This is a genomic window from Mesorhizobium sp. M0478 (assembly GCF_040321305.1).
Lineage (GTDB): Bacteria > Pseudomonadota > Alphaproteobacteria > Rhizobiales > Rhizobiaceae > Mesorhizobium.
In genome coordinates this window covers 111826-167949 of the sequence record NZ_JAMYRH010000002.1, presented here as the reverse complement: position 1 = coordinate 167949, position 56124 = coordinate 111826, and the positions used below count along the sequence as shown (strand labels likewise).

The 56124-nt window shown below is 63.4% G+C and carries 55 protein-coding genes (2 of these 55 cut by a window edge); 28 read left to right on the top strand and 27 right to left on the bottom strand.

What is annotated here, in order from left to right; all coding sequences use genetic code 11:
• The 12 genes from NKI64_RS05200 to NKI64_RS05145 form a co-directional block, all read left to right on the top strand.
• Positions 1–820, top strand: the 3' portion of a protein-coding gene (locus NKI64_RS05200) for an acyl CoA:acetate/3-ketoacid CoA transferase (protein ID WP_023710931.1). The gene continues 782 nt to the left of window position 1, outside the view; 820 of the gene's 1602 nt are visible here — the last part of the coding sequence; its start codon lies off the left edge, out of view; the stop codon is at positions 818–820.
• Positions 813–1589 (top strand): enoyl-CoA hydratase/isomerase family protein, encoded by a 777-nt coding sequence (locus tag NKI64_RS05195; protein WP_352666839.1) that lies wholly within the window; start codon positions 813–815, stop codon positions 1587–1589. The genes NKI64_RS05200 and NKI64_RS05195 overlap by 8 nt, the downstream gene beginning before the upstream one ends.
• A gap of 10 nt (positions 1590–1599) precedes the next feature.
• Complete coding sequence (locus tag NKI64_RS05190; RefSeq protein ID WP_352667387.1) at positions 1600–3111, top strand: aldehyde dehydrogenase family protein; 1512 nt, start codon at positions 1600–1602, stop codon at positions 3109–3111.
• A 58-nt stretch (positions 3112–3169) separates the two neighbouring features.
• A complete protein-coding gene (locus NKI64_RS05185; RefSeq protein WP_032888198.1) occupies positions 3170–4423 on the top strand; it encodes an ABC transporter substrate-binding protein in 1254 nt (417 codons plus the stop codon).
• Between the two features lie 90 nt (positions 4424–4513).
• On the top strand, positions 4514–5464 hold the full coding sequence (locus tag NKI64_RS05180; RefSeq protein WP_352666835.1) for a carbohydrate ABC transporter permease: 951 nt from the start codon (positions 4514–4516) through the stop codon (positions 5462–5464).
• Entirely contained in the window at positions 5461–6420 is a 960-nt protein-coding gene (locus NKI64_RS05175) for a carbohydrate ABC transporter permease (RefSeq protein ID WP_023671181.1), read from the top strand. Before NKI64_RS05180 ends, NKI64_RS05175 begins: the two co-directional genes overlap by 4 nt.
• 20 nt (positions 6421–6440) lie before the next feature.
• Positions 6441–7556: an ABC transporter ATP-binding protein gene (locus NKI64_RS05170; protein WP_023671180.1), complete on the top strand. Its 1116-nt coding sequence runs from the start codon at positions 6441–6443 to the stop codon at positions 7554–7556.
• Between the two features lie 5 nt (positions 7557–7561).
• Positions 7562–9064 carry a GMC oxidoreductase gene (locus tag NKI64_RS05165; RefSeq protein WP_352666832.1) on the top strand — a complete coding sequence of 501 codons (1503 nt, stop codon included), beginning with the start codon at positions 7562–7564 and terminating at the stop codon, positions 9062–9064.
• A complete protein-coding gene (locus NKI64_RS05160) occupies positions 9061–9822 on the top strand; it encodes a 3-ketoacyl-ACP reductase (RefSeq protein ID WP_023671178.1) in 762 nt (253 codons plus the stop codon). Before NKI64_RS05165 ends, NKI64_RS05160 begins: the two co-directional genes overlap by 4 nt.
• Positions 9823–9834: 12 nt before the next feature.
• Entirely contained in the window at positions 9835–11463 is a 1629-nt protein-coding gene (locus NKI64_RS05155; protein WP_023671177.1) for a GMC family oxidoreductase, read from the top strand.
• A gap of 20 nt (positions 11464–11483) precedes the next feature.
• Positions 11484–11801 carry a Dabb family protein gene (locus tag NKI64_RS05150; RefSeq protein WP_023683219.1) on the top strand — a complete coding sequence of 106 codons (318 nt, stop codon included), beginning with the start codon at positions 11484–11486 and terminating at the stop codon, positions 11799–11801.
• Positions 11802–11890: 89 nt separating this feature from the next.
• Positions 11891–13108: an MFS transporter gene (locus NKI64_RS05145; protein WP_352666829.1), complete on the top strand. Its 1218-nt coding sequence runs from the start codon at positions 11891–11893 to the stop codon at positions 13106–13108.
• A gap of 12 nt (positions 13109–13120) precedes the next feature.
• On the opposite strand, the gene NKI64_RS05140 is transcribed toward NKI64_RS05145, so the two are convergent.
• From NKI64_RS05140 to NKI64_RS05070, 15 genes are all read right to left on the bottom strand, one after another.
• Positions 13121–13966 (bottom strand): EamA family transporter, encoded by an 846-nt coding sequence (locus NKI64_RS05140; protein ID WP_023683217.1) that lies wholly within the window; start codon positions 13964–13966, stop codon positions 13121–13123.
• 7 nt (positions 13967–13973) lie between these two features.
• On the bottom strand, positions 13974–14882 hold the full coding sequence (locus NKI64_RS05135; protein WP_352666826.1) for an endonuclease/exonuclease/phosphatase family protein: 909 nt from the start codon (positions 14880–14882) through the stop codon (positions 13974–13976).
• A gap of 88 nt (positions 14883–14970) precedes the next feature.
• Positions 14971–16524, bottom strand: coding sequence for a cation:proton antiporter (locus NKI64_RS05130; RefSeq protein WP_352594564.1), 1554 nt, complete (start codon positions 16522–16524; stop codon positions 14971–14973).
• A gap of 149 nt (positions 16525–16673) precedes the next feature.
• Positions 16674–17738, bottom strand: coding sequence for an ABC transporter ATP-binding protein (locus NKI64_RS05125; protein WP_023725205.1), 1065 nt, complete (start codon positions 17736–17738; stop codon positions 16674–16676).
• A 30-nt stretch (positions 17739–17768) separates the two neighbouring features.
• Positions 17769–18560, bottom strand: a complete 792-nt coding sequence (locus NKI64_RS05120) for an ABC transporter permease (protein WP_023671171.1) — start codon at positions 18558–18560, stop codon at positions 17769–17771.
• Positions 18557–19471, bottom strand: coding sequence for an ABC transporter permease (locus NKI64_RS05115; RefSeq protein WP_023671170.1), 915 nt, complete (start codon positions 19469–19471; stop codon positions 18557–18559). Before NKI64_RS05115 ends, NKI64_RS05120 begins: the two co-directional genes overlap by 4 nt.
• Positions 19472–19534: 63 nt before the next feature.
• Complete coding sequence (locus NKI64_RS05110; protein WP_023671169.1) at positions 19535–20641, bottom strand: ABC transporter substrate-binding protein; 1107 nt, start codon at positions 20639–20641, stop codon at positions 19535–19537.
• A gap of 241 nt (positions 20642–20882) precedes the next feature.
• Complete coding sequence (locus NKI64_RS05105) at positions 20883–22055, bottom strand: iron-containing alcohol dehydrogenase (protein ID WP_352666822.1); 1173 nt, start codon at positions 22053–22055, stop codon at positions 20883–20885.
• 18 nt (positions 22056–22073) lie between these two features.
• The gene (locus NKI64_RS05100) at positions 22074–23459 is read right to left on the bottom strand and encodes an aldehyde dehydrogenase family protein (protein WP_023756310.1); all 1386 of its coding nucleotides are present in this window, start codon (positions 23457–23459) and stop codon (positions 22074–22076) included.
• Positions 23460–23472: 13 nt separating this feature from the next.
• Positions 23473–23892, bottom strand: a complete 420-nt coding sequence (locus NKI64_RS05095) for a type II toxin-antitoxin system VapC family toxin (RefSeq protein ID WP_027049802.1) — start codon at positions 23890–23892, stop codon at positions 23473–23475.
• Positions 23889–24344 carry a DUF7662 domain-containing protein gene (locus tag NKI64_RS05090; RefSeq protein WP_023671165.1) on the bottom strand — a complete coding sequence of 152 codons (456 nt, stop codon included), beginning with the start codon at positions 24342–24344 and terminating at the stop codon, positions 23889–23891. Before NKI64_RS05090 ends, NKI64_RS05095 begins: the two co-directional genes overlap by 4 nt.
• Positions 24345–24434: 90 nt before the next feature.
• Positions 24435–25805, bottom strand: a complete 1371-nt coding sequence (locus tag NKI64_RS05085; protein ID WP_352666819.1) for a glutamine synthetase family protein — start codon at positions 25803–25805, stop codon at positions 24435–24437.
• 80 nt (positions 25806–25885) lie between these two features.
• Positions 25886–27442: an amino acid permease gene (locus NKI64_RS05080; RefSeq protein WP_023691841.1), complete on the bottom strand. Its 1557-nt coding sequence runs from the start codon at positions 27440–27442 to the stop codon at positions 25886–25888.
• Between the two features lie 78 nt (positions 27443–27520).
• Positions 27521–29065 (bottom strand): amino acid permease, encoded by a 1545-nt coding sequence (locus NKI64_RS05075; protein ID WP_023691842.1) that lies wholly within the window; start codon positions 29063–29065, stop codon positions 27521–27523.
• 17 nt (positions 29066–29082) lie between these two features.
• Positions 29083–29901 carry an N-formylglutamate amidohydrolase gene (locus tag NKI64_RS05070; protein ID WP_023701006.1) on the bottom strand — a complete coding sequence of 273 codons (819 nt, stop codon included), beginning with the start codon at positions 29899–29901 and terminating at the stop codon, positions 29083–29085.
• A gap of 147 nt (positions 29902–30048) precedes the next feature.
• On the opposite strand from NKI64_RS05070, the gene NKI64_RS05065 reads away from it, so the two are divergent.
• From NKI64_RS05065 to NKI64_RS05055, 3 genes are all read left to right on the top strand, one after another.
• Positions 30049–30876, top strand: coding sequence for a MurR/RpiR family transcriptional regulator (locus NKI64_RS05065; RefSeq protein ID WP_023686446.1), 828 nt, complete (start codon positions 30049–30051; stop codon positions 30874–30876).
• Positions 30877–31047: 171 nt separating this feature from the next.
• Complete coding sequence (locus NKI64_RS05060) at positions 31048–32211, top strand: efflux RND transporter periplasmic adaptor subunit (RefSeq protein WP_352666814.1); 1164 nt, start codon at positions 31048–31050, stop codon at positions 32209–32211.
• Positions 32208–35339, top strand: a complete 3132-nt coding sequence (locus NKI64_RS05055) for an efflux RND transporter permease subunit (protein ID WP_023671158.1) — start codon at positions 32208–32210, stop codon at positions 35337–35339. The genes NKI64_RS05060 and NKI64_RS05055 overlap by 4 nt, the downstream gene beginning before the upstream one ends.
• Positions 35340–35408: 69 nt before the next feature.
• On the opposite strand, the gene NKI64_RS05050 is transcribed toward NKI64_RS05055, so the two are convergent.
• From NKI64_RS05050 to NKI64_RS05035, 4 genes are read right to left on the bottom strand one after another with little or no spacing between them, the layout of a single operon-like run.
• Positions 35409–35906, bottom strand: coding sequence for a hypothetical protein (locus NKI64_RS05050; protein ID WP_352666810.1), 498 nt, complete (start codon positions 35904–35906; stop codon positions 35409–35411).
• A gap of 24 nt (positions 35907–35930) precedes the next feature.
• Complete coding sequence (locus NKI64_RS05045) at positions 35931–36968, bottom strand: zinc-binding dehydrogenase (RefSeq protein WP_352666807.1); 1038 nt, start codon at positions 36966–36968, stop codon at positions 35931–35933.
• 11 nt (positions 36969–36979) lie between these two features.
• Complete coding sequence (locus tag NKI64_RS05040) at positions 36980–37282, bottom strand: zinc-binding dehydrogenase (RefSeq protein ID WP_352667384.1); 303 nt, start codon at positions 37280–37282, stop codon at positions 36980–36982.
• Positions 37185–38423: an acyl-CoA dehydrogenase family protein gene (locus NKI64_RS05035; RefSeq protein ID WP_023686451.1), complete on the bottom strand. Its 1239-nt coding sequence runs from the start codon at positions 38421–38423 to the stop codon at positions 37185–37187. The genes NKI64_RS05040 and NKI64_RS05035 overlap by 98 nt, the downstream gene beginning before the upstream one ends.
• Before the next feature lie 126 nt (positions 38424–38549).
• On the opposite strand from NKI64_RS05035, the gene NKI64_RS05030 reads away from it, so the two are divergent.
• From NKI64_RS05030 to NKI64_RS05020, 3 genes are read left to right on the top strand one after another with little or no spacing between them, the layout of a single operon-like run.
• On the top strand, positions 38550–39365 hold the full coding sequence (locus NKI64_RS05030; RefSeq protein ID WP_023695624.1) for an SDR family oxidoreductase: 816 nt from the start codon (positions 38550–38552) through the stop codon (positions 39363–39365).
• Entirely contained in the window at positions 39362–39877 is a 516-nt protein-coding gene (locus tag NKI64_RS05025) for a MaoC family dehydratase (protein ID WP_280790513.1), read from the top strand. The genes NKI64_RS05030 and NKI64_RS05025 overlap by 4 nt, the downstream gene beginning before the upstream one ends.
• A complete protein-coding gene (locus tag NKI64_RS05020; protein WP_352666804.1) occupies positions 39874–40908 on the top strand; it encodes a phosphotransferase in 1035 nt (344 codons plus the stop codon). The genes NKI64_RS05025 and NKI64_RS05020 overlap by 4 nt, the downstream gene beginning before the upstream one ends.
• 240 nt (positions 40909–41148) lie before the next feature.
• On the opposite strand, the gene NKI64_RS05015 is transcribed toward NKI64_RS05020, so the two are convergent.
• Positions 41149–42105 (bottom strand): hypothetical protein, encoded by a 957-nt coding sequence (locus NKI64_RS05015; RefSeq protein ID WP_352666801.1) that lies wholly within the window; start codon positions 42103–42105, stop codon positions 41149–41151.
• Between NKI64_RS05015 and NKI64_RS05010 the strand changes: the two genes are divergently transcribed.
• Positions 42099–42743 (top strand): TetR/AcrR family transcriptional regulator, encoded by a 645-nt coding sequence (locus NKI64_RS05010; RefSeq protein ID WP_023671149.1) that lies wholly within the window; start codon positions 42099–42101, stop codon positions 42741–42743. The two genes, NKI64_RS05015 and NKI64_RS05010, sit on opposite strands and share 7 nt — an antisense overlap.
• Positions 42744–42929: 186 nt before the next feature.
• Positions 42930–43157 carry a hypothetical protein gene (locus NKI64_RS05005; RefSeq protein ID WP_023686456.1) on the top strand — a complete coding sequence of 76 codons (228 nt, stop codon included), beginning with the start codon at positions 42930–42932 and terminating at the stop codon, positions 43155–43157.
• 144 nt (positions 43158–43301) lie between these two features.
• Here the strand turns inward: NKI64_RS05005 and NKI64_RS05000 are convergent, their stop codons facing one another.
• From NKI64_RS05000 to NKI64_RS04975, 6 genes are read right to left on the bottom strand one after another with little or no spacing between them, the layout of a single operon-like run.
• Positions 43302–43529 (bottom strand): hypothetical protein, encoded by a 228-nt coding sequence (locus NKI64_RS05000; protein ID WP_023671147.1) that lies wholly within the window; start codon positions 43527–43529, stop codon positions 43302–43304.
• 52 nt (positions 43530–43581) lie between these two features.
• Positions 43582–44166, bottom strand: a complete 585-nt coding sequence (locus NKI64_RS04995; RefSeq protein ID WP_352666798.1) for a sarcosine oxidase subunit gamma — start codon at positions 44164–44166, stop codon at positions 43582–43584.
• Positions 44159–47152 carry a sarcosine oxidase subunit alpha gene (locus NKI64_RS04990; protein ID WP_352666795.1) on the bottom strand — a complete coding sequence of 998 codons (2994 nt, stop codon included), beginning with the start codon at positions 47150–47152 and terminating at the stop codon, positions 44159–44161. The genes NKI64_RS04995 and NKI64_RS04990 overlap by 8 nt, the downstream gene beginning before the upstream one ends.
• The gene (locus NKI64_RS04985; RefSeq protein ID WP_352666792.1) at positions 47149–47460 is read right to left on the bottom strand and encodes a sarcosine oxidase subunit delta; all 312 of its coding nucleotides are present in this window, start codon (positions 47458–47460) and stop codon (positions 47149–47151) included. Before NKI64_RS04985 ends, NKI64_RS04990 begins: the two co-directional genes overlap by 4 nt.
• Positions 47461–47472: 12 nt before the next feature.
• Positions 47473–47895, bottom strand: a complete 423-nt coding sequence (locus tag NKI64_RS04980; protein WP_023686459.1) for a hypothetical protein — start codon at positions 47893–47895, stop codon at positions 47473–47475.
• Positions 47895–49148 carry a sarcosine oxidase subunit beta gene (locus NKI64_RS04975; RefSeq protein ID WP_023686460.1) on the bottom strand — a complete coding sequence of 418 codons (1254 nt, stop codon included), beginning with the start codon at positions 49146–49148 and terminating at the stop codon, positions 47895–47897. Before NKI64_RS04975 ends, NKI64_RS04980 begins: the two co-directional genes overlap by 1 nt.
• A gap of 202 nt (positions 49149–49350) precedes the next feature.
• Between NKI64_RS04975 and NKI64_RS04970 the strand changes: the two genes are divergently transcribed.
• The 8 genes from NKI64_RS04970 to NKI64_RS04935 all read left to right on the top strand — a co-directional run bounded on the left by NKI64_RS04970 (position 49351) and on the right by NKI64_RS04935 (position 55546).
• Positions 49351–49719, top strand: coding sequence for a YrdB family protein (locus NKI64_RS04970; protein WP_023671141.1), 369 nt, complete (start codon positions 49351–49353; stop codon positions 49717–49719).
• Between the two features lie 133 nt (positions 49720–49852).
• The gene (locus NKI64_RS04965) at positions 49853–50611 is read left to right on the top strand and encodes an SDR family oxidoreductase (protein ID WP_352666788.1); all 759 of its coding nucleotides are present in this window, start codon (positions 49853–49855) and stop codon (positions 50609–50611) included.
• 105 nt (positions 50612–50716) lie between these two features.
• Positions 50717–51103, top strand: coding sequence for an SET domain-containing protein (locus NKI64_RS04960; protein ID WP_023671139.1), 387 nt, complete (start codon positions 50717–50719; stop codon positions 51101–51103).
• A 176-nt stretch (positions 51104–51279) separates the two neighbouring features.
• The gene (rpsU, locus tag NKI64_RS04955; RefSeq protein WP_023671138.1) at positions 51280–51558 is read left to right on the top strand and encodes a 30S ribosomal protein S21; all 279 of its coding nucleotides are present in this window, start codon (positions 51280–51282) and stop codon (positions 51556–51558) included.
• 203 nt (positions 51559–51761) lie between these two features.
• Positions 51762–52616: a tetratricopeptide repeat protein gene (locus tag NKI64_RS04950; protein WP_023714058.1), complete on the top strand. Its 855-nt coding sequence runs from the start codon at positions 51762–51764 to the stop codon at positions 52614–52616.
• 256 nt (positions 52617–52872) lie between these two features.
• Entirely contained in the window at positions 52873–53346 is a 474-nt protein-coding gene (locus NKI64_RS04945; RefSeq protein ID WP_023671136.1) for a DUF992 domain-containing protein, read from the top strand.
• 89 nt (positions 53347–53435) lie between these two features.
• The gene (locus NKI64_RS04940) at positions 53436–53915 is read left to right on the top strand and encodes a DUF992 domain-containing protein (protein WP_352666785.1); all 480 of its coding nucleotides are present in this window, start codon (positions 53436–53438) and stop codon (positions 53913–53915) included.
• A 194-nt stretch (positions 53916–54109) separates the two neighbouring features.
• Positions 54110–55546 (top strand): MFS transporter, encoded by a 1437-nt coding sequence (locus NKI64_RS04935; RefSeq protein WP_352666782.1) that lies wholly within the window; start codon positions 54110–54112, stop codon positions 55544–55546.
• A gap of 120 nt (positions 55547–55666) precedes the next feature.
• Here NKI64_RS04935 and coaBC read toward each other — a convergent pair whose 3' ends face one another.
• On the bottom strand, positions 55667–56124 hold the 3' end of the coding sequence (gene coaBC / locus NKI64_RS04930; protein WP_352666779.1) for a bifunctional phosphopantothenoylcysteine decarboxylase/phosphopantothenate--cysteine ligase CoaBC. 1009 nt of this gene lie beyond the right edge of the window; 458 of the gene's 1467 nt are visible here — the last part of the coding sequence; its start codon lies off the right edge, out of view; the stop codon is at positions 55667–55669.

Genomic DNA, 56124 nt, shown 5'->3' with positions numbered 1-56124 from the left:
GGCGATTTCGGGCGAGATCTTCCGGCCGTTGTCCAGCTTCCGCAACGCTGAGATGAACGTCCAGAAAGTAATCGCGCGCCGCGTCGCCATGGAATTGCGCGACGGCATGGCGGTCAACATTGGCTTCGGCATCTCGGCAAACGTGCCGCGTATCCTTCTCGAGGAAGGCCAGCACGGCAAGGTCACCTGGGTGATCGAGCAGGGCGCCGTCGGCGGCGTGCCGCTGCTCGACTTCAAGTTCGGCTGCGCTTCCAATGCCGAAGCGATCATGCCCTCGCCGCACCAGTTCATCTATTTCCAGGCCGGCGGCTTCGATGCCTCGCTGCTCTCCTTCTTGCAGATCGACCGCCATGGCTCCGTCAACGTGTCGAAACTCTCGGCCCGGCCACATGTCACCGCCGGGGCCGGCGGCTTTGTCGACATCACGGCACGGGCGAAAAAGATCGTCTTCTCCGGCTTCTTCAATGCCGGCGCAAAACTGTCGCTCGCCGATGGCGGCATCCGCATCGATGCAGAAGGCAAGGTCAAGAAGGTGGTCAACGAGGTCGAACACATCTCCTTCTCCGGCAAGCGCGCCGTCGCGCAAGGGCAGGACATCACCTACGTCACCGAGCGCTGCGTGATGAAGCTGACGCCGGACGGTCTGATGGTGACGGAACTGGCGCCCGGCATCGACCTCGAACGCGATGTGCTGGCGCAGTCAGAGATTCCGCTCGGCATCGCCAACGATCTCAAGTTCACGCCGGCGGCTCTCTATCAGGACCGGCCGATCGGCCTGTCGCTGAATGGTGGCGCTTCTCTCGGAGGCGCGCATGGCTGAGCGCCTCGTCACCTTCGAGCAGGACGGCGCCATCGGCATCGTCACGCTGCGCCGGCCGGAGAAGTTCAACGCGCTGGACATTCCGATGCTGCGCGCGCTCGAGACAGCGCTCGACGAAGCCGAAATGGCTGAAGGTGTGCGCGTCGTGCTGATCCGCGGCGAAGGCAAAGGCTTTTGCGCCGGCGGCGACGTCGAGGCCTGGGCACAAATGAGCGCTGCCGACTTTCAGGTGCAATGGGTGCGCTACGGCCACCGTGTCTTCGACCGACTGGCGCGGCTGCGGCAGCCGACCATCGCGGTGCTTTCCGGCCATGCGCTGGGTGGCGGGCTGGAGCTGGCGGTCGCCTGCGACTTCCGTGTCGCCGAAACGCAGGTGAAGCTCGGCTTCCCCGAGACATCGATCGGCGTCGTCCCCGGTTGGTCCGGCACGCAGCGCGCCGTGCGCCGCTTTGGGGCCCAGATCGTGCGCCGCATGGCACTCGGCGTCGAGCTCTTTGCCGCCTCCGACGCGCTTGCCCTCGGCGTCGTTGACCGCGTGGTCGAGACCGGCCAGGCGCTGGCAGAGGCCAGGACTTGGGCCGAAAAAATCGCCGGGCGCGGGCCGCTCGCAACCGAAGCCGCCAAGCTGATGATCGCAGTCGCCGAAGGCGAGGAAAGTGCGGCCGCCACCGAGGCGCTCGCCAGCGGCTTCGTTGCGCTGACCGGCGACCTCAAAGCCGGCGTGAGCGCCTTCAAGGCCAAGCAGAGGCCGGCCTTTTCCAGATCTTAGAGAAAGCATGATGAACGCACCGCTCAACATTTCCATGCCGGCCGAGGCGTCCAAGGCGCCGAAGGCTTACAAGCTCCTGATCGACGGCAAGCATGTCGATGCCCGTGACGGCCGCACGATTGCGCGCAACAGCCCCGGCCATGGCTTCACCGTTTCGCGCTATGCGCAGGCCGGCGAGGCCGAGGTGGAGGCGGCCATGCAGGCCGCGCACAAGGCATTCGAGACCGGCCCGTGGCCGCGCACGAAGGCGGCCGAGCGCGCAGCCATCCTGCTCAAGACGGCCGACCTGATCGAGGCCCAGCTCGAAGACATCGCCCGACTCGATGCGCTGGAATCCGGCAAGCCGATCGCCCAGGCGCGCGGCGAGATCGGCGGCGCCATCGACATCTGGCGCTATGCCGCCTCGCTCGCCCGCACGCTGCACGGCGAAAGCTACGCCAATCTCGGCGACGCCATGCTGGGCGTCGTCCTGCGCGAGCCGATCGGCGTCGTCTCGATCATCACCCCGTGGAATTTCCCGTTCCTGATCGTCAGCCAGAAATTGCCCTTCGCGCTCGCCGCCGGCTGCACCGCGGTGGTTAAGCCGAGCGAAATGACCTCGGCCTCGACCTTCGTGCTCGGCGACATCCTGATGCAGGCCGGCCTGCCCGCGGGCGTCGTCAACATCCTGGCCGGCCTCGGCGCCGATGTCGGGGGGCCGATGGTCAGCCATCCGCTGGTCGAGATGGTGTCGTTCACCGGCTCTACCCGCGTCGGCAAGATGACCATGGCTTCCGCCGCGCAGTCGCTGAAGAAAGTCTCGATGGAGCTCGGCGGCAAGAACGGCCAGATCGTCTTCCCCGATGCCGATCTCGAGGCCGCGGCCGATGCGGCTGTCTTCGGCGGCTTCTTCAACGCCGGCGAATGCTGCAACGCCGGCAGCCGGCTGATAGTGCATGAGGCGATCGCCGACGATTTTCTCGCAGCCGTAAAGGACCTCACCGCCAAGGTGATTGTCGGCGATCCGCTCGACGACCGCACCAAGGTCGGCGCGATGATTTCCTCCGACCATCTGGCAAAGGTAGCCGGCTATGTCGCGGCGGCTGCAGTCGATGGCAGCCAGATCTACAGTGGCGGCAAGCAGTTGGCCTCGAGCGCCGGCCAGTATCTCGACCCGACCATCATTCGCGACGTTACCGAGGACATGGCTATTGCGCGCGAAGAAGTGTTCGGCCCGGTGCTCTCAGTGCTGACTTTTGAATCGATTGAAAAGGCGTTGCACATCGCCAACAACACGCCTTATGGTCTGTCGGCAGGGGTGTGGAGCGCCAGCATCGACACGTGTATGTCGGTGGCGCGTGGTGTGCGTTCGGGGACGGTCTGGGTGAACACATTCATGGAAGGCTTTCCCGAGTTGCCATTCGGGGGCTACAAGCAGTCCGGCATCGGACGCGAACTCGGCAAACGCGCTGTCGAGGATTATACCGAGGAAAAGACAATCCAGTTTCATCGCGGCCAGCGCACCGGTTGGTGGGTCGGCTGAGTTTGGAAGAACCCGGTGGGCTTCCACCGGTCGTGTAATGCAACAAGGGAGGTAGAACATGTTGCGCAAAATGCTTATCGGAACGGCTCTGGCGACGGCCTTTGCTTTCTCGGCCCATGCCGAGGACGTCAAGGAAGTGCAGATGCTGCATTGGTGGACGTCGGGCGGCGAAGCGGCTGCTCTCAACGTCCTCAAGGGCGACCTTGCCAAGGAAGGCTATGCCTGGAAGGACGTGCCGGTGGCCGGTGGTGGCGGCGACGCCGCCATGACTGCGCTGAAGGCCATGGTCGCGGCCGGCAATTACCCGACCGCGTCGCAGATGCTCGGCTACACCGTGCTCGACTATGCGGCGGCCGGCGTCATGGGCGACCTGACCGAGACGGCGAAGAAGGAAGGCTGGGACAAGTCGGTTCCGGCAGCCCTGCAGAAGTTCTCCGTCTATGACGGCAAGTGGGTCGCTGCTCCAGTCAACGTCCACTCCGTCAACTGGCTGTGGATCAACAAGGCGGTGATGGACAAGATCGGCGGCACCGAGCCAAAGACCTTCGACGACTTCGTCGCCCTGCTCGACAAAGCCAAGGCGGCTGGCGTCATTCCGCTCGCCCTTGGCGGCCAGAACTGGCAGGAAGCCACCATGTTCGACTCGGTTGTGCTGTCGACCGGCGGACCTGAGTTCTACAAGAAGGCCTTCAACGACCTCGACGACGAGTCCCTCAAGTCGGACACGATGAAGAAGTCGTTCGACAACCTCGCCAAGCTCGTCACCTATGTCGACCCGAACTTCTCGGGCCGCGACTGGAACCTTGCCACCGCCATGGTCATCAAGGGCGATGCCCTGGTGCAGGTGATGGGTGACTGGGCCAAGGGCGAGTTCAACGCCGCCAAGAAAACGCCGGGCACCGACTTCCTGTGCTATCGCTTCCCGGGCACGGAAGGCTCGGTGGTCTACAACTCCGACATGTTCGGCATGTTCAACGTTCCGGACGACCGCAAGGCCGCCCAGGTCGCGTTGGCCACCGCCACCCTGTCGAAGAGCTTCCAGTCGGCCTTCAACGTCGTCAAGGGTTCGGTTCCCGCCCGTACCGACGTTCCGGACACCGACTTCGACGCGTGCGGCAAGAAGGGCATCGCCGACCTGAAGGCTGCCAACGAAGGCGGCACACTGTTCGGCTCGCTTGCCCAGGGCTATGGCGCGCCTCCGGCGGTCGCCAATGCCTACAAGGACGTCGTTTCGAAGTTCGTCCACGGTCAGATCAAGACCTCGGACGAAGCCGTGACCGAACTGGTCAAGGCAATCGACGACGCCAAGTAAGCGCTACGCACCAAAAATACCTTCCCCGCACCGGCGGGGAAGGTTCCGATCCGCGAACCTGGTTGGCCGCGCGTCGACGGGAGGAACTCCATGAGTACGGTTGCGACGACACAGATCAAGCTGACACCCGAGCGGTCTCGCCCCTCCGTGCGCGCGCGATTGCAGGACGCGCTGCCGAAGATCGTGCTGGCGCCGAGCTTCGCCATCACCATCGTCTTCGTCTATGGCTTTATCATGTGGACTGTCTATCTGTCCTTCACTAATTCCAAGACCTTCCCGTCCTATGTCATTACCGGACCACGCGCGTATCTACGGCTGTGGGGCTGGACGTTCGACTCCGACCCGCCATCGAGCTGGTACACGTCGATCGTCAATATGGGCATTTTTGGCTTTCTCTACATCGCCATCTGCCTGGCGCTCGGCCTGTTCCTGGCCATCCTGCTCGACCAGAAGATTCGCGGCGAAGGCGTGTTGCGGCCGATCTATCTCTACCCGATGGCGCTGTCCTTCATCGTCACCGGCGTCGCCTGGAAATGGTTCCTCGACCCCGGCCTCGGTCTTGAGCAGACCTTGCATCAGTGGGGCTGGACGAGCTTCCATTTCGACTGGATCAAGAACAAGGATTTCGTCATCTACACGGTGGTCATTGCCGGCGTCTGGCAGGCCTCCGGCTTCATCATGGCGATGTTCCTGGCCGGCCTGCGTGGCATTGACGGCGAGATCATGAAGGCGGCGCAGATCGACGGTGCCACCACCTTTCAGCTCTACCGCCGCATCGTCATTCCGCTGCTGCGGCCAATCTTCCTGTCGGCCTTCATCGTGCTCGCGCACCTTGCCATCAAGTCCTACGATCTCGTCGTGGCGCTGACCAGCGGCGGCCCCGGTGGCTCGGCCTGGCTGCCGTCCAACTTCATGTATGAGTACACCTTCAAGCGCAACGAAATGGCCGTCGGCTCGGCCAGTGCCGTGATCATGCTGATGACCATCGTCGCCATCATCGTGCCCTATCTCTATTCCGAACTGCGGGAGAAGCCGCGATGAGCGCTGTCGCCACCCCTGCCCGCCCCGCTGCTTCCCAAAAGGCCTCCGGCGGCATGAGCACCAAGACCCTCAACCGCATCGTCATTTACGGGCTTCTGGCGCTGTTTGCGCTGTTTTATCTGATGCCGCTGTTCGTCATGCTGGTGACCTCGTTCAAGACCATGGACGAGATCCAGAACGGCAACATGCTGGCGTTGCCCACGGCGCCGACCTTCGACCCGTGGCTGAAGGCCTGGGGCGAGACCTGCGTCGGCCTCACCTGCGCCGGCATCAAGGGCTATTTCTGGAACTCGATCAAGATGGTGGTTCCAGCCGTACTGATCTCGACCATGCTCGGCGCGCTCAACGGCTACGTCTTGACCAAATGGCGTTTTCGCGGCGCCACGCTGGTGTTCGGGCTGATGCTGTTTGCCTGCTTCATTCCGTTCCAGTCGGTGCTGCTGCCGATGGCGACCATTCTCGGCAGCTTGGGACGTTTCGGCGTGAAGCTGCAGAATGCGACGGGTACGAGTTTCGGTCTCGGCAATCCGACGGTCAACCTGGTCTTCGTCCATGTCGTCTACGGCATCGGCTTCACCACGCTGTTTTTCCGCAACTATTACGAGGCGTTCCCGAACGAACTGATCAAGGCGGCGCAGGTCGACGGCGCCTCCTTCTTCCAGATCTTCCGCCGCATCATGCTGCCGAACTCGATGCCGATCTTCGTCGTCACCGTCATCTACCAGTTCACCAACATCTGGAACGACTTCCTGTTCGCTTCGGCTTACGCCGGCACAGGCGACTCCATGCCGATGACGGTGGCGCTCAACAACGTCGTCAACACCTCGACCGGCGTCGTCGAATACAACGTCAACATGGCGGCCGCGATGATCGCGGCTCTGCCCACTCTGATCGTCTATGTCGTCGCCGGCCGCTATTTCGTGCGCGGGCTGATGGCTGGCGCGGTCAAGGGCTGATCAATTCGGAAGGAACGACCATGGCTTTTCTGGAAATTGATGGGCTGAAGAAGCGCTTCGGGAATGTCGAGATCCTGAAGGGCATCGATGTCGAGCTCGAAAAGGGCGGCTTCCTGGTGCTGGTCGGCCCGTCCGGCTGCGGCAAGTCCACCTTGCTCAACACGATTGCCGGCCTGGAGCAGATCACCGAGGGCGAAATCCGCGTCGACGGCCGCGCCATCAACGATCTGCACCCATCCAAGCGCGACATTGCCATGGTGTTCCAGAGCTATGCGCTCTATCCGAACATGACGGTGGCCGGAAACATCTCCTTCGGCATGGAGATGCGCGGCGTGCCGGCCGACGAACGCCAAAAGGCGATCGACAAGGTGGCCAAGGTCCTGCAGATCGGCCACCTCCTGCAGCGCAAGCCGAGCCAGCTTTCCGGCGGCCAGCGCCAGCGCGTCGCCATGGGCCGGGCGCTGGTGCGCGACCCCAAGCTGTTCCTGTTCGACGAGCCTTTGTCCAACCTCGACGCCAAATTGCGCGTTGACATGCGCATCGAGATCAAGCGCCTGCATGCCACCACCGGCACAACCATCGTCTACGTCACCCACGACCAGATCGAGGCGATGACGCTGGCTACCAAGATCGCCGTCATGCGCGACGGCGAGGTGCAGCAGTTCGGCACCCCGGCCGAGATCTACAACAACCCGACCAATTTGTTCGTCGCCGACTTCATGGGTTCGCCAGCGATGAACCTGATCCCGGCGACCATTGCCACGTCGGGCAATGCGCTGTCCGTCGTGTTGGAGCGCGAGGCGCGCGAGCCGATCACGCTGCCGATGGCCAACGCGCCAGCGGGTCTTTCGGCATTCCAGGGCAAGCCGATCATCTTCGGCGTGCGCCCGGAAGCGCTGACCGATCCGGAAGGTGCGGAACGCAACGCCTCCAACATTGCCACTGCCGACCTGCACATCGAAGTGGTCGAGCCGGCAGGGTCCGACACGTTCGCGGTGACCAACCTCGGCGGCAAGGGCGTGGTGGCGCGGTTGCGGGCCGACGCCAACATCCAGCCGGGCACCAGCACGCCGCTCGCCTTCAACCTGACCAAGGCCGTGTTCTTCGATCCGGCGACCGAACACCGCATCCGCTGATCGAGATGGTCAGCCCCGATATCGTCATCATCGGCTCCGGTATCGGCGGCGCTACGATCGCCTCCGGTCTGGCGGGCAGCGGTGCCTCGATCCTGATGCTGGAGCGCGGTGAGCCCTTGGCGGCAACGCCGCATGCCCGCGACACGCGCTCCATCTTCGTCGACGGCCACTACCGTCCGAAGGAGATGTGGCGCGAGGCCGGCGGTGCGGCCTTCAACCCCGGCAATTACTACTATGTCGGCGGCAATTCGAAATTCTACGGCGCGGTGCTGATCCGCTACCGCAAAGAGGATTTCGCCGCCATGGAGCACTTCGGTGGCGTCTCGCCGGCATGGCCGTTTTCCTACGATGAATTCGAGCCTTGGTATTCGAAAGCCGAGCAGCTGTTTCGCGTCCGCGGCTCGCTCGGCGAGGACCCGACCGAACCGTTCCACTCGATCCCCTATGCTTTCAAGCCGGTGCCCGACGAAGCGCCGATTGCCCGCGCCCGCGCTGAGTTGAAAGCCCTCGGCCTGCATCCGGCCTCGCTGCCGCTCGGCGTCGACATCGACAACTGGCTGAAAGAGGGCAAGACCGGCTGGGACGCATTCCCCAATACCGCCCAGGGCAAGGTCGATGCGCAGACCGGACCGCTGACGGCTGCACTCAAGGACAGCAATATCCGACTCGAAACCGGCTGCCATGTCGAATATCTCGAAGCGTCGTCCGACGGCAAAAGCATCGCTGCCGTTCACTACCGTCAGAATGGCGAGCTGAAGAAAGTCGCGCCGAAGCTGGTCATCCTGTCCGCCGGCGCGGTCAATTCCGCCGTCATCCTGCTGCGCTCGCCTTCATCAGACGGTAAAGGCCTCGCCAACAGCTCCGACCAGGTCGGCCGCAATTTCATGAACCATAATTCGAGCGCCATGCTGGCGATCGATCCGCGCCGCAGGAACGACAGCGTCTACCAGAAGACGCTGATGCTGAATGACTACTATCTCTCCGACGGCAAAGGCGGCAAGCCGCTCGGCAACGTCCAGCTGCTCGGCAAGATCGACGGCAACATGTTGAAGGCCAACGTCAAACGCGTGCCGAAATTCGCGCTCGATTACATGGCCGGTCACGCCGTCGACTGGTATCTGATGTGCGAGGATCTACCCGATCCGGAAAGCCGCATCATGGTCGACGGCAAGGACATCGTCATGCAATGGCGGCGCTCCAACATGCAGTCGCTGGACGGGCTGACCAGGGTGATGCGTGAGAACTTCCGCGCCTGCGGTTATCCCATCGTGCTGTCGCGTCCCTTCGACAAGCGCACGCCCTCGCACCAGTGCGGCACGGTGAAAATGGGCGACCATCCGGCGACGTCGCCGCTCGACCCTTTCTGCCGCGCCTTCGACCACCCGAACCTGTTCGTTGTCGACGCCAGTTTTTTGCCGAACTCGGCCGCCGTGAATCCGGCGCTGTCGATTGCGGCACAGGCGCTGCGCGTGGCCGAGCATATTCGCCGAACGGACCTCGCGGCATGACCCGCCCCGCAGCAATCGTCACCGGCGGTGCGCGCGGCATTGGGCTCGCCTGCGCCGAGGCGCTGGCCGGGGACGGCTTCGACATTTTGATCGCCGACCTTGCCGAACAAGCGCCGGACGAACTGGCCGCCAACATCACCGCACGGGGTGCGGAGTTCGCCTATGTCCGTTGTGATATCGCCAACCTCGAGGATCACACGGCCCTCGTCGACGCCGCCATACGTGCCTTCAGCCGCATCGACTGCCTCGTCAACAATGCCGGCATCGGCGCCGTGGTGCGCGGCGATCTGCTGGAGCTGAAGCCCGAGAATTTCGACCGTGCGCTGGACGTCAATTTGCGCGGCACAGTCTTCCTTAGCCAGGCCGTCGCCAAGGCGATGCTGGCGGCTCCCAGCAATCATCCGCGCTCGATCATCACCATCACCTCGGTCAGCGCCGATATGGCCTCGCCGGAACGCGCCGACTACTGCATCTCGAAAGCCGGCCTTTCGATGTGGGTGAAGAACCTGGCGCTACGGCTTGCGCCGGAAAACATCGGCGTGTTCGAACTGCGGCCGGGCATCATTCGCACCGACATGACCGCGAGCGTATCAGCCAAATACGACGCGCTTATCGACAGCGGCCTGGTGCCGGCAAAACGCTGGGGCGAAGCATCGGACATCGGCGCCGTGGTGGCGACGCTTGCCGCCGGCAAGCTCGGCTTTTCCACAGGCTCGATTATCAATGTCGACGGCGCGCTCTCCGTGCCTCGACTGTAGGTGGATAGGGTTATGACCGACTACATCATCGTAGGTGCCGGCCCGGCCGGCTGCGTTCTGGCCAACCGGCTGAGCGAGGATCCAGCGAACTCCGTGCTGCTGCTCGAGGCCGGCGGCAAGGACTGGCACCCCTACATCCACATGCCGGCGGGCTTTGCCAAGATGACCAAGGGCATCGCTTCCTGGGGCTGGTCGACCGTGCCGCAGAGGCACATGCAGGACCGCGTCTTCTGGTATACGCAGGCGAAGGTGGTCGGCGGCGGCTCGTCCATCAATGCCCAGATATACACGCGCGGCAACGCTCGCGACTACGACGCATGGGAGAAGGAAGAGGGCCTCGCGGGCTGGGGCTATCGCGACGTGCTGCCTTATTTCAAGCGCGCCGAGAACAACCAGCGCTTCGCCAACGATTTTCACGGCGACCAGGGGCCGCTCGGCGTGTCGAACCCTATTTCGCCGCTGCCGATTTGCGAAGCCTATTTCCGCGCCGGCCAAGAGATGGGCATCCCCTTCAACCCGGATTTCAACGGCGCTAGCCAGGAAGGCGTCGGCTACTACCAGCTGACCCAGAAGGACGCCCGGCGCTCATCCGCTTCGGTCGCCTATTTGAAGCCCATCCGCGCCCGCAAGAACCTGACGGTCCGAACCGATGTGCTGGTCACCCGCATCGTCGTCGAGAAAGGCCGCGCCACCGGCGTCGAGATCGTCGACAAACCCGGCGGCGAGAAGACCATCATGCGCGCCGAGCGCGAAGTGATCGTCTCGTCCGGCGCCATCGGTTCGCCGAAGCTGTTGATGCAGTCGGGCATCGGCCCGGCTGATCACCTGAAATCGGTCGGCGTGACGCCGGTGCATGATCTGCCCGGTGTCGGCTCCAACATGCAGGACCATCTCGATTTGTTCGTCATCGCCGAATGCACCGGCGACCACACCTATGACAACTACGCCAAGCTGCACCGCACCGCGTGGGCCGGCTTGCAGTATCTGCTGCTGAAGAAAGGGCCGGTCGCCTCCAGCCTGTTCGAGACCGGCGGCTTCTGGTACGCCGATCCTACCGCCGCCTCGCCCGACATCCAGTTCCATCTGGGACTCGGCTCCGGCATCGAGGCCGGCGTCGAGAGGTTGAAGAACCCCGGCGTGACCTTGAACTCGGCCTTCCTGCGCCCGCGCTCGCGCGGCACGGTGCGGCTGAGCAGCGCCGACCCGGCCGACCACCCGCTGATCGATCCCAACTATTGGTCGGACCCTTATGACCGCGCCATGTCGATCAAGGGCCTCAGGCTTGCGCGCGAGATCATGCGGCAGAAGGCGCTTGCACCTTACGTGTTGCGCGAGGTGCTGCCCGGACCATCGCTCGCCAGCGACGACGAGCTGATCGACTATGCCTGCCGCACCGCCAAGACCGACCATCACCCCGTGGGCACCTGCCGCATGGGCCATGACGATATGGCGGTGGTCACACCGGACCTGCGCCTGCGCGGCATCGAGGGCCTGCGCGTCTGCGATGCCTCGGTGATGCCGCGCGTGCCTTCCTCCAACACCAATGCGCCGACCATCATGGTCGGCGAAAAAGGCGCCGACATCATCCTCGGCCGCGAGCCGCTTCCGCCGGCGGTGTTCTCCGGCAATCGGGCCGCATAGCCACTTAGGAGAACGAACCAATGATCAGACACTGCGTCTTCGTACGCTTCCGCAGCGATGTGCCCGCCACCGAGCGCACGGCAATCCACGCCGATCTCGAAGCACTGCGCTCTGTTGTCGACGGCATGGACACGGTCCATTTCAGCACCAATGTCAGCCCGGAGCCGTTCGCGCGCGGCTTCAGCCATGCCTTCACCATCGACTTCCGCGATGCCGCCGCCCGCGACGCCTATCTCGTGCATGAAGCGCATCAGCGCGCCGGCGCCCGATTGGTCGCAGCGCTCGAAGGCGGCACCGACGGGCTGATGGTGTTCGATCTCGACATTACGAAAAAGTGACCGCGCTTCTTTCGAAAGCCGGCTGACGCCTGTTCTCTTTTGCGCCCCAAGGAACATATCGTTCTCCGGGGGCGCTTAGGAGGAACGTCGTGGCTCTCACCGCGCAGCAGAAGAAAACCGTCCTCGCCTCCTTCCTCGGCTGGACGCTCGACGCTTTTGATTTCTTCCTTCTGACCTTCCTGCTCACCGATATCGCAGCCGAATTCAACACCGACGTCCCGGCAGTCTCCAAGGCGTTGTTCCTGACGCTGGCGACACGCTTCATCGGCGCCTTCTTCTTCGACAGGCTGGCCGACAAATATGGGCGCAAGCCCATTCTGATGCTCAACATCGTCAGCTATTCGGTGATCGGCGCGCTGGCTGCCTTCTCGCCCAATCTCGGCATTTTCCTCGCGCTGCGCGCTCTGTTCGGCATCGCCATGGGCGGCGAATGGGGGTTGGGCAGTTCGCTCGCCATGGAGTCCATTCCGCCCAGTGCCCGCGGCATGGTCTCGGGCATCCTGCAATGCGGCTATCCCACCGGCTACCTTCTGGCGGCCGTGGTTTACGGCGTGCTCTACCAGCAGACGATCGGTGGTTACACGATCGGCTGGCGCGCCATGTTCCTGCTCTCCTTCCTGCCGGCACTGATCGTGCTCTTCATCCGCTCGCATGTGCCGGAATCGCCGGCCTTCGTCGAGGCGCAGAAATCCGTCAGACCTGGCCTTCTTGAAACGCTGCAGAAGCACTGGGGCGTCGCCGTCTATGCGGTCGTGCTGATGATGTTCTTCAATTTCTTCAGCCACGGCACGCAGGACCTCTACCCGACCTTCCTCAAGAAGCAGCATGGCTTCGACCCGCACACGGTGAGCTGGATCACCATCGTCGCCAATATCGGCGCCATCGTCGGCGGGTTGGCGTTCGGCGCACTGTCGGAGAAGATCGGCCGCGTCAACGCGATAACGCTCGCCTGCCTGATTGCCTTGCCCTCGATTCCGCTCTGGGCCTTCAGCTCGACACCGTTCATGCTGGCCATCGGCGCCTTCGTCATGCAGGTCGCGGTGCAGGGCGCCTGGGGAGTCATCCCGGTGCATCTTAACGAGCTGTCGCCCGGCGCCGTGCGGGCAACCTTGCCCGGCTTCATCTACCAGGCCGGCAATCTCGCGGCGTCCTATGGCGGTCCCTACCAGGCCGGCATCGCCGAGGCGTCTGGAGGCAGCTATGGCTACGCGCTGGCGCTGTTTGCCGGCGTGGTCGCCGTCTGCATCATCCTCGTCATCCGCTTCAGTCCGGAACGGCGCGGACAGGTGATGACGGTGCTCGGCTGAAGTATCAGAATCTCAGCCCAGCCTGAGGGCCACGACACCGGCGACGATGCTGAGCGCGGCGGCGCCGCGCCAGCCTGTCATCTTCTCGCCGAGCGCGAAAACCGAGATCATCATGGCAAACAGGATCGACGTCTCGCGCAACGACGCCACCGAGGCGATCGGCGCCTTGGTCATCGCCCACATGACGATCCAGTAGGCCGCGCCGCTGAGCACGCCGGTGAACAGGCCTGCCTTCCAGTCACGCGCCAGCACGGGCAGCGCCTTGGGCCCGCGAAAGATGAGGCACAGCACCAGCGCCCACGTGGCATCGCAGATGAACAGCCATGCGGCATAGCTCGTTGCCGTTGCGGCCAGCCGCGCGCCGCTGCCGTCGGAGAGCGTATAGCTGGATATGAAGATCGAAGTGCCGAGCGCAAAGCCGACCGCCCGCACATTGATCCGCTCCAGATGCGCGCCGCCGCGAAACGACATCACCAGCGTGCCGGCCGACAGCAGCAGGATGCCGAGGATGGCGAACGGCGCCGGCATCTCCTGCACCACGACAACGCCGCCGAGGGCGGTCAAAAGCGGCGCCGTGCCGCGCGCCAGCGGATAGGTCTGGGCGAAATCGCCGGCCTTGTAGGCGCCGATCAGGAAGGTCCGGTAGCCCATGTGAAAGAGCACCGAGGCGATGATAAAGGGCCATACCGCGGCCTTTGGAAACTCGACGAAGGGCAGCACGAACAGTGCGGCAAAACCCATGCCCAGCGTCATCAGCGTGATCGACAGGAAGCGATCGAGATGCACCTTGACCAGCGCGTTCCAGATCGCGTGCATGGCGGCGGCGGCAAGCACCGCGAAAAAGACGAAAAGCGTCATCGAGGGCTCACCGATCTCCCGAGCTCAAAGGCGTTTCGAGATCGATATCGATCCGGACCGGAAAATGGTCTGAAGCGATCTCGCCTATATCGGCACTGACCGAGCGCACACGGTCCGCGAACATACCGCCGACGAAGCAATGGTCGAGCCGGCGTTTTGCCACTTTCCCGTCGATCGTTTTCACATGGGTGTGGAAATCGGCAGCCGGCTCGCTAGCGACGGCAGCGGCATCAACAAAGCCGTCGAGATAAGCTGCCCCGCGATGATAGGGCGTGCTGCCGACGATGCGGCTGTATTCGGCGCTGCCCGGCTCCATGTTGAAATCGCCCATCCAGATCGCAGCTGTCGGGTTTTCCGGCTCTGCCTCGCCACTGGTCCAGTTGCGCGAAGGCTCATTGTCCGCGCCGCTCCACGGGCCGCCCTCGGACGGCGCGCGGCGATGCTCGGCCAAGAGATAGTCGATCTGCTCCAGACGCTCCTCCGCCGCGATATGGGCGAGATGCAGCGACACGACCCTTACCGGTCCGGCCGGCGTGCGGATCATGCATTCGAGCGCGGCGTTGCGCGTGTTGAGCGGCCGCAGCGTGCGGCGCATCGGCAGCGCGTGCAGCCGCGACCAGGCGATCGGCAATTTCGACAGAAGCATTGTGCCAAACTGCCGGCGGTGGTTGACGAGCCGGCCGTCGCGGCGCTCGCTGGCATCCATGTCGAAGGCCGGGCCATAGACCCAGTGGTAACCGGGTAGCAGGCGGGAAAGCAGCTCCGGCTGGTCGTCCTCATTGGTGCGCTGCCAATGCCGCTCGACCTCCTGCAGCGCGATGATATCGGCGCCGTCGACCAGCTTGGTGCAGCGCGAAAGATCGTAACGGCCATCGCCGCCGAACCCGTACTGGATGTTGTAGCTGACCAGCTTCATTGCTTATCCGGCTCAATTTGGCTTTGGCAGTAGCGGTTCGGCAGATGGGTTGCAATGTACCGGCACGACGGCGGAACTGGGCCAGCGTCTATGATGTGGTCAGCGGCTGGAACCGGCCCGCCGGCGATGCCGCCAGTTCGGCCCAGTCGATCTCTTCCTCCAGCCGGTGGTAGGCTTCGTCGCCGATCGTGCCGTTGCTGCGCAACTCCTCGAGCGTGTCGCGCTGGCGGTTGATGGCATAGAGGCGCAGCCGGTCGTATTCGGTCGCGGCCTGAGCGTCCTCCGGGTTTTCCGCAATCAGGCGCTGCGCTTCATACTGTTCGCGCACGACGGCGGCGGCCGCAGATGTCTTGCGGCTCAGCACGTCCAGTGCTGCCTGCATGATGGCGACGCGCGCTTGCGCCACCTCATTGTCGACGGTTCTATCGGGGTCGAAGTTGATCCAGCGCAGCAGCGGCTTCAGCGTCATGCCTTGCAGCACCAGCGTGCCCAGCACCACCGCGAAGGCGGCAAGCACGATCGGGTCGCGGCCGGGAAAATCGGCCGGCAGCGCAATGGCCACCACCAGCGTCACCAACCCACGCATGCCGCACCAGCCGACAATGACGGCGCCGCCGAACGTCGGCAATTCCCGCCTTGCCTCTTGGCTGCCGAAGCGGGCAAGCCACCGGATGATCGCGACGTAACTCGCCACCCAGACAAGGCGCGCGACGATAACGACGACCAGCACCGTTGCGGCGAAAAGGAATGCTTCGCCTTGCCCGTCGCCGGCCAGCCTGCCGACGATCGTGCGTGCCTGCAGGCCCATCAGCACGAAAGCCAGCACGTTGAGCACGAACACCGCCGACTCCCAGACCGAATAGGTACTGACTCGGCGTCTCGCCGACGACTGGCGCGGCGCCCTGCGCGCAATGGTCATGGCATAGACGACGATGGTGATGATGGCGGAAAGGCCGAGCCTGTCGGCGATGATCCACACGGCGAAGGTTCCGGCAAACTGCACCACCGTGCTGCTCGCCGCATCCTCGATGCGGCCGAGCGCCAGCAGCGAGACGCGGCCAAACAGATAGCCCGCGATCACACTGCCGATCGTTGCCAGCAGGATCACCGGAACGGCGTTGCTGAGCATGATGGTGCCAAGCGCGGCCGAAACCGCCAACCGGTAGATTAGCAGCGCCGTGGCATCGTTGAGCAGGCTCTCGCCCTGCAGGATGGCGGTGATGCGGTGCGGCACCTTGAACTGGCTGAGCACGGCGGATGCGGCCACCGCATCCGGCGGCGCGACGATGGCGCCAAGCGCGATTGCCGCCGCGATCGGCAGGCCGGTCATCTTCCAGCCGACGAAGGCAACCACCACGGTGGTGAAGACGACGGCGCCCAGCGCCAGCAGCGCGAGCGACAGCCGGTAGCGCTTGAGGTCGCGCAGCGACGTGTCATAGGCGGCGTCGAGAAGCACCGGCGCGATGAACAGGGCAAGCGCCAGTTCCGGATCGATCTCGATTGTCGGCGCACCGGGTACGAAGGCAATCGCGACCCCGGCCAGAGCCAGCAGGGACGGATAGGGAATTTCCAGCCGCCGCGACAGCGCCGTCAGCGCGACGGCAGCCAGAAGCAGGATTAGGGTAAGTTCGAATAGCGCCATGACCTATCGTAGCGGCGAAGTGGCATCGTGGGCAGTGGCTGGATGACAAGATGCTGTTGATTGTCCAGCGCTCGGGGTCCGGCAATGATACGGCCGTTCATCGCGCCAGCTTGAATCGACCGCCTCGGTCGCCCCAGGATGCTGCTTTGCTAGTGCAGCACCAGCATATCGCTTGATGAGAACGATATGTCGGCCTTCTCGCCGACAGCCGGCGGTGGCGTTGCCGGGCTGTTGAAGGTGTCGAGCGACACCGTGTTGCCGCCGATGCCGACGCGAACGCGAATGACTGAGCCGAGGAAGTGCACTTCGGAGATTTCGCCCGACAGGCTTGAATCGCGCCCGGGTTGGCGTCCGAGCGAAATCGCCTCCGGTCGCAGCGCCAGCGACAGCGTGTCACCGGACTTCGAGCCGTTGAGCTTGCCCATTAGCGAGACTTCCTGCGTGTTGACGCGCACCTTGCCGGACGCGGCATCGGTGACAGTGCCTTCGAGCACGTTCAGCGTGCCGACGAAATTGGCGACGAACTTGGTCGCCGGCCGGTTGTAGATCTCGAACGGGGTGCCGACCTGCTCGGCCTTGCCGCCATACATCACCGCGATGCGGTCCGAGATCGACAGCGCCTCTTCCTGGTCATGTGTGACGAAGATGGTAGTGATGCCGAGCTTCTTCTGGATCGAGCGGATTTCCTCGCGCAGCGAGACGCGCACCTTGGCGTCGAGCGCCGACAGCGGCTCGTCGAGCAAAAGCAGCTTCGGCTTCGGCGCGATGGCGCGGGCCAGCGCGATGCGCTGTTGCTGGCCGCCGGAGAGCTGGTAGGGATAGCGGTCGGCCATCTGCGGCAGCTTGATGATGTCGAGCATCTCGGCGACCCGGGAATCGATCTCTGCCCTTGCCATGCCGGCGACCTTCAGGCCGAAGCCGATATTTTGCGCCACGGTCAGGTTCGGGAACAGCGCGTAAGCCTGGAACACCATACCGACATTGCGCTGGTTGGGCTTCAGCCGCGTAATGTCCTTGCCTGCGACGACGATCTTGCCGGCGCTCGGCTCCTCGAAGCCGGCGACCATGCGCAGCACGGTGGTCTTGCCGCAACCCGATGGCCCAAGGAACGAAACGAACTCGCCCGGCTCGACATCAAGATTGAAATCTTCGACCACGGTGGTGGCGCCGAAGGATTTTCGCACATGCTGGATGGAGAGGAATGGTTCGGCCATGGCTTTTTCTTTCGATCAGTACTTTGTCGATCAGTTCGGGCGGTTCGCCGATCTCGGCGCGAAACGGGACAGGATCTGGATCAGCGACATGCAGCCCCAGGTGATGGCGAAGGCGATGATGGCAAGCGCTGCGGGCTCATAGGCGCGGTTGGCGCCAACGTTTTGCAGATAGGGACCGAAGGCGGGCCGGTTGAGCAAGCTGGCCATGGTGAATTCGCCAATGACGATGGCGAAGGTAAGGAAGGCGCCCGAGAGCACGGCGATCAGCACATTGGGCAGGATCACACGACCAATGATCGTGCCCCAACCGGCGCCAAGGATCTGCGCCGCTTCGGTCAGCGTCCTGACGTCGATGGTGCGCAGTCCGGTATCGACCGCGCGATACATGTAGGGCAGCGCCAGCATTGCATAGCCGATGACCAGCAAGGCATTTGTGCCCATGTCGGTCGCCAGGAACGGCAGCGGCGAATTCGAACCGTACATCCTGATATAGCCGAAGACGATGACGATGGCGGGAATGACCAGCGGCAGCAGCGTGATGAACTCTACGATCGGCCGCAGTTGCGGCAGGCGCAGTCGAATCCAGTAGGCGGCGGGCACAACGATCAACACGCCCAGAATGATGGTGAAGATGGCGGCAAGCACTGAGTAGCCAAAGGTCGCCTGAAAACGAGGGTCGCCAAGCACGATCTGATAGGCGTCGAAGGAATAAGCGCCGCGCCGCATGCGCAAGGAAAATTCCACCGTCGCGATCAGCGGAATGAAGAAATAGGCCGCGCCCAGCCCGAAGACGACCCAGGCCCAGAATTTTCCGGACTTCATTTCAGCCACCTCTCCGAGCGCGTCCGGAACCAGATGTAGAAGACATTGGCCAGCCCGGTGATGACGATCATGCCGAAGGCGATCGCATAGCCGAGATGGGCATTGTGCAGCACGTCACCGCGTATCTGCGCATAGAGCAGGATCGGCACGATGTTGAGTGAAGAGCCGGTCAGCGCATAGGCGGTGGCGATGGCGCCGAAGGCATTGGCGAAGAGCAGGATGACCGTGCCGAGGAAACTCGGCCAGATCACCGGGATGACCACCATGCGCCAGTATTGCGTCTGGGTGGCGCCAAGCGTCGCCGCAGCCTCGCCCCACTCCTTCTTCAAGCCGTCGATCGCCGGCGTGATGATGACCACCATTAGGGGAATCTGGAAATAGACATAGGTCAGCGTCAGGCCCCAGAACGATAGGATGTTGAAGCCGTGCGCATAAATGTTGAGGCCGAACACGGTGTTGAGCAGCACCGTGGCGAGACCGAGGCGTCCGAGCGTGGCGATGAAGGCGAAGGCCAGCGGTACGCCGGCGAAATTGGAAGCCACGCCGGAGAATGTCAGCGTCGCCGAACGTATCCACTCCGGCAGTCCGCCGCGCACGATGGCGATGGCGATGCCGAGACCTGCGAAGGCGCCGATCAGCGACGAGGAAAGGCTGACCTTGAGCGAGATCCAGTAGGCGGCGACAATCGATGGCTGCGCCAGTGCTGCTATGTTTTCGAACGTGAATTCGCCGGCATCGTTCTGGAATGCACCCAGCATCAGATAGAGCGTGGGTAGGATCAGGAACATGATGGCGAAGATGAAGAATGGCGCAACGCCGAGCCATTGCGTCGGCAGTCGCATTGCACGCGCCTCGCTGGGGGGCGCGGTCTTCCCGGCAACTGCGTGATCGGAAAGCGAGATATCTGTCATGCGCCGGCTACCGTCTCCGAGGAACACCGGGCGGCCGCGAGGCCGCCCGGTTGGTTTCAAGCCTTACTTGACGTTGGCGCCGACGACGGCATCCCAGTTCTTGGTGACGGCTTCCTTTGCCTTGCCCTGCTCGTCCAGCGTCGGGAACACCGCGGCAGCGTAAGCCTCGGCCGGCGGCAGCTTGGCCATCACGTCCGCCGGGAGCTTGCCGTTCTTGGCAAGATCGTTGAAGCGGATCGGGTGGCAATAGCCCTTCAGCCAGCCGATCTGGCCTTCGTCGGAGTAGAGATACTCCAGCCAGAGCTTGGCAGCGTTCGGATGCGGTGCGAAAGCACTGATCGCCTGCACATAGACGCCGGCAACGACACCGGTCTTGGGCACGACGACGTCGACGGGCGGATTGCCCTTCAGCGTGTCGCGACCGGCAAGTGCATTGTAATCCCAGGTCACCAGGATCGGCGTCTGGCCTTGTGCCAGGGTCGCCGGTTTGCCGATGACCGGCACGAAATTGCCGGCGGCGTTAAGCTTCTTGAAGAAGTCGAGACCAGCAGTGCCAGCAGCTTCGCCGGCAGCCGCACCACCGGAAATGCCGGCCGCGTAGACGGCCTGGATGGCCTGGTTCGAGGCGCGCGGGTCGCCGGCAAGCGCCACGGTGTTGGCGAATTCCGGCTTCAGCAGGTCAGCCCAGTCAGCAGGCGCTTCCTTGACGAGGTCCTTGTTCACCAGGAAGGATAGCACGCCATAGTAGTCGCCGGTCCAGTAACCATCGGCATCCTTGGCGCTGTCGGGGATCGAGTCCCAGGTCGACACTTTGTAGGGCTGGATCAGGCCGTCAGCCTTGGCGGTCGGGCCGAAGGACAGGCCAACGTCGATGACGTCGGGCGCCTGCGGGCCCTTGTTGTCCTTGTTGGCCTTGATCGCCTCGACCTCGTCGCCGGAGCCGGCATCGGGGTTGAGTTCGTTGATGGTGATCTCAGGATACTTTGCCTTGAAGCCGTCGATGACGGCGCCGTAGCCGCACCAGTCATGCGGCAGCGCGATGGTCGTGAGCTGGCCTTCCTTCTTCGCAGCGGCAACCAGTTCATCCATGGACTGGGCCGACGAGATAGCAGAGGTCGCCATGAGGGCGACGGCCGAAAGGGAAAGCACTTTCCCTGTGAACTTGAACATGTGTTCTCTCCGTTGAACTGGCGTCCTGGACGCCTGCGATGCGGTATCGGTTTCGTGTGACAGCCAGATGAAAGCTTTTTGAAACAGGCGCCCGGCGGCACGAAAAGTTAACTCTTTTTAACAGGCTGTAGCAATTAGCCTGCACTTAATTTCCCGGCTAATGGTTTATAGCCTTGTCTCTTGCCCCTTTGCCCTTTCCTTTCCCCTCGTTTCCAGATCAATTCCGGCACAGGAAACCGCCTCAGACCGTACCGGCGATAGAGTTTTCGAGCAGCGTCAGCGCTGCTTTCTTGGTCAGCTTGACCGGGTTGCCGCCGGCTGTCGGATCGACCACCGCCATGTCGGCGATCAGCCCCTTGCGCTTCTTGTCCATGTCGAGCCCCTTGATCAGGCCGGGCAGTGCATGCGGCACCTTCAATTCCTTGCGCAGCTTAACGATCGCTTTGGCAAAACCGTTGAACCCGCCCTTGATGCCGCAATAGGCAGCGAGCCGGGCAATCCGCTCCTCGATGGAGTCGCGATTGAAGGCCAAGACATAGGGCATGAACACCGCATTCGTCATGCCGTGATGGGTGTCGTAGAGCGCGCCGATCGGATGCGACAGCGAGTGGATGGCGCCAAGACCCTTCTGGAAGGCGGCAGCACCCATGGCGGCCGCACTCATCATGTGGGCGCGCGCGACAAGGTCCTTGCCGTTGACGTAGGCCTTGGGCAGGTTCTCGAACACCAGGCGCACACCTTCCACCGCAATGCCGTCGGCCATCGGGTGATAGCCCGGCGCGCAATAGGCTTCGAGGCAGTGCGCCAGCGCATCCATGCCGGTGCCGGCGGTGATGAAGCCGGGCATGCCGACCGACAGTTCCGGATCGGCAATGACGATTGCCGGCAAAAGCTTCGGATGGAAGATCACCTTCTTGGTGTGCGTCGCCTCATTGGTGATGACGCCGGCACGCCCGACTTCCGAGCCTGTGCCGGCAGTGGTCGGCACGGCTATGATCGGCGCGATGGCATCCGAATTGGCGCGCGTCCACCAGTCGCCGACATCCTCAAAGTCCCAGATCGGCCGCGTCTGGCCAGCCTGGAACGCGATCAGCTTGCCGAGATCGAGCGCTGAACCGCCGCCGAAGGCGATGACGCCGTCATGCTTGCCCTTCTTGAACACGGCGATCCCGGCGGTGAGGTTGGAATCGACCGGGTTCGGCTTCACCTCGGAGAACACGCCATAGGATACCTTGGCGTCGTCGAGGATTTTCAGCGTCGAAGCGACGACCGGCAGTTTCGCCAACCCCGGATCGGTGACGAAAAGCGGCCGCTTAATGCCGGTGGCCGCGAGCACCTCAGGCAGTTCCTTGATGCGCCCGGCACCGAAGCGGACGGTGGTCGGGTAGTTCCATTTGGAGATCAGCTTGGACATGTCTTGTCTTTCAAAAAATCAGATGGCTTCGCGCAGATGGAAGGATTTCGGCCGGGTCAGATTGTCGTAGCCGAGCGCCGAAAGGGCGACGCCTTTGCCGGTGTCCTTGACGCCGGTCCAGACCAGCGCCGGATCGAGGTAGTCGCAGCGGTTCATGAACACGGTGCCGGTCTCGACGCGGTCGCCGATCGCCACCGCATGCTCGATATCGCCGGTCCAGATCGAAGCGGTCAGCCCGTAGGGGCTGTCGTTCATCAGCGCGATCGCCTCCTCGTCGTTACGCACCTTCATGATGCCGACGATCGGGCCAAAACTTTCCTCGCGCATGACGCTCATCTGGTGGTCGACGCCGGTCAGCACTTCCGGCGCCAGATAGGGCGAGCCGGCCTTGTCGTTAGCCACCTTCATATTGATGTGTGCGATTGCACCCTTGCGCAGCGCCTCGGCCTTCTGCTCGCGGATCAGGTCGGCAAAGCGCGCCTGCGCCATCGGCCCCATTGTCGTCTCCTGTTCCAGCGGATTGCCGACGACATAATTCTTCGTCTCGGCGATGAAACCTTCGACGAACTGGTCGTAGACCTTCTCATGCACATAGACGCGCTCGATGCCGCAGCAGCACTGGCCGGAATTGTAGAAGGCGCCGTCGACCAGATTGGCCACCGCATGGTCGAGCTTGGCGTCGGGCAGCACATAGGCCGGATCCTTGCCGCCGAGTTCGAGCCCGAGCGTCATGAAGGTGCCGGCCGCCGCCTTCTCGATGGCGCGGCCGCCGCCGACCGAACCGGTGAAATTGACATGGTCGATCTTGCCCGAGCCGAGCAGCTTCTCGGTCTGGGCATGGTTCAGCACGACATTCTGGAACACGCCCTTGGGCAGCCCAACCTTGTCGAACGCCTGCTGGAACCGTTCGCCGACCAGCAGCGTCTGCGCCGCATGTTTGAGGATAACGGTATTGCCGGCCATCAGTGCCGGCACGATGGTGTTGACGGCGGTCAGATAGGGATAGTTCCACGGCGCGATCACCATGACGACGCCGAGCGGATCCTTCTTCACATAGCGTCGGAAGCCGTCCTTCGGGTTGGATGCCGGCACGGATTTCAGCGCGGCTTCAGCGATCTCGACCATGTAATTGGTGCGTTCCCTGACGCCGCCGAACTCGCCGCCATAGCGCACCGGTCGCCCCATCTGCCAGGCGATCTCCGGCACGATCTCGTCGGTCATCGCGACCAGCGCTTCGAGCATCGCCAGCATAAATTTGCCGCGCTCGACGATCGGTGTCAGCGCCCACTTCTCCTGCGCCGCCTTGGCGCGCTCGACCGCGGCATTGATCGCCTGGTCGGTCGCGATCGGCCGCTCGGCGTAAATCGAACCATCGATGGGCGATTTGAGTTTTACGGTTTCCAAAGGATACTCCAAGTTAGCAGGCTAGGGTGCGCAGATGGCCATTGCGGCCATAGCGAAGGATGGGCTCGTCACGCGTCACCAGAACCATGTCCAACGCTCTCGCACTTGCCATCAGTATCCGATCGATGGGATCACCATGAGGCGGACCGGGCAGGTTGGATGACGCAATCAGAATGGCTGGTGAGATAGCGCTGAGCTTTGCCGACATTCGCTCGATGAATCGCTCCACGAAGTCGAGTGGTGCCAATGGCAGATTGAGCCGACCCTTGGCTACGCCGATTCCGATCTCCCATGCCGACATCGGTGAAAGATACAGACGGCCGTCATAGGCCGCTTCCGAAATCTCCCGGCTTGCGTGCGGATCGATCAGACTATCGTTGGCGACAAAGATCACCGCACATGTATCCAGAAGCAGGTTTGGCCCTTCGCTCATTTACGCACCGCAAGTTTGCCGTCACGCGCGTCAGCCTCACCGCCCAGATAGCCCCGGTCCCATGGCTCGTCATCGAAAGGTTTGGTGATATCAAATCCGGCTTCGATCGTTATTAGGCCCTTCATGAAACCAAAACCGGGGTGGCGATCCGCGCGCGCCTCCTTTGGCGCGGCAGGCACGCTACCACTGGGCGGCGCCGAAATGGGCTCTTTGCGAACGCGGCGAAATACCAGTTTCCCACTCCCTATATTGACGGATTCGGTCTCGAACCCAGCCTCAAGCCACTCCCTTGTCATGGGATTGTTGCTCGGATTGTTGCTCCACCATGCAGGGTATTGCTTCGATGCGGGCAGCGGCAGATTGAGCACTCTCTCGATTTCGGCGAACGACATCGGAACGCGATCGACATTCTGGGCAATGAGAAAGTCCTTGAGCGGCGCATATTTGGACATTGCAAACTCCTCAATGTAGCGCACTGCAGTTTACAGGTACCATATGGTACTAACTTCACCACATTGTCAACATTAAAGCTGTATAAAGTTTTAGTACCGCTCGAACCCTCTGTGCAGTTCCCAATCCGTAATGCGGCGGTCGTATTCGAACTGCTCCCACTTTGCGGTGTGGACATAATGTTCGAGCACATCGTCGCCGAGCGCCTGCTTCAGCATCTTCGACTTGGCCAGCGTCTCGGTGGCGTCACGCAGCGTTTTCGGGATCTCCGGCAGGCGCGAGGCCTGGTAGGCATCGCCGACGAACGGCTTCTGCAGTTCGAGCTTCTCGTCGATGCCGGCAAGGCCGGCGGCGATCAGCGCCGCGAAAGCGAGATAGGGGTTTAGGTCGGCGCCGCCGATGCGGCATTCCATGCGGATGCCCTTGGTGCCCTCACCGCACAGGCGGAAGCCGGCGGTGCGGTTGTCCTCGCTCCACATGATCTTGGTCGGTGCGAAGGTGCCGGCCTGGAAGCGCTTGTAGGAGTTGATGTAGGGCGCCAGGAACCAGGTAAACTCCCTGGCGTATTTGAGCTGCCCAGCCGCCCATTGCTGGCCAAGCGTGGACAAAGTCCAGTCCGCCTTCTTGTCGAAGAACAATGGCGTCTTGCCATCGGCGCTCCACAGCGAATTGTGGATGTGGCTGGAGTTGCCCGCGAGCCCGTAATTGTATTTCGACATGAAGGAAATCGACTTGCCTTCGGACTCGGCAATCTCCTTGGCGCCGTTCTTCAGGATGACGTGGCGGTCCGCCATGTCGAGCGCCTCGGCATAGCGCACATTGATCTCTTCCTGGCCCGGGCCCCATTCGCCCTTGGAGTTTTCGATCGGGATGCCCGCCGCTTCCATCTCGTTGCGAAGCCGGCGCATGACGCCTTCTTCCTTGGTGGTGATGACGATCTGGTAGTCGCCGATATAAGGCGACGCGGTGTCGAGCCCCTGCCAGTGCTTCTTGCGGGCGGAATCGTAGGTCTCGTTGAACAGGTAGAATTCGAGCTCGGAGGCGAAGTAGCCGATATAGCCGCGTTCGGTGAGCCGCTTGACCTGCTTTTTCAGCATCGCGCGCGGCGAATGCGGAAGGTCGTCATGGGTGTGGTGGTCGAGCACGTCGCAGATCACCAGCGCGGTCTTTTCCAGCCACGGAATCCGCCGCAGCGTCGCAAGGTCCGGCTTCATGACGAAGTCGCCATAGCCCTTCGACCAGCTTGCCGCCTTGTAGCCCGGCACCGGCTCCATATCGATGTCGGCGGCGAGCAGATAGTTGCAGCCATGCGTCTCGTCATGAGCAGAATCCACAAAGTACTGCGCCAGGAAACGCTTTCCCGCGAGCCGCCCCTGCATGTCGACGATGCAGGCCAGCACCGTGTCGATCTCGCCACTGGAGACCGCTTTCTTCAACTGATCGAACGAGAAATTTCCGGCCATTTCCTTTGGCACTCCAGTGCTTGGTCGTTGAGGACGAAACCATAGCCGGCTGCACGCCGGCCATGGCCATGATGGTGACGTCAGTGGCCGGTTTCGCCGACCGCCTGTTCGGCGGCCTTGATCGCTGCCTGACGTGCCGCGATGATGTCCCCCAGCGGCGGGCCCTGGAAGCGATTGCGCTCGAAGGCGAACCAGACAATCGCCGTCAGGATGAAGAAGCCGACGGTGATGTACAGCGCCCAGTCGTTCGGCGGCTGGATGCCGATGATGAAGATCAGGATCATCGACACGATCGAGAGAACGCCGAACAGCATGAAGATGCCACGGCCCAGGTTCCACGGTCCCATCTTGTCCCACTTCGGCGTTCCCCAGGCCACCATGCCGAGCACGATCGGCACGGTGAAGGACAGGAACAGGAAGATGACGGTGCAGGACACGACGATGGTGTAGGCCGAGGTGCCGGCGACCGAAACCAGCGTCGAACCCCAGACGAACAGCACCGACAGGACCGACGCCGTCCAGATCGCCGCCACCGGCGTGCGATAGGTCGGGCTGACCTTGGCCAGTGCAGACGAGCCCGGCAGGCCGCCGTCACGCGAGAAGGCAAAGATCATGCGCGAAGCCGAGGTGACGGTTGCGAGGCCGCACAACAGCTGGGCGATGAACACGACGAGGTAGACGAACTCCTTGAGGCCGGGACTGACGCGCTGGTCGAAGGCCCAGAAGAACACGTTCCAACCCTGCTTGGCGGCGTCGTCCATGTTGGGGATCATCAGTACGAAGGCGGCCAGGAACAAATAGCCGAAGACCGCCGACCAGATAACCGACATCACCATCGCACGCGGCACCGATGAGGCCGCCTTGATGGTTTCCTCGGAAGTGTGTGCCGAAGCATCGTAGCCGGTGATGGTGTAGATCGGCAGCAGAAGGCCGAGAGCGAACACCCAGGCGTTCGAGACGGACGGCCAGACGCTGGCGCCGGCCTCACCCGAGTAGTTGTGGAAGGTGAAGAGCCGGCTGAAATCCCAGGTCTCGGCGGAGAACAGGCAGACGACAGCAATCAGGATCGAGCCGAAGAAGATCAGGTAGCCCGAAAAGTCGGTCAACTTCGCAGTCAGCTTGATGCCGAGATGGTTGATCAGGGCCTGGGCGCCGGTGATGATGACCAGGAAGATCATCTGATTGGTCAGCGTACCCTCGATGCCGAGCGTCGGCCCGAAGGCGCCGATGAAGAACGTCCAGGTGCCGACATTGATGGCGCCGAGCACGGTGATCAGGCCGAGCAGGTTGAGCCAGGCCGTCACCCAGCCGGTGCCGCGATTGCCGAGGATCGAACCCCAGTGATAGAGGCCGCCGGCCGTCGGATACGCCGAGCTGATCTGCGACATGGCGACCGCGAAGGTGAGCGAGACGAAGCAGCCGACCAGCCAGCCGATGCCGATGCCGATGCCACCGGCGCCCGACGTTGCCTGCGCCAGCGAATTGATGCCGCCCGACAGGATGCAGATGATGGAGAAGGAAACGGCGAAGTTGGAGAAGCGGCTTAGCCGCCGCTCAAGTTCCTGGGCGTAGCCCATGGAATGGAGGTGCTTTACGTCTTCCGCCTTGTCTGTGTCTGAATAACCCGGTGCTGCCATTGTAGTCCCCTTTGCATTCTTAACTGGCCGGCCCTGCCCCGGTCGGCTTGCGCCGGCCGGAGCATCTAGTCTTTGCTGTTAGCCTGCCGTCTGGCCGACGGCTGCTTCCGCGGCCGCGATCTCGGAAGCGCGGCGAGCAATGTCGGCGCCGATCGGCGGGCCCTTGAAGCGGCGCGATTCGATGCCGAACCACAGCACCACGAGCAGAACGATCAGGCCGATGGCATAGTTGATCAGGATGTCGAAGGGCGGCTGGATGCCGGCATACATCAGCACCAGAACGCCAAGCACCGTGATGACGGCGAACGGCTTGGACCAGATGCCGAGGCGGAACGGGCCGAATTCGGTCCAGCTCTTGCCCTCGGCAAGCAGGCCGGCGGCCACGGGCATGGCGTAGGACACGTAGAGGAACAATGCACAGCCGGCCGCCAGTGCGGCAAAAGCCGGCGAGTACAATGTCGCTGCGACCGCGAGCACCGCTCCGAGCCAGATTGCCGCCACCGGCGTGCGCCATGTCGGGCTGACGGTTTTCCACACCGACGAACCGGGCAGGCCGCCGTCACGCGCGAAGGCAAAGATCATGCGCGAGGTCGACGTCAGTCCGGCGAGAGCGCAGATGAAGTTCGCCAGCACGATTGCGATGGCAATGATGCTCTTCAGCAGGAATGGTGCCGGCAGGTTGTTGAAGAGATTGAACCAGGCATTAGCGCCATCCTTGGCCGTCGCTGCCAGATCGGGGCTGGCCAGTACGAACGAAACGGCCATGACGAAGCCGAACACCAGCGACCACAGGACCGAATGGATCATGCCGCGCGGCACCGCCACGCGGGCATTGTGGGTCTCTTCGGACGTGTGGGCCGAAGCGTCGAAGCCGGTGATGGTGTAGAGTGGGTAGAGCAGGCCGATCAGGAAGGCGACGAGTGCCGTCCGTGCGGTCGGAACGTAGCCTGCGCCTGGATCACCGGTGTTGTTGACGAAGGTGGTGAGCCGCGAGAAATCCCAGCTTGCGCCCCAGATCAGGAACATCGCGGTCAACACGACGGCGACGACCAGAATGAGGTAGCCCGAGAAATCCGTCAGCATGGTGGTGAGCCTGATACCGAAATGGTTGATCAGCGCCTGTGCGACCGTGATGATCACAACGCCGATCACCTGCTCCTGATAGCCCCACGCGGAGACGTCGTTGCCGAACACGCCGGACCAGACAAGGTCCTTGAACAGCGCGTAGACGCCGACATTGACCGAGGCGACGACGAAGACCAGGCCGAGCAAGTTGATCCAGGCCGTGGCCCAGCCCCAGCCGCGCCCGCCGAGAATTGACGACCAGTGGTAGAGACCGCCGGCCGTCGGATAGGCCGAGCCGATCTGGCCAAGGGACGCGGCAACGACAAGTGCAAAGACGCCGCCGATGACCCAGCCGACAGTCGCCTCGAAGCCGCTGCCGGTCGCCATGGCCAGCGGGAAGGACGTGATGCCGCCCGCCAGAATGCAAATGATCGAAAAGGAAATAGCGAAGTTCGAGAAGCCGCTCATGCGGCGAGCCAACTCCTGGGCATAGCCCATGCTATGGAGGGTTTTTACATCCTCCGATCTTTCAGCGTCTGATTTGTCCGGTCCTGCCATTTTCGTCCCCTGTTTTTCTAGCTGGCCGATTGAACTGACTTTCCCATTGCTTGTCGCCGGGAACCCTTGGCCTCCTCGGGTTCCAGGTCAGAAAAAATGCCTGTGAGCAGATCCGCCCATTTCCGCTGCCCGGTCTCGCCGGAAATCTCGTCGTTGCGGATTTCGATCATTGCGCAGGCAAGGCCGCGCGAGCGTGCATGGCGCTCCAAAGTGAAATAGACGCGGTCGGCCGGCGAATAGGGCTCGTTGATGCCGACAGTGACGCCGGAGAGCCGCTGCAGCGCCGCTATCAGCGGCGACGCCAGCCGGCGGTCGTCATCATGGATGATGCCGATATGCCAGGGCCGGTTCTTGCCCTTGTAGACCGGCGTGAAGGAATGCACCGACACCAGCCGGGTGTCCTGCCCACGCGCCTGCCGGTCGTCGATGATCGATGCGATCGTGTCGTGGAACGGCCGCCACGACAAAGCGATGCGCTCGGCGCGCTCACTGTCCGACAGGCCGGCATTGCCCGGAATGGCCGTCGTCTCGCTTACCGGCGGCACCAGGTCCGGTGCCTCGAGCGGACGGTTGCAGTCGATTATCAGGCGCGAGATGCGGGTTTCGATGAGCGTCGCATCGAGGGCGGTCGCGATGCGGCGGGCCACCGGCAGCGCGCCGGGGTCCCAGGCGATGTGGCGGGAGAGGTCCTCGGCCGGCAGGCCAAGCGTGCCGAATTCGGACGGCAGGAAGTTGGAAGCGTGGTCGCAGGTCAGCACGAAAGGGCTGGACCCGCCGGGGTTCGTCACCCCTACGGTATCAGACGATGCAAGGCTGGCGGGCCGTGCTCTCTCCATAGTCTGCCGTCCCCTGGGGAGCGCTGTATCTTATGTTACGTATTTTGCCTCATTGCGTCCCTGTGGATGATTTCATACAGTTTGTCCGGCTTTGTCAAACGCGATTTCGGGGAAGCGGTCTGGACGGGCTCAGGGGTGGGGAAAACGATGATTTCCAGCATTGCCGAACTGATTTCGGACCGCATCGGCACGATGCCGGCCGGCGAGCGCCGCGCCGCGCAAACGCTGATTGCCAACTATCCGCTGATCGGGCTGAAGACGGTCGCCGAGTTCTCGACCGCCGCCGGCGTATCGTCGCCGACCATCCTGCGCTTTGTCTCCAGGCTGGGGTTCCAGAACTATCCCGAATTCCAGTCGGCGCTGCAGGACGAACTGGCGGCGCAATTGCAGTCGCCGGCATCGCGCACGCTCAATCCGGCCTCACCGGGCAGCAGTGCCGTGTCGCCAATGCTGGAGGCGACGCTGGACAATATGCGCGAGACCTTCAGGCATCTGTCCGACAGGCAGCTTGCCGACATCGCCGAAAGGCTCGCCGAACGGCGCGGCAAGACATTCCTGATCGGCGGCCGCTTCACCGATCCGTTGGCGCGCTACATGGCCGCCCACCTCGCCATCATCCAGCCCGACGTTTATCACCTCGCCGGTCAGGAGAGCATCTGGCGCGACCGGCTGATCGACATGGGCAAGCGCGACGTGCTGGTGATCTTCGACATCAGGCGCTACCAGGACAGTCTGGTACGCTTTGCCGAGACCGCGCATCAGCGCGGCGTACAGATCGTGCTGTTCACCGACCAGTGGCTATCGCCGATCGCCCGCTTCGCCCGCCATGTCATTGCAGGACGCACCGCCGTGCCTTCGGCGTGGGACTCTTCCGCCGCTCTGTTCGTTGTCGCCGAGACGCTGATCGGCGCTGTCACCAGGCAGCTCGAGGCCGACAGCGCCAAGCGCATCCGCGACCTGGAAAGCCTGCGCTGACACGCTCAATCCCGGCCGCAGGTGCGCAAAATTACGCAGATTTAATGTGCATGGAAGCGGCAGAATTGCCATAAAGCCATGATATTGCGGCGGCTTCGCACATACCGGGTGCGTCGCTGCGCGTTTTTTTGCTTGGTGAAACCGGTAGACGTTTTGCCAACCGGAGTGTCGATGGTCGCCTGGAAACAGATCGTTTTTGCGCTTGTGATCCTGGTCGCGGCTGTCCTCGCCTGGGCGCGATTCTTCCCGGGCGCGCCGGAGGTTCTGGCACGCTGGGGTATCGACTGGACCTATGCTTCGGCGCCCGCCACAACCGGTGCGGTCGACACGACAAAACAGGCAGGCGGTCGCAAAGCTGCCGGCCGCCCGGCAAATGTCGTCGCCTTGCCTGCGGCCACCGCCACCATCAACGATCGCCTGCAGGCGATCGGCACCGGCCGCGCCAACGCCTCGGTGACGGTCAACCCGTACAGCTCCGGCCGGCTGGTTGAATTCCTCGTTCAGTCCGGCACCCGCGTCGACAAGGGGCAGATCATCGCTGTTCTCGATTCCGAGACCGAGGTGATCTCGCAGGATCGTGCCAAGCTCGCCTTGCAGGATGCCCAGGACAAGCTCGAGCGGGTGAAATCATTGAGGGCCTCCAACGCCGCGACCCCGGTCGCCGTCGCCGATGCCCAAGTGGTGCTGGCCGGCGCCAAACTGGCGCTGCAGGATGCCGAACTCGCCTTGCAGCGTCGTTCGATCGTCGCCCCTATCGCCGGCACGGTCGGCATCCTGCCGATATCGGCCGGCAATTACGTCACCAGCCAGTCGGCGATCGCCACGCTTGACGACCGCTCCTCCATCCTGGTCGATTTCCTGGTGCCCGAGCGCTTTGCCGCCGCCGTCAAGGTCGGCGCGCAACTGTCGGCGACGCCGATCGCCAATCCGAGCAAGGCCTATACCGGCACCGTGTCGGCCATCGACAACCACATCGACGAAAAGAGCCGCACTCTGCTGGTCAAGGCTGCAATCGCCAATCCGGCGGATTCGCTGCGCGCCGGCATGTCGTTCGGCATCACCATGCGCTTCCCCGGCGACACCTACCCGGCCGTCAGCCCGCTGGCAATCCTGTGGGGTTCCGACGGCGCCTATGTCTGGCAGGTCGAGGACGGCAAGGCCAGGCGCGTTCCCGTGCGCATCATCCAGCGCAACACCGAGACGGTGCTGATCGACGCCGAGATCGAGGATGGCGACATGGTGGTGACCGAAGGCACCCAGAGCGTCAGCGAAGGCGGCGCGGTCCGCATCGCCGGCCAGGACAAGCGCGCCGCGGACGCCGCCGAAGGCTCATGACCGCGCCTGTCAGCACCGCCAGCGAAACCGGCTTCACCGCTCTCTTCATCCGCAGGCCGGTCATGGCCTTCGTGCTGAACACGCTGATCGCAGTGGCCGGCCTTGCCGCCTTCTATGGCGTCGAAATCCGCGAACTGCCCGACGTCGACCGCGCCGTGGTCACCGTGTCGACGGCCTTCGAGGGTGCCGCCGCCGAAACCGTCGACCGTGAACTGACCGACACCATCGAGGGCGCGGTCGCCCGCGTCTCCGGCGTCAAGTCGATCTCGTCGACCTCTTCCTTCGGCCAGAGCCGCGTCACCATCGAGTTCAACGACGGCGTCGATTTGAACGTCGCCGCCTCCGACGTGCGCGACGCGGTCGGCCGTGTCGCCAACATGATACCGGAGACCGCCGACCCGCCGCGCATCGTCAAGGCCGATGCCAATTCCGATGCCGTGATGCGACTGGCCGTCACCTCCGACACCATGTCGGTGCAGGACATGACGGTGATCGTCCAGGACCAGATCGAGGACGAACTGGCCGCCGTGCCCGGCGTCGCCGACGTTCAGGTCTATGGCGACCGCGACAAGATCTTCCGCATCGATGTCGACCAGAATAAGCTCGCCAGCCTCGGCTTCACTGTGGCCGATCTGAGGGCAGCGCTTGCCTCGGTCGCTTTCGATTCACCAGCCGGTTCGATCACCACCACCAACCAGGATCTCATCGTCCGCACCACGGCCGATGTGACGACGCCGGAAGAATTCGAAAACATCATCATCGGCGGCACGACGCGCATCCGCGACGTCGCCACCGTCACGCTCGGTCCCGACATCGGCCAGACCTCGTTGCGCTCCGACGGCAAGACCGGCATTGGCCTTGGCATCATCCGCCAGGCGGAATCGAACACGCTGGATATTTCCACCGGAGTGAAGGCAGCCGTCGCCAAGCTGCAGGAAAACCTGCCCAAGGGCATGTCGATCAAGATCACCAGCGACGACGCCGTCTTCGTCAACGGCGCCGTGCACGAGGTCGAGATCGCGCTCGGCCTGTCGATCTCCATGGTGCTGATCGTCATCTACATCTTCCTGCTCGACTGGCGCGCGACGCTGATCCCCGGTCTCTCAATGCCGGTCGCCATGATTGGCACCATCGCCGCCATCTATCTCGCCGGCTTCTCCATCAACATCCTGACGCTTCTGGCGCTGGTGCTGGCGACCGGCCTTGTCGTCGACGACGCCATAGTCGTTCTGGAAAACATCGTGCGACGGCGCAACGAAGGCATGGGGCCTCGTGCCGCCGCCGTGCTCGGCGCCCAGGAAGTGTTCTTCGCCGTCATCGCCACGACGCTGACGCTCGTTGCCGTTTTCGTGCCGATCTCCTTCCTGCCGGGACAGACCGGCGGCCTGTTTCGCGAATTCGGCTTCGTCCTCGCCATGTCGGTGCTGCTCTCCTGCGTGGTGGCGCTGACGCTGTGCCCGATGCTGGCCTCGCGCATGTTGACCGGCGCATCGCTCCACCATGAAGGCGGTCACGGCATTGGCGCGCGCGTCGGTGGCGCGCTGAACGCGGCCTACAAGCGCGCCCTGCATGCCTGCCTCGGCGCGCCGTGGATCGTGCTGCTGGTTGCGGTGCTGTTTGCGGGCGTCGCCTTCAGCCTGTTCGGCACCATCCGCCAGGAACTGACGCCGAGCGAGGACCGCGCCGTCGTGCTGTTGCGCATCAACGCGCCGCAAGGCGTCAGCCTCGATTACACCACGCAGCAGATGCAGAAGATCGAGAGGCTGATCCAGCCGCTGCGCGATTCCGGCGAGATCGTCTCGACCTTCGAAAACGCCGGCCAGAACGGCGCCTACAATTCCGGCTTCATGGTGATGACGCTGGCGCCGTGGGACGAGCGCACGCGCAGCCAGCAGGAGATCATGGCGCAGATAAGCCAGCTGACCCGGCAGGTGCCATCCGTGCGCATCTTCCCGGTGCAGGCCAATAGCCTCGGCATTCGCGGCGCCGGCAACGGCCTGCAATTCGCGCTGGTCGGCAACGACCGCAAGGCGCTCGGCGACGCGGCGGTGAAGATCATCGCCCGGATGCAGGCCGATCCGCGCTTCCAGACGCCGCGGCTTTCCATCGACCCGACGCAGCCGCAGCTGGCGGTGGCGATCGACCGCGAGCGCGCCTCCGATCTCGGCATCGACATATCGGGTCTCGCCAACACCTTGCAGGCGATGCTCGACGGCAACGATGTCGTCGATGTCTACATCGCCGACCGCAGCTATGGCGTGAAGCTAGTCTCGACCACCAACCCGATCAATGATCCGACCGATCTGGAAAACATCTTCCTGAAGACCGCCGACGGCCGCTTCGTGCCAATGTCGACCATCGCCACGCTGACCGAGCGCGCCGTGCCGCCGTCGCTGACCCGCGAACAGCAGCAGCCTTCGGTGGCGATCACCTCGAACCTGAACGGCAATTTCGCACTGGGTGACGCGCTCGGCGTTGCCGAGCAGATCGCCGCCCCGCTGCTGCCGCCGGGCAGCCGCGTCCTGCCGCTGGCCGAAGCCGCGACGCTCGGCGAGACCAACAGCGCCATGATCACCATTTTCGGCTTCGCGCTGGTCATCATCCTCCTGGTGCTCGCCGCCCAGTTCGAAAGCTTCGTCAGCGCCGTCATCATCATGGCGACGGTCCCCCTCGGCCTTGCCTGCGCAATCTTTGCGCTGCTTTTGTCAGGCACCAGCCTCAATGCCTACAGCCAGATTGGCCTCGTGCTTCTGGTCGGCGTCATGGCCAAGAACGGCATCCTCATCGTCGAATTCGCCAACCAGCTGCGCGACCGCGGCCTCGGCGTGCGCGAGGCGATCGAGCAGGCCTCGATCATCCGCCTGCGGCCGGTGATGATGACGATGATCTGCACCATCCTCGGCGGGGTCCCGCTGGTGCTGGCCGCCGGCGCCGGTGCCGAAGCGCGCATCGCGCTCGGCTGGGTCATCGTCGGCGGGCTGGGTCTCGCCACCGTCTCGACGCTGTTCCTGACCCCGGTCGCCTACCTCCTGCTCGGCCGCTTCGTCACGCCGAAGGCGCATGAGGAAGCGAGGCTGAAGCGGGAGCTTGAGGAAGCGGCGTACGCCAATGTCGAGCCGGCGGAGTAGCTGGCTCCAGTGGCTGTAGATATAGGGAGGGGGCGGTCGTCAGCACTGAAAACCGTTCGTGCGCCTCCACTATTTGCCAGTGAATTCTGGCAGTTGGATGTACGGGTTGGCCGGGTCGTACCGGTACCTCGGCTCACCTTTCCCCGGTGATATCGCACCCGCGATCAGTGCTCCTTTCGGCCCGAATTGATAGTCTATCCCGGCACAGAGGTGAGCGAGATCTTGGTAGTCAAAGCCGCGCAGCGCAACGCGGGTTTCAAACGCCGCTGCCTTGAGGGCGTCAGGCGAAAGCGCGCCGAGCGTGCTGTCGCGATATGCTTTGAGCTTGGCTTTATTGAGCTTGGACGACTGACACTCCGAGCCGACTTCTCGCGCCAGCACGATGTTTCTGACTGCGGTCGCAGCAGGATTGTCCAGGGCGGCCGAATACTTCTTGAGGAAGAAGTTTGTGCTGGGGTCATTGGTCATCGACTTGCGCCAGGAAGGCGGGAACTTGTCAGCAGCCTCGGCAGAAATCGAGCCTGCCATCCCCGTGAGGACGACTGCAACGAACCACAGTTGCTTCATGGGAGAACCTCGAACTCTTCTGATCTACGGCCTAATAAACACCTTCCCGTTCGGCTTGGCCAGCTCCGCCGGGGCCTTCGCCATCGCCTCATCCAGCGGTAGCACCGCCGTCACGTCGGTTGACCAGCGCCCATCCGAAAAGCGCTTCTGTGCTTCCATGATCGCCGGGCCGCGCTTGTCGCGGAACTGGCGCATCCATTCGACCAGCCAGAAGCCTTCAATGTGCTTGTGTTGGAAGATCATCTGGCCGGGCTCACGGATGACAGTGGTGTCCGGATCGAGCCGTCCATAGATGATCCAGCGCGAGCGCTTCGGCATGGCGTCGAAGATCGCCGAGGCCAGCGGCCCGGTCACGGCATCGAGGAAGATGCGCGGCTGCTCGGCCTTGACCACATCGCGTAGTGCTGCCTTGAAATCCGGCGCCTTCTCGTTGAGCACATGGGCAGCCCCGATCTCCTTCAACAGCGGAATCTGCTCGTCGCGGCGCACGGTGACGATCGGCCGGAACCCAGCCTCCTTGGCGAGACCCGCGATCAGCTTGCAAAGCTGGCTGGCGCCGGCGGTCATGATGAAGGCTTTTTCGCCCGTCTGCTTGACGATGTCGAACATGGCGAGCGCCGTGAGCGGGTTGACGATCATCGCCGCGCCATCCTCGTCGCGGACCGTGTCGAGCAGCGGAATGCAGCCGGGAGCTTCGGCAACTGCATAGTCCGCCCACGCGCCCCAATTGGTGACGCCGGTGGTGAAGGCGATGCGCTTGCCGATCAGGCTTTTCGCATAGGGCTCGTCGCCGCTGGCAACGACCGTGCCGACACCCTCGAAGCCGGCCGGCTGGCCCTTGGCGCGCGGCTGACCGTACTGGCCCTTGATGAACATGACGTCGGACGGGTTGATCGAGGCGAGGCTGACCTTGATCAGCACCTGGCTCGGTCCGGGCGTCGGCACGCCGATGCTGCCCAGCGTGAGATACGGCTCCATCGCCTCCAGCACGCTGCCGGAGGGCGTCCTGGTGTAGCCGTCGCCGATCAGCAGCAGTGCTCTCATGTCTGAAGGTATCGCCATGGCGGGGCTCCTTAACGTTTGAGGATGAGCTTGCCGGATGCGCCACGGCCAAGCACGCGCGTCAGCGCGGCGGCGGCATCGGCCAGCGGATAAGTGCCTTCGATGACCGGCCAAACCTTGCCGGCGAGATGCCAGCCGACCAGTTCCTTCAGATTGTCGGCATGGAGGAGCTGGCCGAGCGGCGCGAAATCGCGGGCGATAATGGCCTTCATCCGCTCAGACCTTTTCCTGCGTGTATTTCCTGAGCTCCGTACGCGCCACCTGCCGGCGGTGCACGGCGTCCGGCCCGTCGGCGAGGCGCAGGGTTCGCAGATGCGTCCATGAGCGTGCCAGCGGCGTGTCCTGGCTGATGCCTTGCGCCCCGAACATCTGCACGGCCTCGTCGGTGACCTTGAGCGCGACGCGCGGTGCGATGACCTTGATCTGGCTGATCCAGGGCGCGGCTGCGCGCGCATCGCCTTGGTCGATCATCCACGCCGCCTTGAGGCAGAGCAGCCGCGCCATCTCGATCTCCATGCGGCATTCGGCGATGATGTCGAAATTGGCGCCGAGCTTGGCCAAGGGCTGGCCGAAGGCCTCGCGGCGCACCGAGCGCTGGCACAGCAGCTCCAGCGCCATTTCGGCCTGGCCGATGGCGCGCATGCAATGGTGGATGCGGCCGGGGCCAAGCCGCCCCTGGGCGATCTCGAACCCCCTGCCCTCGCCGAGGATCAGGTTTCCGGCCGGCACCCTGACATTGTCGAAGCGAAGATGCATGTGGCCATGCGGCGCGTCGTCGTCGCCATAGACCTGCATCGGCCGCAGCTTGGTCACGCCCTTGGTGCCGGACGGCACCAGGATCATCGAATGGCGGCGGTGCTGCGTCTCGGCTTCGCCGGTGCGAACCATGACAATGTAGATGGCGCAGCGCGGGTCCCCGGCCCCCGACGCCCACCATTTCTCGCCGTTGAGTACATAGTCGCCGCCTTGCTTTTCGCAGCGCATGGCGATGTTGGTGGCGTCGGAGGAGGCGACATCCGGCTCCGTCATCAGATAGGCCGAGCGGATTTTCCCCTCGAGCAGCGGCGCCAGCCATGCCTGCTTGTGGTCCTCCGAGCCATAGCGCTCCAGCACCTCCATATTGCCGGTGTCGGGCGCTGAGCAATTGAAGGTCTCCGCGCCGAGATGCGCCTTGCCCATCTCCTCGGCCAGATAGGCATATTCGACGGTTGACAGCCCATAGCCGCGCTCGGAGCCGGTCAGCCAGAAATTCCACAGGCCGCGATCCTTGGCCGTTTTCTTCAACCCTTCGAGGATTTCGGTCTGCCGCGCGGTATAGACCCAGCGGTCGCCGCCCTTGCCGACCTCGCTCAAAAACTCATGATCGAGCGGCATGATCTCGTCGCGCACCATAGCGGCGACGCGGGCGTGGATCGGCTTCAGCCGCTCGGTCATGCCGAGATTGATGTCCGCCATCGGTCTCCAACCCTTTCACGCATCCAGGCACTTTACCCGTGGCAAGGATGACCGTACTTCGGTTAGCCTTGTCAACGCGAGCCCTTTCGCCCCGGACCGTGAGCAGAAAGGCGCGGAGGAATTGCGATGAGCTATCTGGAAGAACTGTTCTCAGTCGCGGGTAAGACCGCGCTGGTAACGGGAGCCGCGACCGGCATCGGCCGCATGGTTGCGACCGCTTTGGTCCAGGCCGGCGCTACCGTGATGATCGCCTCGCGCAAGGGCAAGGATTGCATCAAGGTCGCCGCTGAGTTGAACGGGCTCGGCGGCTCCGGCAGTGCCGAAGGTTTCGCCGGTGACGTCTCGAGCGAAGCCGGCATTGCCGCGCTGGTCAGCGAGGTCAAGGCGCGCACCGAGAAGCTGCACATTCTGGTCAACAATGCCGGCATATCCTGGGGTGCCTCCCTGGAGGATTTTCCCTATAGCGGCTGGGCCAAGGTGTTCGCCGTCAACGTCACCGCCGTCTTCCATCTGACGCGCGAATTGCTGCCGCTGCTGGAAGCCGCCGCGAGCGATGCCGATCCGGCCCGCGTCATCAATCTGGGCTCGGTGATGGGCACGCAGCCGCTGGCCGACGACGCCTATTCCTATACCGCGTCCAAAGGCGCCGTTCACCACCTGACGCGCACGCTGGCGATCGAGCTCGCGGCGCGGCGCATCACCGTCAACGCCTTCGCGCCCGGCCCCTTCCAGAGCCGGATGACCGCCTTTGCCACCGGCACCGAAGAAAAGGCCAGACATGTCGGCAGCCATGTGCCGATCGGACGTATCGGCGTGGCGGATGACATCGGCGGCGCAACGCTCTATTTGTGCAGCCGCGCCGGCTCCTATGTCACCGGCGCCATCCTGCCGATCGACGGCGGGCAGTCGGTGCAGCATGGGCTGACACTGTTCAAGGAATGAGCCGCGGTCGGCGGCAAGGGGAGGACACCGCAGTGGAACCGATCAGTCTCGATGTGCTTCTGGCCAGCGTCGGCAAGGAAGTCGGCGTCTCGCCATGGCGCGAGGTCACACAGACCATGATCGACCAGTTCGCCGACGCCACCGACGACCACCAGTTCATCCATTGCGACCCCGAGCGGGCCAAAAACGAGACGCCGTTCGGCGGCACCATCGCGCATGGCTTCCTGTCGTTGTCGCTGCTCTCGGCGATGACCTTCGAGACCATGCCGCCGCTGGAAAAGGGCAAGATGGGCGTCAACCACGGTTTCGATTCGCTGCGCTTCCTGGCGCCGGTGAAGACCGGCGCGCGCATCCGCACCCGCTTCGTGCTGGCCGACGTCAAGGTCAGGCCGTCGGGCTGGGTGCAGACGGCGCATGACGTGACCATCGAGATCGAAGGCTCGAAGAAGCCGGCGCTGACGGCGCGCTGGCTGACGCTGACGCTGATCGAGCGTGAGCCGGAGACCGCATGAGCGGCGACGCCAACGCGCTGGACCAGACGGCACTAGCGCCCTATCTCGAGGCGCACATCCCGGGTTTTGCCGGGCTTCATTCCATCGAAAAATTCAAATCCGGCCAGTCGAACCCGACCTATCTGCTGACCGCGGCCAGCGGCCGCTATGTCCTGCGCGCCAAGCCGCCGGGCCAGTTGCTGAAATCGGCGCATCAGGTCGACCGCGAATTCACGGTCATGAAGGCGCTGGCCGGCACCGCCGTGCCGGTGCCGGCGATGCTGCATCTGTCGGCGGAGGCGACGCCGATCGGCCGCATGTTCTACGTCATGGATTTTCTCGACGGCCGCATCTTTTGGGATCCGGCAGTGCCGGAGGCCGCTGGCAACGATGAGCGCGCCGCCCTCTACGATGCCATGAACGCCACCCTGGCGGCCCTGCACGATGTCGATGTCGAGGCGGTCGGGCTCGGCGATTTCGGCAAACCCGGCAATTACTTCGAACGCCAGCTGGCACGCTGGACCAGCCAGTACCGCGCCTCGGAGACCGGCACGGTCGCCGACATGGACCGGCTGATCGCCTGGCTGGAGACGCATATGCCGGCCGATGACGGCCGAAAATCTCTCGTGCATGGCGACTACCGGCTGGACAACATGATCTTCGCGCACAATGAGCCGAAAGTGCTGGCCGTGCTCGACTGGGAACTGTCGACGCTTGGCCACCCCTTTGCCGACATCGCCTACCAGTGCATGCAATGGCGCTTGCCGCACGCCTCGGGCTTTCGCGGTCTTGGCGGCGTCGACCGCGCCGCCCTCGGCCTGCCCTTGGAGGAAGCCTATGTCGCGGCGTATTGCCGTCGGCGCGGGCTGGCCGGCATCGACAATTGGAGCTTCTTCCTCGCCTTCTCCTTCTTCCGCTTGGCGGCCATCTGTCAGGGCGTCTACAAGCGGGCGCTCGACGGCAACGCCTCCAATCCCGAAAAGGCCAGGACCTATGGCGAAGCGGTGAAGCTGCTGTCGCACCTTGCCGCCAAGCTGATCGACCGAACCTGAGTAGACAATGAGATATTGTGGTCGGCGCGATTTGATGACAGATCGGATCAGTTCCGTTCCCCGACCGGGGAGCAAGCCCATACGGAGGTGGTGGCAACCGGCCTGGAAACAGTACGCAAACCGATCACCGTCTGTAGAAAGAGCATGATGCCGAAAGTGTGAAGCGGTTTTCGGACGACATCATGCTCTATCAATTTGATTAGACCCGGATTCAGATTTCAGGTCAATTCGACCTGAAATCTAGCGCGCATCGCTGGAAATGAACTTCATGTGCCGGCTGACTTGCAGGGCGATGTAGACGACCAGCGAGCATCCGATCGGAAACACGATCTCAATGAGGCCGGTGGCGACAGCCTGCGGCAATGCCAGCGCAATGTCCTTGGCTGCGGCAGTCTCGATCGTCAGCGCCGTGATCCCGCCGCCGAACACCGCGCCGGCCAAGGCACCCGCCAGCATGAAATGCAGCGAGCGAGGTTCTTCCTTGGATGCCAGCGAAGCCAGCATCCAGCCCAGCAAACCATACTCGATCGCCCGCAACATACCGAGCGTAGTGAGCGACAGGATCACGGGCTTTGCCGATACATCAAGCGCGCTCACCATCACCTTTTGCGTACCTTTGGCGATGCCCATGGCCAGCGGCCCCGAGATCATGGCGATCAGGCCGCCAAGCGAGGCTCGCACCTTGGTGATCGCCGTGCCGAGGCTGACGCCGGCGCAGACGAAGAATGACCAGGTCACGCCTTGCGCCAAGTCGATCAGAACCTGGGTTGGCGCCGGGTGCGAACCTGCCGCAAATCCGGCAGTCAGAATAAGCGCTTCCATGGCGAAGCCGATTGCGATCGCCAGCCATGCGACTATCACGACTCGCCTGAGCGCCAGCCTGGCGCCATGAGAAAGTGGATGTGCGCCCGGCAGCCCGGACGAAAGCTCTATCGCAGCCATAGAGGCCCCCCAAAACCGAAATTTCTTGCAGAGCCGCCAGATAGGCTTTGTTTGTAACGGTCCGATGTTGCCTGCGAGCGCCCATGTTACACATGCTGTGACATAGATGCTGGCGAAATAGACCAGAACGGACACGACTATTCGAGAGAAAGCTTGAGTTCGCTTTTTGATGTCCCTGGCAGCGCCCTTGCCCGTTTCCGTACAGCGTATATATTTAGCCATGCACAACCAACCAAAGGCACCGGGTCTTGCCACTGAGCGTCCAGAAACGCCGCGAAAAACAAAAAGCCGAACTGCGTTCCGAATTGCTCGACGCAGCCCACAAGCTCGTCAAGGAAGAAGGCTATGAAGGGCTGACCATCCGCAAGTTGGCCAAGCGGGTCGGCTATGCTCCGATGTCGGTCTATTCCTACTTCGCCGACAAGCAGGACATCCTGTTTGCGCTGGCCGAGGATGCCTTCGAAACACTTGCCCGCCGCATCGAGGAGCATCCTTCCGACGATCCGATCGAGGCCTTGCGTGCGGTGATGACCGAATATGCCGCCTTCGGGCTCGGCAACCCCAACGAATACCGCACCGTGTTCATGACCGAAAAGACCAAGCTGCCGGAAGGCAGAAGCTATGAGGACATGGAAGAGGCCAACCCGGCGATGAAAGCGCTGATATCCAGGGTCGAGGCCTGCGTTGCTGCAGGCAAGCTGCAGGGCGATCCGCGCGCCATCGCCACCATGCTTTGGGCAGTCGGCCACGGCACCATCTCGCTTTTGATCACGTTCCCGTTCTACCCCTTCGGCGATCCACAGGCTTTCGTGACGCGGATGTGCGATTTCACACTCGCCACGCTCAGCACCCAGAATGTGCCGCCGCTGACCGAGACCCCGGTCGACTGCTGAGCATCCCCGCCCCTCCAATTCAACGTCCGGCCTGACAGCTTCGGCTGTGTCAGTGCGACGCAATTTTCGGCATTCAAAAAAATTTGTCGTACGCGTACGTTTTCCGACTTGAAAACCCATCTCGGTGGACGTATGTGTACGTTGTATCGTACATGTACGAAAAGAATTTAACCGATGGAGACTGACATGAACAAGACCCTTCTCGCCCTCGCCACCGTGCTGGCTCTCTCCGGCTCGGCTTTCGCCGCCAACAACACACACTCGACCAAGCAGGCCGCCACCTGCGTCGACACCACGACCAATGCCAAGCTCGATTGCGCCGTGACCGGCTCGGTCGAAAAGTCCGACGTCAAGGCCAAGAGCCCGCGTCTCGGCATCGAGATCAACCCATGGATCGTGCCGAGCACGTTCTAAGTTGATCGAGCTCGACCACCGAACAGCACAACGACTAATTTAAGGGCGGCAGGATAATCCCGGCCGCCCGTTTTTTCCTCAGCGCCCCCATTTTCTCAGCGCAAGCTGGGCTTCTCCGAGTTCAAACCTGGCGTAGCCGAACGGTTATTTCTTGCGCGGTTTGCGACCCGGCACCGTCTTGGCCTTGCCGGGTCTTGCCGGCGCGCCTGGGATGGCGGTCGAGGTGATCGACACCGGATCGCTGGCCGGAAACGTGTCCTCGAGGCCTTCCTCGAGTTCCTCTTCGGCAGTCACCTCGTGATGCTGCTCATGTTCGAGTGAGCGCACGGCGGACGTCTTGCCAGCTGACTTCGGCGGCGCTTTCGACGGCATCGTATGTTCTCCCTGATGGGGGAAGCAGAACGGCTTGACCCGTCAAACGTTCCTACGCCGCCGCGTCGCTGGCTGCTTCCGACAGGAAAGTAAAGACATAGTCCGAGAAGGAACGCCAGCACTCGACCCGGAAGGCATCGGCTGCCGTGCGCAACAGCAGGATTTCGCACTTGCCGAGAATGGTGCGCGACGCCGCGCCCACCGGAAAAGCCTCGAGCGACAAATCCTGCGGGCAGCCTGCATTGATCGCGGCGGCCGCCGCTGGGCCGGTGACGGCGAAGGCGACGTTGCGGTGCGAGATGCCGACCGCCGAATGCAATGCGGCAACCCCAGCACAATCGGCCAGCGGATCCTTGCCGGCCTCGTCGATGACCAGCCACTCGTCAGGGCCGAGCCACAGCGCCGTGCGGCCAGCCTTGGCCGCCGAAGTTTTCGGCTGCTTCGGCAAGGTCAGGCCGAGCGCCTTCGACAGCGCCGCGACGGAAGCCTCCGGCGCGCGCAGCGACATGCGCTCCGCCGGCGGCAGCACCTCGACCTTGACATCCGTTGCGGAAACGACGCGTCCAGCCAGGGCCGGGCGGCGCTCGACCGACGCCGCTGCAGCTGGGGCCGTCTTCTTTGCAGCAGCCTTAGCCATTGAGGCGCCCTCCCGTCTCGTCGAAGAACACCATGCCGGTAACCTCCACTTCGATCACCCCGTTCGGCATCGGCACATAGAGCGTGTCGCCCATCCGGTCGCGGCCGCCGGCAACCAGCGCCAGCGCGATCGAGCGACCGCAATTTTCCGACCAGTAGCTGGATGTGACGTGACCGATCATCTTCATCGGGATCGCCTGCTTCGGGTCGGCGACGATCTGCGCGCCTTCCTCAAGCACCACTTTCGGGTCCTTGGTCTTCAAGCCGACCAGCTGCTTGCGGCCCTTGGCGACCAGATCGGGCCGCGTCAGGCCGCGGATGCCGACGAAGTCGGTCTTCTTCTTGCCGACCGCCCAGTCGAGCCCGGCATCGTTCGGCGTCACCGTGCCGTCCGTGTCCTGGCCGACGATGATGTAGCCCTTTTCGGCGCGCAGCACGTGCATCGCCTCGGTGCCGTAAGCGGCGGCGCCATGCTTTTGGCCTTCGGCCCACAGCGCTTCCCAGACGGCCTGGCCGTGATCGGCCGGCACGTTGACTTCAAAACCGCGCTCGCCGGTGAACGACATGCGAAACAGCCTGGTCGGCACGCCGCAGATCTTGCCTTCGCGCACCGACATATGCGGCAGCGCCTCGTCTGACATGTCGATGCCTTCGACCAGCGGTGCAATGGTGTCTCGCGACTTCGGCCCCTGCACGGCGATGACCGCCCATTGTTCGGTGATTGACGTCAGCCAGACATTCAGATGCGGGAACTCGGTCTGGAGATAGTCCTCCATGTGGTTCATGACACGCGGCGCGCCGCCGGTTGTCGTCGTCACATGGAAACGATCCGGCGCCAGTCGGCCGACGACGCCGTCATCATAGATGAAGCCGTCCTCGCGCAGCATGATGCCATAGCGGCAGCGGCCGGGCTCAAGCTTCTCCCATGGATTGGTATAGAGCAGTTCCATGAACCTGGCCGCATCCGGCCCGACCACTTCGATCTTGCCCAGCGTCGAGGCGTCGAACAGACCGGCATTGCTGCGGACCGCGACGCATTCGCGGTCGACCGCCTTGTGCATGTCTTCGCCCGCCTGGGGGAAATACCAGGCGCGCTTCCACTGGCCGACATCTTCGAACACGGCGCCTTGCGCTTCGGCCCAGGGATGGATCGCGGTCTTCCGTGTCGGGTCGAACAGCGGACCGCGCGAATGGCTGACGATCGCGCCGAAAGTAACAGGCGTATAGGGTGCGCGGAACGTGGTCAGCCCGACCTCGGGGATCGGCTTGCCAAGCGTCTCGGCGGCAATCGCCAGGCCGTGCATGTTGGAGGTCTTGCCCTGGTCGGTCGCCATGCCGTTGGTGGTGAAGCGCTTGACGTGCTCGATCGAGCGCATGCCTTCATGCACCGCCTGGCGGATGTCCTTGGCGGTGACGTCGTTCTGGAAATCGACGAAGGCCTTGACCGTCTTGTCCGGCCCGGCGCCGGGCGCCGCGCCCAGCATGCCGCGCGACCAGCTTTCCGACGCGTCGACCTTCGGCTTTACGCCCTTGGCCACTTTGCCGCCCGCATCCTTCGCCGCCTTTGCGCCGGCCGCATAGGCCTCATCGATCGACGCCGAGAGCCCATCCGTACCGTTGCAGGCGCCGACCGAAACGCAGTCCTGCGCATAGATGCCCGGCACGAAGCGCTTGGTCTCGTCATTGAAGGCGACCTTGCCGCGCGACTGTGAGAACAAATGCACCGACGGCGTCCAGCCGGCCGACATCAGGATGGCGTCGACCGGAATGGTGCGCTCGCCGCCCCCATTCTTCGGCTGCACCGTCATCGAGGTCACGCGCAACTTGCCGCCGGCGCGGATCACCGCGCGGCCGAAATTGACCTCGATCCCGAGCGCCCTCGCCTCCTCGATCACAGGTCCGGTCGGATGGTCGCGCAGGTCGACGATCGCCGCCACGTTGACGCCGGCCTTCTTCAGGTCGATCACGGCGGAGTAGGCCGAGTCATTTGCGGTGTAGACGCCGACATTTTTGCCGACCGCGACACCGTACTGGTTGAGATAAGTCCGCGCCGCCGAGGCCAGCATGATGCCGGGCCGGTCATTGTCGGCAAACACCATATGGCGTTCGATGGCGCCGGTCGCCAGCACCACGCGCTTGGCGCGTACCTGCCATAGGCGCTCGCGCGGCAAATCGTGGCCGGGGTTTTGCAGATGGTCGCTGACCCGCTCGACCAGGCCGACGAAGTTCTGCGCGTAGTAGCCGAACGCCGTCGTGCGCGACAAAACGCGGACATTGTCCATGGCGGTGAGCTTGGCCACCGCGCCTTGCGCCCAGGCATAACCGTCCTGGCCGTCGATCTTCGCACCGCTCTCGAAACGCAGGCTGCCGCCGAAGCCGGCCTGCTCGTCGACGAGGATGACACGCGCGCCGGTTTCGGCAGCGGCAAGCGCTGCCGCGATGCCGGCCGCACCGCCGCCCAGCACCAGCACGTCGCAATGCGCATAGCGCGAGGAATAATGGTCGGGATCTGGCTTGTCGGGCGAAACGCCGAGACCCGCCGCGGCGCGGATCTTCGGCTCGTAGAGACTCTTCCAGGCCGCCTTCGGCCACATGAAGGTCTTGTAGTAGAAACCGGCCGAAAACAGCGGCGATGCCAGATCGTTGACCGCGCCGACGTCGAAGGCGAGCGACGGCCAGCGGTTTTGCGAGTTGGCGACGAGCCCGTCATAGAGCTCCTGCACCGTGGCGCGGATGTTGGGCGCCTTGCGTGCCGCGTCGCGCTTGACCTCGACCAGCGCATTTGGCTCTTCCGCTCCGGCCGACAGGAAGCCGCGCGGACGGTGATACTTGAACGAACGTCCCACCAGATGCACGCCATTGGCAAGCAGCGCCGAGGCCAGCGTGTCGCCTTCGATGCCGGTGTAAGACTGGCCGTCGAAAGAGAACCGCGCGGTCTTGGCCTGGCTGAGACGGCCGGCGCTCGGAATGCGGAACGCGCCGCTCATTTGGAAGCCATTTCGTTGGAGTTTTTGGGCAGCTTGGACGGTTTCGGCTCGCCGGCTTTGTAAGTCATGACGAACTTGTCGGTGCCGGTGTCGCGCACCGCGTTGAAGAAACGCGCGCAGCCATGGATGTGGCGCCAGCGCTCATAGATGATGCCCTTGGGGTTCGAGCGGATGAAGAAGAACTTTTCGAAGTCGTCGTCGCTCTCGCCCGCCATGTTGGCCGAACGCGCAATATGCGCCTCGCCGGCGTTACGGAACTCGAGCTCCGGGCGCTCTTCCTCGCAATAGGGGCAGCGGATGAGAAGCATTATCGTTCGTTCCTACAATTCGCCGTGGCCGACATGCGCGCCGGCCGGTTGGTTGCAAAGCCTCTGGCCCATCGCCGCAAAAGGCGCGACGAGCCGAATGCGCTCCTCTACACTTGCGGCGGGGCGAAACAGCTCGCGATACGCCATGTTGCCGATCGTGAGCTGAAACGGATCGGTCGTTACGATGACGCTGCGCGCATCGAATGTGTCGTCCTCGCCGAGATCGGAGGGCCTGTTCTCCATGAAGATGACCACCTTCTGGCCACCGCTCCACACGCATGCCAGAATGCCGGCGTCGATCGAAAACGGCCAATTGGCTTCGTTGCCGGCGCGGCTGATCGGCTGCGTCCGCACCTCGTCCGGTGACGGAAAATGGAACAGGTCCTGCTCCCCCGCCAGCACCAGCGGCACCGCTACAGCCAGTTCCACCATCATCAGTGCGCCACCGCCGCCGCTGCTGCCTCGTCGATGAGGCGCCCGGTGCGGAAGCGCTCGATGGTGAAGGGCGCGTTGATCGGATGCGGATCGTCCTTGGCAATCGTGTGGGCAAAGACATGGCCTGAGCCGGGCGTTGCCTTGAAGCCGCCCGTGCCCCAGCCGCAATTGACATAGAGGCCTGATACCGGCGTCTTGGCCAGGATCGGCGAACGGTCGGGCGTCACGTCGACGATGCCGCCCCACGAGCGCAGCATCTTCATGCGGGTGAAGATCGGGAACATCTCGCAGATGGCGTCCAGCGTATGCTGCAAAATGTGCAGGCCGCCGGTCTGCGAATAGGAGACATACTGGTCGGTGCCGGCGCCGATCACCAGCTCGCCCTTGTCGGACTGCGAGATGTAGGCGTGCACCGTGTTCGACATCACCACGCAAGGCACCACCGGCTTGACCGGCTCCGACACCAGCGCCTGCAGCGGATAGCTTTCCAGCGGCATGCGCACGCCCGCCATGTTCATGATCACCGAGGAGTGGCCTGCAGCCACCACGCCGACCTTCTTGGCGCCGATGAAGCCGCGCGTCGTGTCGACGCCCATGACCGCGCCATTGGCCGCCCGCTTGACGCCGGTGACCTCGCAATTCTGGATGATGTGCACGCCGCGCGCCGAAGCGCCGCGCGCATAGCCCCAGGCCACCGCATCGTGACGCGCCGTGCCGCCTCGCCGCTGCAAGGCGGCGCCGACGACGGGATAGCGCGCCTGCCTGGAAATGTTGAGCGGCGGGCAGAATTCCTTCGCCTGCTCAGGCGTCAGCCATTCATTGTCGATGCCGTTGAGACGGTTGGCATGGACATGGCGCTTCAGCACCTGGATGTCGTGCACATTGTGCGCCAGCATCATGACGCCGCGCGCCGAATACATGACGTTGTAGTTGAGTTCCTGGGAGAGCCCATCCCACAGCTTCAGCGCATGGTCGTAAATGCCGGCGCTCTCGTCGTAAAGGTAGTTGGAGCGGATGATGGTGGTGTTGCGCCCGGTGTTGCCGCCGCCTAGCCAGCCCTTTTCCAGCACCGCGACATTGGTGATGCCGTGCACGGTGGCGAGATAGTAGGCGGTGGCCAGGCCATGACCGCCGGCGCCGACGATGATGACGTCATATTCCTTCTTCGGCTCCGGCGAGGACCATTGTTCCTCCCAGCCCTTGTGGCCGCGCATGGCCTCGCGGGCGATGGCGAATACCGAATATTTTTTCAACGTTCCAGCCTCGCAAATGGCGATGGGGTATTTTACGCAGCCCCGGCGCGCGAGGTGTATCACTAGCGAAACGGCGCTTCCACCCTTGCGCTGTTTGCGACGGCGCTTGCCGTTTTGCGCCGCGGTGGAAAAGACCTGCCCGGGCTGGCAGGCATGGCTGCGTTCGGACACACTGGCGATCGCGAGACTCTGGAGGACGGATATGGGCAACGCCTGGTGGAATCTAACCTTGCGTTTCCTGCTGGAACTTGCCGCCTTGCTTGGCCTCGGCTTTGCCGGCTGGAGCCTCTCCGGCGGATGGTGGCGCTGGCTCTTCGCCTTGGCCTTGCCGTTCATTGCAGCTGCGCTGTGGGGAACCTTCGCGGTGCGCGGCGATCCGAGCCGGTCCGGACGCGCGCCGGTTCCTGTACCAGGCGCAGTCAGGCTGGTGCTTGAACTGGCCATCCTGTTTGGCGGTGCAGCCGGATTCTATGCCGCCGGTCACACAACCACGGGCGTTGTCATCACGCTGCTCATCGCCATCAGCTACGCATTTTCGCTCGATCGCCTCGGCTGGCTGCTGAAGCAATAGTCCGGCGCGCGGCGCTTGTGCCGCTGCGAAGCCATTCAGCAAGTCGAGCACGTATCGGGTGGCTAGCACCGTCCCGAACTGCGATCAACATCCCGGGTGCCGGCACAGCCGGCGCGATGAAAGGATGCAAAAAATGTTCGCACTCACCAATAAAATAGCGATCGTCACCGGCGCCAGTTCCGGCATCGGCCGCGCCACCGCAAAACTCTTCGCCGAAGAAGGCGCCAGGGTCGTCATCGCCGCCCGCCGCCAGGCCGAACTCGATGCGCTGGTCGTCGAAATCGAGGATGCCGACGGCTCGGCAGTCGCGCTTGCCGGCGATGTCCGCGACGAAGCCTATGCAAAAGCCCTCGTCGATCTCGCCGTCGAAAAATTCGGCGGGCTCGATATCGCCTTCAACAATGTCGGCTCGGTCGGAGCGATGGGTCCGATTTCGGAACTGTCGCTGGACGGATGGCGCGAGACGCTCGACGCCAATCTGACCAGCGCCTTTCTCGGCGCGAAATACCAGGTGCCGGCGATGGTCGAACGCGGCGGCGGATCGCTGATCTTCACCTCGACCTTCGTCGGTCACACAGTCGGCATGCCGGGCATGACCAGCTATGCCGCGAGCAAGGCCGGACTGATCGGCCTGACGCAGGTGCTGGCCGCCGAATACGGCCCCAGGGGCGTGCGGGTCAACGCGCTGATGCCGGGTGGCACCGACACGCCGTCGGCAACATTCAAGACGCCGGAATCACGCGCTTTCGTGGAAAACCTGCATGCCTTGAAACGTGTGGCTGTGCCTGAAGAGATCGCCCGCGCTGCGCTTTTCCTGGCATCGGATGCGTCGAGCTTCACCACAGGATCGGCGCTGTTTGCCGATGGCGGCGTCTCGATCACCCGGACGTGAAGCATTTCGCGGGTCATCGCCCGCGCCGATCAGCCATAGAACCCGAAACCGGACTTGCTTTTTCCTCGCGATTTGGCGATTCGGTTTCGGGTGAGGAGGACGGACATGCTGCTGATCAGGACCTATGTCGCCCAGAGCGCAATCGAAGGCGTCGGCGTGTTCGCCGCCGAGCCGATCAGGAAGGGCGCCTCGATCTGGCGGCTCGATCCGGATTTCGACCGGCTGATCCCGATGGACAAATACGAGGCGGCGCCGCCGCACCTCAAGGAATTGCTCGACCGCTATGCCTATCCGAGCCCCGACCGTCCCGGCTTCATGGTCTATGAAGTCGATAATGGCCGCTTCATGAACCACGCCGAGCGGCCGAACACGGATTTTTCGCAATATGGCGGCGCCACCGCCACTCGAGATATATCAGCCGGCGAGGAAATTACCTGCGATTACGGCGAATTCTTCGAGGATTTCGCACGGCTCCATCTGGCCAGCGCCTAGTTGGCGCCCTATCTCGGGGCTGCCGTGGCAAATTGGCGGTTGTCCTTCATTTCCAGTGTGGACAGCGCGGCCTGATTCTGCTATCAGCCGCCACAATTCGTGGTGTAAAGCGCCGCGGAGGCATGTGGCTATGGTCACTTGCCTGTTGATATCAAACCCGAAAGACAGGATTGCCCGTGCAGGTACTCGTCCGCGACAATAACGTTGATCAGGCGCTTCGCGCTCTCAAGAAGAAGATGCAGCGCGAAGGCATTTTCCGCGAAATGAAGATGCGCGGCCATTACGAGAAGCCTTCCGAGAAGCGCGCCCGTGAAAAGGCCGAAGCCGTTCGCCGCGCCCGCAAGCTGGCCCGCAAGCGCGCCCAGCGCGAAGGCCTGCTGCCGATGACGCCGCGCCCGGTTGCTGCCGGCGCCGCCGGTGGTCCTGGTGGTGCTCCGCGTCCGCCGCGGTTCTGACGCCAATTTTTCGTCCTTTTCGAAGGATACTCTGAGGTGGCGCGATGCGGAATCGCCGCCACCTTTTTGTTTGGAGCGCCGCCATTCTGTTGGAGGCCGTTCCCTTGAACGCGCAAACGGCGTTCTAGATTTTGTTACGACAATCTGTGACCCGGCCCGGAGGGGGACCTGGACGGCGCGGCTGAAGTGAGGACAGGGCAGACATGAACGCAATCGGCGTAGAGCGCAGAACCACAATGCGCGGTTTGGCCCTGGCGGCAGCCCTGATGTCCGGCCTGGTGCTGGCCGGTTGCCAGAGCGTTCCGACCGGCGAATTCAACAACATCGACAAGGCGCAAGGCTCGAGCGAGAACATCTCCTCGCTGTCGGCGGTGATCCAGCGCAATCCGCAGGATCCGGAAGGCTACAATGTGCGCGGCTCGGCCTATGGCCGTGGCGGCCAGTATCAGGCGGCGCTGAAGGATTTCGACACCGCCATCCAGCTCAACCCGAATTTCTACCAAGCCTATTCGAACCGAGCGCTGATCCAGCGCTTCCTCGGCAACCAGGCGGCCGCCCTTGCCGACTACAACCGCTCGATCCAGATCAATGCAAATTATGACGCCGCCTATATCGGCCGCGGCAACCTTTATCGCAAGGCAGGCCAGACCCAGCAGGCCTTCAACGATTTCCAAAAGGCGATCCAGCTCGACACCACGGATGCCCGCGCCTACCACAATCGCGGCCTGATCTATCAAAGCCAGGGCCAGCACAAGTTTGCCATCGAGGATTTCTCGACCGCCATCTCGCTGGCGCCGGACGCCGCCGAACCCTACAACGGCCGCGGCCTCTCCTATCTCGCCATGAATGACGAGGACAACGCCTTCTCCGACTTCAACATGGCCATCAAACTCGACGGCAAGAACGCCGAAGCCTGGTCCAACCAGGCGCTGATCTACGAGCGCCGCGGCGACAAGGTCAAGGCCTCGAAGGCCTACCGCGAAGCCGTCCATCTCGACCCGACCTACCAGCCGGCCAAGGACGGCCTGTCGCGCACATCGGGCGCCACCGCCGGCTGAGATGCGGCCGGCGCGCCGCCATCCGCGGCCTTTTATAACAACGTTCCATTCCTGATGCGGTGCGCCGCGTGAGCGGTTTCTCCCCGGGAAAGCGCAGAGCGCTTCCGCTAGGGATGCGTGTCCAGAAAACCCCACTATCACCCAATCTTAACCACCGGGGCAAAGCGTTAACCCCTGCCTTGATCGCGCCAAGTTTTCAGCGGAACGCTCCGGGCCATTCAACCGTTGTTGAAGGCATTTTCGAAAGGACTGACCCATGATCAAGAAAATCATCTGTGCCGCGGCACTTGCCACGACGCTGCTTGCCGTTCCCGCCAGCGCCGGCAAGCTTCAGCTCGGCACGCTCGATTGCACCATCGACGGCGGCGTCGGTTACGTCATCACGTCGAACAAGGGCGTCGACTGCACGTTCCGCCCTTATCACCATGGGCCGTCCGAGAAATACACGGGGATGATCTCCAAGCTCGGGGTCGATCTCGGCCAGACGCATCAGGGCCAGCTGGTGTGGGCGGTTCTGGCCGCCACCCGCGGCCATGACGAGGGCGACCTTGCCGGCCATTATTACGGCGTCAACGCCGAGGCGAGCGTGGTGACCGGCGGCGGCGCCAATCTGCTGGTCGGCGGGCTCGACGGCGCCTTTGTGCTGGAGCCGCTCAGCGTCCAGGCGCAGACCGGCGTCAATGTAGCGGTCGCCGTGACCTCCCTGGAGCTGATCCACTCGTTCAAATAAGCGTCGGCAAATAAGGATCGACTGATCCCTCTACGCGCGGCGCGGAACAGGTTACTGTTTCGCGCCGTATGCTTTTTGGGGGATCCGCCGTGCTGAAACCAGCCATCGCCGCCGCTATCACCATCATCTGTACCGCCCAGGCCCAAGCGCAAGACCAGGGCATCGAACTCGGTGTGCTCGATTGCGCCATCGGCGGCGGCACCGGCTTCGTTTTCGGCTCCAGCAAGGATCTGAGCTGCACCTTCACGCCGGCCGACAAGAGCTTTTCGCCGGAAGCCTATTTCGGCGCCGTCAACAAATATGGGCTCGACATCGGCACCACCAAGCAGACCATCATGCAATGGCTGGTGCTGACGCCGCTGAGGAACATCTATGCGCCCGGCGCGCTGGCCGGCGACTATATCGGCGCCAGCGCCGAAGTGACCGCTGCGGTCGGCGCCGGCGCCAATCTCCTGGTCGGCGGCTCCTCGCAGGCCTTCACCCTGCAGCCGCTCAGCCTGCAGACGCAGACCGGTATCAACATCGCGATCGGCGTCAGCCAGTTTCAGCTGCGCAGCATTGAGAACTGACCGGCGCATCAAGCGGAGAGGCTTCCGGCCAATCTCGACCGTTTGCACTTCGATAAAAAGCCACTTGAGCTCAACTGCGCTTGAGGTTTTACAACTCGCCTGACTGAAACAGCGCGCATGGCCCCGCCGGAAAGCCCCCACTGGCTTCTGGCGCCATGCGCCGGCATCGAGATATGCAAAGGCAGGGTAAAAGAATGACTGAAATCACCAGCAACAAGGTCGACTGGCGGGCATTGTGGGCAAGCGGCGACCTCGCGCGCTTCTGCTTCATCAGCCTCGGCATCCTGCTGCACGCCACCAACGAGACGATGGTGGCGACGGTCATGCCGGCCATGGTCGGGGACCTCGCCGGTGTGCAGTTCGTCGGCTGGTCGCTGGCCGTCTACGAGCTCGGCGCCATTGTCGCCGGCGCAGCGGCCGGGCGGCTGGTCAGCTATGTCGCTCTACGCTCCAACGTCACGGTCGCCGCCCTGCTCTATGCCGTGGGCGCCCTGATCTGCGCCACCGCGCCGTCCATGCCGGTGTTTCTTGCCGGCCGTCTGGTCGAGGGGCTCGGCGGCGGTGCGCTGGTGTCGCTGGCCTTCGTCTCGGTCGAGCGGCTGTTTAACCGCAACATCTGGCCACAGCTGTTCGGCATAATGTCGGCGATCTGGGGCGTCGCCGCGTTCAGCGGCCCGATGCTCGGCGCGATCATGGTCGAGCGCCTGTCCTGGCGCTGGGCCTTCGGCGTCTTCGTGCTGGGTGGCATTGCCATGGCATCGGCAAGCTTCATCGTCCTGAACACGCCGGAAGCGACGAAGCCGCAAGCCGCCGCCGGCACCTCGCCGCCCTTCCCCTATGCAGCACTTGGCTGCCTCGCCATCGCCGTCGTGCTGATCGCCACCGCAGGCGTCGACGTCGCCTTGCTTCGATCGTCGCTGCTGCTGATCATCGGCCTCGCCGGCCTGGCGCTGTTCGTTTTCGTCGACGCCATTAAGCCGCAATCGCGACTGTTCCCGTCGGGCCTGTTCTCATGGCGCTCGCCGGTCGGCAGCGGCATGACCATGGTTGCCGCCTTCTCGGTGGCGACAGTCTCTTTTTCCATCTACGGGCCGCTTCTGCTTACCACGCTGCACGGCATCCCGATCCTGACCACAGGCTACATCATCGCCGCCGAATCGATCGCCTGGTCAATCCTGTCGATCGCCGTCGCCAATGCGCCGCTGCAGCGCGAACGGCAGATCCTCGTCATCGGCGCGCTGATGATTGCAGCCGGCCTCGCCGGTTTCGCCTATGCCATCCCCGCCGGCTCGATCCCGCTGATCCTGCTCTGCGCTTTGTTGCAAGGCGGTGGCTTCGGCGTGTCATGGCCCTTCCTGACCCGCATCATCGTCGCCTCGGCCCGCGACAGCGAGCAGACGATCGCCTCGGCCGCCGTGCCGACCATGCAGCGCATCGGCTACGCCGTGGGCGCCGCCATGGCCGGCATCATCGCCAATGCCAGCGGCTTTTCGGACGGGCTGAACCGCGAGGCAGCAGCGCACGTCGCCGGCTGGCTGTACCTGGCCTTCGTGCCACTTGGCATTGTCGGTTGCCTGGCGGCGTTGAAGATGGCTTTGGAGGCACGCCGGCCGCAACTGGCGCCAGGCTGAGGGCACGGCCGATCGAGAATTTGGCGACAGCATTCCGCCGGCGCTGTCGACGTCAAATGCCCTCGGCCACAAGGCTGCTTGCAAGACCATGGCCTGCCCGATTGCGGAACCGGCGGCCGCTCAGGCTTGCAAACGCTCGGCGATGAGCGCGGCGAGCCGCGCCGCCACCTCGCCCTTGCCCATCTCAGGCCATTCCTCGACACCGTCCTTCGAGACGATGCGCACCTTGTTGCGGTCGCCGCCCATGACGCCGGTGGGGCCGACGCCGCTTTCATGCGAGACATCGTTGGCGACAATGAAATCGGCGCCCTTCTTCTTCAGCTTGGCCTCGGCATTCGCAATCAGGTCCTGCGTCTCGGCGGCGAAGCCGACAACCAGCCCCGGCCGTTGCCCGTGATGACCAACACTGGCGAGAATGTCGGGGTTTTCGACCATTTGCAGCGCCGGTGGGCCCTGGCCCGCCACCTTCTTGATCTTCTCGCCGGCCGTGCCAGCGGTGCGCCAGTCGGCGACGGCAGCTACGAAGACCGCGGCGTCCGCCGGCAACAACTGTTCGACGGCCGCCTTCATCTCGGCCG

Excerpts from the sequence above, each read along its gene's own strand:
- NKI64_RS05150 (WP_023683219.1), top strand. The coding sequence starts at position 11,484 with ATGATCAGACACTGCGTCTTCGTACGCTTCCGCAGCGATGTGCCCGCC.
- NKI64_RS05135 (WP_352666826.1), bottom strand. The coding sequence starts at position 14,882 with ATGAAGCTGGTCAGCTACAACATCCAGTACGGGTTCGGCGGCGATGGC.
- NKI64_RS05090 (WP_023671165.1), bottom strand. The coding sequence starts at position 24,344 with ATGTCCAAATATGCGCCGCTCAAGGACTTTCTCATTGCCCAGAATGTC.
- NKI64_RS05180 (WP_352666835.1), top strand. The coding sequence starts at position 4,514 with ATGAGTACGGTTGCGACGACACAGATCAAGCTGACACCCGAGCGGTCT.
- NKI64_RS05130 (WP_352594564.1), bottom strand. The coding sequence starts at position 16,524 with ATGGCGCTATTCGAACTTACCCTAATCCTGCTTCTGGCTGCCGTCGCG.
- NKI64_RS05185 (WP_032888198.1), top strand. The coding sequence starts at position 3,170 with ATGTTGCGCAAAATGCTTATCGGAACGGCTCTGGCGACGGCCTTTGCT.
- NKI64_RS04965 (WP_352666788.1), top strand. The coding sequence starts at position 49,853 with ATGTTCGCACTCACCAATAAAATAGCGATCGTCACCGGCGCCAGTTCC.
- NKI64_RS05005 (WP_023686456.1), top strand. The coding sequence starts at position 42,930 with ATGAACAAGACCCTTCTCGCCCTCGCCACCGTGCTGGCTCTCTCCGGC.
- NKI64_RS05120 (WP_023671171.1), bottom strand. The coding sequence starts at position 18,560 with ATGAAGTCCGGAAAATTCTGGGCCTGGGTCGTCTTCGGGCTGGGCGCG.
- NKI64_RS05050 (WP_352666810.1), bottom strand. The coding sequence starts at position 35,906 with ATGAAGCAACTGTGGTTCGTTGCAGTCGTCCTCACGGGGATGGCAGGC.
- NKI64_RS05035 (WP_023686451.1), bottom strand. The coding sequence starts at position 38,423 with ATGGCGGACATCAATCTCGGCATGACCGAGCGGCTGAAGCCGATCCAC.
- NKI64_RS05030 (WP_023695624.1), top strand. The coding sequence starts at position 38,550 with ATGAGCTATCTGGAAGAACTGTTCTCAGTCGCGGGTAAGACCGCGCTG.
- NKI64_RS05105 (WP_352666822.1), bottom strand. The coding sequence starts at position 22,055 with ATGTCCAAGCTGATCTCCAAATGGAACTACCCGACCACCGTCCGCTTC.
- NKI64_RS05055 (WP_023671158.1), top strand. The coding sequence starts at position 32,208 with ATGACCGCGCCTGTCAGCACCGCCAGCGAAACCGGCTTCACCGCTCTC.
- NKI64_RS05110 (WP_023671169.1), bottom strand. The coding sequence starts at position 20,641 with ATGTTCAAGTTCACAGGGAAAGTGCTTTCCCTTTCGGCCGTCGCCCTC.
- NKI64_RS04990 (WP_352666795.1), bottom strand. The coding sequence starts at position 47,152 with ATGAGCGGCGCGTTCCGCATTCCGAGCGCCGGCCGTCTCAGCCAGGCC.
- NKI64_RS05070 (WP_023701006.1), bottom strand. The coding sequence starts at position 29,901 with ATGGAGAGAGCACGGCCCGCCAGCCTTGCATCGTCTGATACCGTAGGG.
- NKI64_RS05125 (WP_023725205.1), bottom strand. The coding sequence starts at position 17,738 with ATGGCCGAACCATTCCTCTCCATCCAGCATGTGCGAAAATCCTTCGGC.
- NKI64_RS04995 (WP_352666798.1), bottom strand. The coding sequence starts at position 44,166 with ATGGCTAAGGCTGCTGCAAAGAAGACGGCCCCAGCTGCAGCGGCGTCG.
- NKI64_RS04970 (WP_023671141.1), top strand. The coding sequence starts at position 49,351 with ATGGGCAACGCCTGGTGGAATCTAACCTTGCGTTTCCTGCTGGAACTT.
- NKI64_RS05080 (WP_023691841.1), bottom strand. The coding sequence starts at position 27,442 with ATGGCAGCACCGGGTTATTCAGACACAGACAAGGCGGAAGACGTAAAG.
- NKI64_RS05155 (WP_023671177.1), top strand. The coding sequence starts at position 9,835 with ATGACCGACTACATCATCGTAGGTGCCGGCCCGGCCGGCTGCGTTCTG.
- NKI64_RS05025 (WP_280790513.1), top strand. The coding sequence starts at position 39,362 with ATGAGCCGCGGTCGGCGGCAAGGGGAGGACACCGCAGTGGAACCGATC.
- NKI64_RS04945 (WP_023671136.1), top strand. The coding sequence starts at position 52,873 with ATGATCAAGAAAATCATCTGTGCCGCGGCACTTGCCACGACGCTGCTT.
- NKI64_RS05045 (WP_352666807.1), bottom strand. The coding sequence starts at position 36,968 with ATGGCGATACCTTCAGACATGAGAGCACTGCTGCTGATCGGCGACGGC.
- NKI64_RS05165 (WP_352666832.1), top strand. The coding sequence starts at position 7,562 with ATGGTCAGCCCCGATATCGTCATCATCGGCTCCGGTATCGGCGGCGCT.
- NKI64_RS04935 (WP_352666782.1), top strand. The coding sequence starts at position 54,110 with ATGACTGAAATCACCAGCAACAAGGTCGACTGGCGGGCATTGTGGGCA.
- NKI64_RS04960 (WP_023671139.1), top strand. The coding sequence starts at position 50,717 with ATGCTGCTGATCAGGACCTATGTCGCCCAGAGCGCAATCGAAGGCGTC.
- NKI64_RS05020 (WP_352666804.1), top strand. The coding sequence starts at position 39,874 with ATGAGCGGCGACGCCAACGCGCTGGACCAGACGGCACTAGCGCCCTAT.
- NKI64_RS05095 (WP_027049802.1), bottom strand. The coding sequence starts at position 23,892 with ATGAGCGAAGGGCCAAACCTGCTTCTGGATACATGTGCGGTGATCTTT.
- NKI64_RS05060 (WP_352666814.1), top strand. The coding sequence starts at position 31,048 with ATGGTCGCCTGGAAACAGATCGTTTTTGCGCTTGTGATCCTGGTCGCG.
- NKI64_RS05075 (WP_023691842.1), bottom strand. The coding sequence starts at position 29,065 with ATGGCAGGACCGGACAAATCAGACGCTGAAAGATCGGAGGATGTAAAA.
- NKI64_RS04985 (WP_352666792.1), bottom strand. The coding sequence starts at position 47,460 with ATGCTTCTCATCCGCTGCCCCTATTGCGAGGAAGAGCGCCCGGAGCTC.
- NKI64_RS05175 (WP_023671181.1), top strand. The coding sequence starts at position 5,461 with ATGAGCGCTGTCGCCACCCCTGCCCGCCCCGCTGCTTCCCAAAAGGCC.
- NKI64_RS05085 (WP_352666819.1), bottom strand. The coding sequence starts at position 25,805 with ATGGCCGGAAATTTCTCGTTCGATCAGTTGAAGAAAGCGGTCTCCAGT.
- NKI64_RS05000 (WP_023671147.1), bottom strand. The coding sequence starts at position 43,529 with ATGCCGTCGAAAGCGCCGCCGAAGTCAGCTGGCAAGACGTCCGCCGTG.
- NKI64_RS05160 (WP_023671178.1), top strand. The coding sequence starts at position 9,061 with ATGACCCGCCCCGCAGCAATCGTCACCGGCGGTGCGCGCGGCATTGGG.
- NKI64_RS05065 (WP_023686446.1), top strand. The coding sequence starts at position 30,049 with ATGATTTCCAGCATTGCCGAACTGATTTCGGACCGCATCGGCACGATG.
- NKI64_RS05170 (WP_023671180.1), top strand. The coding sequence starts at position 6,441 with ATGGCTTTTCTGGAAATTGATGGGCTGAAGAAGCGCTTCGGGAATGTC.
- NKI64_RS04950 (WP_023714058.1), top strand. The coding sequence starts at position 51,762 with ATGAACGCAATCGGCGTAGAGCGCAGAACCACAATGCGCGGTTTGGCC.
- NKI64_RS05195 (WP_352666839.1), top strand. The coding sequence starts at position 813 with ATGGCTGAGCGCCTCGTCACCTTCGAGCAGGACGGCGCCATCGGCATC.
- NKI64_RS05140 (WP_023683217.1), bottom strand. The coding sequence starts at position 13,966 with ATGACGCTTTTCGTCTTTTTCGCGGTGCTTGCCGCCGCCGCCATGCAC.
- NKI64_RS04980 (WP_023686459.1), bottom strand. The coding sequence starts at position 47,895 with ATGATGGTGGAACTGGCTGTAGCGGTGCCGCTGGTGCTGGCGGGGGAG.
- NKI64_RS05115 (WP_023671170.1), bottom strand. The coding sequence starts at position 19,471 with ATGACAGATATCTCGCTTTCCGATCACGCAGTTGCCGGGAAGACCGCG.
- NKI64_RS05190 (WP_352667387.1), top strand. The coding sequence starts at position 1,600 with ATGAACGCACCGCTCAACATTTCCATGCCGGCCGAGGCGTCCAAGGCG.